The organism is Nocardia sp. NBC_01499, assembly GCF_045040275.1.
Classification (GTDB): domain Bacteria; phylum Actinomycetota; class Actinomycetes; order Mycobacteriales; family Mycobacteriaceae; genus Nocardia.
The window spans coordinates 4,424,098-4,481,768 of sequence record NZ_CP109426.1 but is presented as its reverse complement, the minus strand read 5'-3'; the positions used below and the strand labels follow the sequence as shown (position 1 = coordinate 4,481,768).

Sequence of the window (57,671 nt, the reverse complement as noted above, 5' to 3'; positions counted from 1 at the left end):
GTGCGTGGGAACGCATTCGGGACAAGACCTACGTTCGCGGCTACGAGGGGGATTACCCCAAGTACCCGTCTGGATCGGGTGAGGATGGCCGCGGGCAGACGGCACTGCGCGATGGGGTCGCCAACGCACCGCATCTGCTAGATCGGCCGCCCACCCCCGCGCCGCACGTGCCGCATTCGCCGGACGTTCCGCATGTGGGGCCCACCCCGGAGGAACCGGATAAGGCGCCCAACGTCGCTCGCATCCTGAAAGAGGGCGCGACGATCTGGAAGAACCGGGAACACCTGCCCATCCTTGGCCAGCTGTCGGGCCGAACCCCCGATGTCGCAGGCGATTTCGTGGCGCCGCGCACCGCGGACGGCGAGGAGTACCGATTCTGGGTCAGCGATGCCGACCCGGACCTGGTGCGCGAGACCATCACCGACCTGTTCGAGGTCAAGCAGATGTCGGCGGACGAGGCCAGGGCCGTCCTCGAAGACGCTCTCGCCGTGTCCGATCCGGACCAGCGCCAGCGGATCGTCGACGATATGGAGCGGTTGGGTCTGGTCTCCGAGGAGGAGGCACGGCACCTCGAGCAGGAACCACCCGCGCACCCGGAGCCCGCTGCCGAGCCGGATGGCCCACCGCCGGAACATGAGTCGCTGTCGGAGCTGGCGGATCGGTTCGGTTTCGATCTGCCCGACGAGGATCCGGCGACGGTGCGCCGGGTCATCGACGAACAGGAGTACCGCGCGCTGCGCGAGGCGGCGGCGATCGAAGGACTCGCGGACGCGCACCGGCGATTCAATGAGGAACGCACCCGCCCGTACACGAAAGAGAATGTCGCAGGCCAAGATTCGCGACACGCGCTGGACGAGGGCGAGCAGCGTAATCGACCACCCGGCGAAATCGACGGGCCTGACGCGCGTCGGCGCGACGACGACGACTTCTTCCGTGACGACGAGTTCGATGAGGACGATTACGGCCAGCGTCCCGCCCGCCGCGGCGAGCCCGACCCGGCCGGTCATCCCATCCCGTACTCCGACGAAGTCAGCTTCTTCGACGACAACCCGATGGGCCGCTTCCTCAAGGAGATCAATGCGGCCTTCGACGGTGAACCGGGGGTGCAGCATTACCGGCCGGTCGGCAACGGCGCGGACCCGCTGAAGGAATGGGGTGATATCGGGCCGAACGATGACGAACTCGGTCGCGATCAGGGACCGAGGGCGTTCTTCGAGCACGCGCTGCGCCGCGACCAGCTCCGTGACGAATTGTCCACCTGGGCACAGATGTTCGGCCTCGACCTGGACACGGTAACCACGCAGCGACTCGACGAACTGCGGGCCGAGAATCAGGCACGCGCCGAGCGGGTCGCCGAATTCGCCGATGCCGCCGAGATCCGCCTGCATCCCGAATCCGACGACCAGCCGCCCGTCGGACAACCCTATGGCGACCAGGTCGCCCGCATTCCGGTCGGCGAGGGCGTGCCGGATCGGCTCATCGTCATCGACGGACCGCAGGATCGCGGCGCCGCGCTGGCCAGGGCGCTGGCCGAGAATCCGGAGCTCGCGCACGCGGTGAACCGCGGCGAGGTGCAGGTCGACTACCACTCCGCGCGCACGGATCGAGCCGGTCGTATCTATCTCGACCCGGTCGCGACCCCCGACGTCTATCACCACCGGGAGACGATCGACGGTCGCGAGCTGGCGGTAACGATGTTGCGCGACAGCGACGGTCGGTGGCGCCCGGTCGTTCTCGACTCTGCCGATGTGCGGCACAGCGATCCGGCAGTCGGGAGTACTCCGGAGCCGCCGAGGCCACGCGCCGAAGTCCTTGCGGACCTGGTGGATCTGGCGCAGCAGCTCGGCCTCGCTCCGGAGGCGTTGCATCCGGAGCGGCTGGCGCGGACGATCTCGGACCTGAAGCTGGACAACGCCGTTCGCGCCGGACAGATCGAGGCGCTCGCCGACTTCGCGCGGTCGATGAACGATATCGAGTCGTTCAACGACATCGGTGACGCGCGTAGTCAACTGGCCACCCGCCTCGGCATCCCCGAGGCGGAGCTGACCCCGCAGCGCATCGCCGAGGCGCTGACCGACGACTCGTTCCGAAACGCGTTGCGAGCCCAGCAGATAGGCGACATCGTCGGGTACGCCAAGCAGCTGCGCGATCTCGACCCCGCCGCCGTGGCCGCCGCGCGCGATCAGCTCGCGAAGCGACTCGGCGTCGAGCCGGCCGAGCTGTTCCCGCCGAAATACCACAAGAACGACGCGGGCAGGCTGGTGCACGGGCTCGACTCGAACAGCCTTGATCCGAAGAAGCTGCGCAGGCTACTCGCGCGGATGGAGCGCGACGGTAAACAGGAGCTGCTGACCAGCGCGCTCACCGAATACGCCGACGCACTGATCAAGATCGATCCGTATTCCGATGTGCCGCGCGGTGATCTGTCCGCCGATCCTCGGGTGACCGGCGAGCCGCCGATCCACGATCCCGAGGCGATCCACGCGCTGCGCGACATCATCGGCGACGCACTGCGTTCCGGGGACCCGCTCGACTTCGGGCCGACGCTCGCCGACCATCCAGGCCGAGGCGACGGCGACGGCACCTGGGATCGCGACCGCGACAGTGCGAGCGGCCGACCTGACCCCAACCGGGACTGGGCCCGGCTCGTCGGCGTCGACCTCGCCGGTGCCGACGACGCGACCTTCCGCAAGGTGTACGAGGCGTACCGCGACGGCAAGATCGAAAAGCACGAGGGGCTGAGTCGCAAGGAGCTGGTCGCGGAGATCGCGAAGATGCGTGACGAGGTGCGTCAGCGGGCAGCGCAGGTCCGAGACCTCGCCGATCTCGCCGACGAGTTCTACCGGGCTCCTGAGCACCTTCCACCCGGCGAGCAGTCCGGACACCCTGGCGATGGTTCTACTACGCCGAGACTGGATGGGCCCGACGAGAACGGTCCCGCACCCACCTCGACGCCTGTCGACCCGGCACCCCGGCGACCCGGATCGGGCGGTGCTGCCGAGCGTCCGATCGTCGAGAGCAACGGTCAGTCGCCTGAGGCATCTGCCGGTCCGCACGAGCGCTCCAATACGGATACTGCTGTGCAGCACGCAGATTCGGAACGGCTACCCAACGAATCGAGTGACCCAGCGAAGTCGCCGGAGCCTGGCCCGGAATTGCGCGGCGATCGGTCGGAGGCGGATCAGCGGTCGCGGATCGATGAGGCATTGGCGCGTGAGGTGGCTGCGCTCGATGAGTCGTATCAGCGACATTCGGATCAGGCTGATGCCGAACTGAAGCGCGTGCTCGATCATTTGGAGCAGGTTGGTCGCGACCTAGCCGGGCAGCTTGATGGGCATGGTGTTGTGCCGGAGTCGGATTCGAGGGAGCCGAGCTCACGGATCGACGAGGCGTTGGCGCGTGAGCTGGCGAAGGTAGACGAGGCATACCGACGCCATTCGGATGCGGCCGACACTGAGTTGCGGCGCGTGCTCGATCATTTGGAGCAGGTTGGTCGTGAACTGGCTGGGCAGCGCGATGAGCATGGTGTTGTGCCGGAGTCGGATTCGGGAGATCCGCGCTCGCGGATCGATGAGGCGCTAGCGCGTGAACTTGCTGCGCTTGATGAGTCGTATCAGCGGCATTCGGATGCGGCCGATGCCGAGTTGAAGCGCGTGCTCGATCATTTGGAGCAGGTTGGTCGTGAACTGGCTGGGCAGCTTGATGGGCATGGTGTTGTGCCGGAGTCGGATTCGGGAGATCCGACCTCGCGGATCGATGAGTCGTTGGCGCGTGAGCTGGCGAAGGTGGACGAGGCCTACCGGCGGCATGCTGAGTCCGCGGATGCCGAACTGCGCCGGGTGCTCGATCATCTCGAGCAGGTTCGCGACGATCTCGCGGCGCAGAGTGAACATCAGCGACTGATGGCGGATCTCGATGATGCGCACCGCGAGATATCGGCCAAGTTCGACGAACTCGAGCGGCGCGACCTCGATGGGCCGGAGGAGGAACCGCCGACGGCCGCTGTGCTGCCGCAGGGTCCGCCGTCGGACCCGGAAGGGTCGGCGGGCCGGGACCCGGCGGTGCATCCGGAACCTGACACGAGCGCGGAGTCGTCGACTACCGCTGACCCGTCATCGAAGCGGGAGTCCGCGGCGGCCCCTGAGTCGGCGTCGCAGCACGAGCCGAAGTCCGCTAATGGGTCCACGCCAAGGACGGACACGAGCGAGAATGGCGCGCATACCAATCGTGGAAACAGTGGTGAGCCACCGGAACCTGATGCAAGCCAACGGAATTCACATCCACCACAGTTGCCGGGCCGGGCACTGAGGTCGCACATTCCGCATCCGCCGAGAAACTACGATTTCGAATTCCCCGAGCCGTTCGAATCCACGCCAAAACCATGGCCGGTCCCGGACCCGCAACCCCCAACCGCTCCTCCGCAGCCGCAGCCGCAGCCGCAGCCGCAGCCGCAGCCGCAGCCGCAGCCACCGGCTCCGGCCGAGCCGCCACACGCCCCGGTCCCGCCTGTACCGCCGCAGGTGCCGAACCCGCCGGTCCCGCCACAACTACCTGTGCCGCCGAATCCACCAGCTCTGCCCGAGCCGCGCGTCCCGGTCCTGCCCGTACCGCCGCATGTGCCGAACCTGCCGGTCCCGCCGGAACTGCCTGTGCTGCCGAATCCGCCTGTGCCACCGCAGGTGCCCGTACCGCCGAATCCTCCGGCCCTGCCGGATCCGCCGAGCTTGCCGGATCCGCCTGTGCCGCCGCACGTCCCGGCACCGCCTGAACCTCCGCGGATGCCGCTCCCGCCGAACCTGCCCGTCCCGCCGCAGTTGCCTGTGCCGCCGGTTCCGTCTGTGCCACCACAGGTGCCCGTACCGCCGAATCCTCCGGCTCTGCCGGATCCGCCCGTCCTGCCGAATCCACCCGTCCCGCCGGAACCGCCGAGCTTGCCGGAACCGCCTGTGCCGCCGCATGCCCCGGTCCCGCCTGTACCTCCGCATGCCCCGGTCCCGCCGAACCCGCCCGCACCGCCGGATCCGCCTGCGTCGCCGAATCGACCGGTCGCGCCGAACTTGCCAGTGCCATCGAATCTGCCAGAACCACCACAGCTGCCGGTGCCACCGAATCTTCCTGTGCCACCATCGCTACTCCCGACGCACCCGCCGATTCCGTCCCCAGGTGGACCGATCCCACAGGTCGATCCGCCAGGATCACCCCTCCCGCCGCAGGTGCCTGTGCCGTCGGATCTGCCTGTGTCACCACAGGTGCCCGTGCCGCCGGGTCCACCTGCGCCGTCGGATCCGCCAGTCCCGCCGGATCCGCCGAACCTGCCGGTCCCGCCGAACTTTCCAGTACCACAGCAGATCCCGGTGCCACCGAGTCTCCCTGTAGCACCATCGCTGCCGCATCCGCCGACACATCCGTCGATTCCGTCCTCAGACGGACCGATCCCGCCGGTCGATCCGCCAGGATCACCCCTCCCGCCGTGGACTCCCACGCCTCCACCGCCCATGAGCGGCAACCCGCAGAATGGTGGCAACGGACCCCGCAACGGGTATGGCCGACGCTCATACACCAGCGAAAACAGTGGCAGCGCAACAGTTGTCGTGCGTCCATACGCTGGCTACGGTGTCTTCGCCGAGTTCAATCCGACGACCGGCGTACTGCAGGCGACGTACGCCGGTATGAACCAACTCGGTGGCGTCTACGGCGATCTCGGTACTGCCCTTGTCGTGCTGTATCGGCACAACGGCAGGCTGGGAATGCGTATCGGCGACCACGATTTCGATCTCGACGGCCCGGTCGCCGTCGACTGGCGCCCTTACGACCAGCGCAACACCCGATTCGTGCTCAGCGTCGCCGGTGCCGCCGCGGTCGATGTGATCTACCGTTCCCTCCCCGCCGATATGGACCTCGGCCTACTGGTTCGCGACGTGCTTTCCGACGCGTCTCGCCGCGCCGCCATCTTCGCTTGACCTCGCAAGGACAGGTCCCGCACAGCGGACAACGGACGCTCCGTCATGTGCCACTCACCAGCTGGTAGTCGATGCTTTTGTGCACTGTGCCCGGTTGAATCGGCCGTTATTGCCAGGGGTGAGTGGGGTTGGTTCAATCGGTAGATGATCAAAGGTGATCCGGTGTCCCTGGCGAGTCGTGGCACGATTTTCGCGTTGCGTGCCACCTTGCGCCCGCTCGGCGCGAGGATGCCCGCCAATCGGCTCGGTGTCGCCGGTGCGCGCCTCGGCCTGGCCGTCGCCTGCCGGATCTGGTTCGATCGCACATTGCCGACCACACCGGTCGACGTCGCGGGTCCGCGTGGCCGGGCCATGGGGGAGTGGGTCGGCGCGGTGCCGCGGGCGGGGGACTCGCTCATCTATTACCTGCACGGCAGCGGCTACGTCGGTTGCAGCCCGGCCACCCATCGCGGCTTGGTCTCCGAACTGGCGCGGCGACTGGACCGGCCCGCGTTCACCCTGCGCTACCGGCGCGCCCCGGAACACCAATTCCCCGCGGCCCACGACGACGTGCTGAACGGCTACCTCTGGCTGCTCGAACAGGGGCATGCCGCGGAAGACATTGTGCTGATGGGTGATTCGGCGGGCGGGCACATGGCGCTCGGCTTGTGCGTGCAGCTGCGCGAGCTCGGCCTGCCCCAGCCAAGGGCGCTGGTCGGCTTCTCGGCACTGGTCGATGCCACCTGGTCGCTGGCCGACGCCCGCCGCGCCGAGGTGGACGACGCGTTCATGTCCTTCGGTCTGGCCACTCGAATGACCGGGCTCTACACCGGCACAACCCATTTCGACGATCCACGACTGAACGTGGCCGCCCACGTCGGCCCCGATCTGCCGCCGATGCTGTTGCAGGCAGGCGGCGGTGAAATGCTCAGTGCCGACGCCGAGCACTACGGCGCCGCGCAACGCGCCGCGGGCGGGCTCTGCGAGGTCCAGCTGTGGCCGGGCATGTTCCATGTGTTCCAAGTTGGCCACCGGTTCCTGCCGGAGGCCCGTGCGGCGCTGGACGCGGTCGAACGGTTTGTCGCCGCGGCGGAGAAGTCGCAGGTCACTCGCGGTTCTCGGTCGGCCTAGCCGCACACCGTAGGGTAACCGCCGCTGTTGTTTATGCCTACCCGTTGTGGCACAGTCGATCGCGCAGAAAAGACGAGGTCCGACCGTACAACTAGGGTGATCGCATGACGGAATGGCGCGCGCTGACCGACGACGAGATTGTCGACCTGGCCACTCGGCTCCGGTCAGTCCAGTGGTCGTGGCTTCTGGAAGACGCACCCGCGTTGGCGGAAGCATTTGGCTGGACGGTTGTAATGGCCGAGCCGGAGTGGGTAATGCTCGATACCGGGTTCGGCATGGGCAGCGGGCGAATCGCCGGTTCCGACGCGCAGGCCGAGTACATCCGGGCGAGGGTGGCCGGCCCCGCCTCCGATGACGCGGCCGGGCACGCTTTATCCCGCGACACGTTCGCCACCATGAGCACTGCACTGACGGGCGCGCTCGGTGACCCGACCGAACGTAAACCGGGTAAGTCCGCCGAGATCCGTTGGGCGGATGAAGAAACGACCTTGGTGCTCAAGGACGTTGAAGTCGGGGTTCAATTGTCGCTGCTCGCCAATACCAAGCTTGCCATGCGCGACCGGGCCATCGCGCTCGAGGATCAAGGATCGAATTGAGCGACTGGGCAGAATTCGCCGCCGGACTCGCCGAGGAACTGGCCGGTCTGGCCGACGGCGCGGTGGTGAAAATCATCCAGTCCGCGTCGATCTCGCAAGTCCGGCCCTACGCGCAATTTCGGCAACTCGACGACATTCTCTGGGCGGAAATCGTCGGCGATAAATGGCTCGACCCCGCCGCACAAGCAGGCGCCGACGGAAATCAGCTGCTCGCGGACGCGGGCTGGCAGCGACCCGATTTCGACCACGGCGACAACTGGTGGCTCGAATCGCCTTGGCCGATGAGCTCGGCCACTTATCGTCGGCTGGCGGCGTCGGTGGTGACCGGATTGCGTGACGCGTTACGCGTCGCCGATCCCGCGGAGCTGGTCTACCAGGCCTGGGACGAGAACGCCGACAACCGAGGCATCGAACTGCCACTGCTCGGGTTGACGCGAGCGAGCTGAGCCGAGCCCGGCGACGCCATATTCGACGCTCGCCGCGCGGCCCGCTATGCCAGGATGATTCGAGTGGCCCCGCGGGGTCGGCTGCTGTTCGCTGTGCCAGATTGAGGAGAGATCCGCGACGTGACCAGACCAGACGACGAGGCTCCGCAAGAACAGCCCCGCGCCGAATCGGCTACGGATCACGGGCAATCCGGCGCGTCCGCACCGGAAGAAACGACCGCCGCCCAGGACGCGTTCATGCGGCGTTTCCTGGTGTCAGCGGACGCGGCGCCTTCCGTCGAGGAAGACGTGCTCGAGCAAGCGGTGCTCATGCGGCAGTTCCTCGCACTACAGCTCGAGGCCGACCAGGTCGGAACAGATTCCGGCCAACCCCAAGACGAGGCTCCCGATGTGGGCTTCACCCTTGCCGGTGCCGCATCGCAGACCGACGCCGTCGCGGAGCGGGCCAGCGCGATCAGCCATCAGGTCGCCCGCGAGCTCGGCGCGGCCGGTCCGGAGGGATGGAAACGGCTGGAGGCGACCTTCGCGATAACGGTCGGCGCCGAGGTCGCGCTTGTCGTCTTCGCCGACGAACAGGACCGGGTCGCCCGAGCATTCCCGCCGGAGGAGGTGCTGGCGTTGATCCGCGAGCACCGGCACCTGTCGGCCCAATTGAGCGACGGACCCTGGTGGCGTTATCTGCTCACCCTGACCAGCACCGGCCAGGTCGAGGTCGACTACGACTACGGCGACGAGCCCTTCCCGGACGAGCAGTTGTTCCCGCCGGAGATCTACCGCGCCGACCTCGAGGTGTATCCCCGTGCGACCCTGCCGATTTGGCTCGGCGCCTACATCGGCCACGGTGACCGCCAGTCCCGGACACCACAGCAGGCCGCGCTGCAGGCCAGGGTCGATCGGGACGAGGGCAGGCGCGGCGTGCTGTCCAGGAACGACTTTCCCGCCTACCCGCTGATGGCCGCCCGATGGGCGGTGGTCGCGGCCGCGTTCGTCGCCGCCGGGTCGGAACTCGGGCCACGGGTGCTGCCGTCGATGAGCTGGTTCGAGGGCCGCAAGCGCAGCGGTTCCACGCTGTACTCCCTGCCCGGTGGACGAGCCGTGCTCTCCGGCGGGGTGTGGAACGCACCGGCGCTGGACGGGGTCTACAACCTCGGCGAACCCATGCCGCGGCTGTACGCCGGTGCGCCGGAATGGATCGCCAACCCGGTGCTGAACCCGAGGGTGGCGGGCGGACTGCTGTCGTTCTGCTACTGGTGGGAGGGCGGGAACTGGTATCGCGCCGAGTCGCCGATCGCGGACGACCTCGCCGACGCGGTGCCAGGCATGTGGACCGCGGAGACGGTCGTCGACATCGTCTGCGGGGTGCTCGGCGAGGACGTGACGCCGAGGCAGCGCGCGGCGGCCGCGACCCTGGTGTCGGCGGCCGAGGTCGGGGTCGCCACCCGTGCCACGCTGGTCGATGTCTTCGGCGGCAGTGGCGAATTCGATGTCGACAGCGCTTTCTTCCAGCTCACCATGGGCGGTGTGACGCTGACGCAGCCGGAGCCGATGCCGCAGGAGGACGCGCTGGCCCGCGTTCGCCAGTTCATTATCGACAGCGGCACGGACACCTCCCGCTACCCACTGGAAGACCTGCGTGCGGATCGGATCAGCGTCGGCTGGATGGTGTATGTGCCGACCAAACCGGACGAGATCGCGATCGGCCGTGCGTTGTTCTATATCGCCGATGACGGTGTGCTCGAACAGTCTTCGTCGTCGGTGGCGCCGTCGATCTATATCGCGGAGTTCGAGGAACGATTCCAGCAGCGGCACAGCGCGGTTGAGGCATCGTAATGACCGACCGCGAATCAGGTCCGCACGCCGCTGAACATTGATTCGTCGCGTTGTGCCCCTATTTTCTGGGGCCCGTTGGTCCGTCCGATTGGAGTGGTCGGTGAGTGTTGTTGGTGTTACGGTTGTTTGACTGATCGTCGCTGCGCACGTGAACGACGTATGAACGGCGCGCGGATCGTGAACGGGGGCTGGGTTGCCCCGGTCGGCACTGGAGGAAGGGGTTTGCGATGGCGGAGAAATTCGAGATCGATCCCGCCGCATTCCGCGCAGCCGCAGGCAAGACCCGCCACGTAGGCGATCGGGTCGCCGGAGTGTGGTCGAACCTGGACGCCGCCATCGCCGGTCGCGGCCAACCATGGGGCAACGACAAGCTCGGCAAGCAGTTCACCGACGGCGCCGAGGGAAACCCCGGCTACAACGCCTCGAAGAAGAACATGCACGACTTCGCCGTCGGCGAGAACGGCAATGCGGGAATGTCCGGCACGTTCAGCGGGCTCGCCGACACTCAAGCCAAGGTCGCCGACGATATCGAGACGAAAATGGAAAAACCGAACAGCCAGGGCTTCGAATACCGATGAGTGAAGGTCGATCGCTGTGACGCATGACTTTTCGCGAGGAGACGTCGCGGGGCTCATGGACGAAGTGCAGTCGCAGCTTCGAACCATCGCGCAACTGCAACACCAGCGCCTTGCCCTGATCGGCAAGGCCTCCGAACGGGGCGGCCGCGTCACGGTGACGGTGAACGCCGACGGTGTGCTCATCGACCTCAAATTCGGCCGCGGCGTGGAAGACCTCGAGTACGCGGAACTGGCGCGCGCGATCCTCAAAGCCACCCAGGACGCCACCGCGGACGTGACGCGGCGAACCGAAGAGCTGATGGCGCCGATCCAGCAGGACCGTGCCCGGCTGCCGAAACTGTCCGACCTGGTCGAAGGCATGCCCGACATCAGCTCGATGATGCCGACCGTCGAGCGGGCGCCGCGGTCGAAGCCGGACGCGCCGGATCGTGCCGCTGCCCTCGACGACCCGGGAATGATCTTCGACAACGTGGAAACCGTTGATCGGGCCAAGCCGACCAAGCCGGGGGTCACCGATTCCGGTTGGTGATCGGTTGGTGACCAGATATGGCGGATTTTTGGGACGGCGTCCTCGACGTACTCGGGTGGGTCGCCGGTAGCGACTGGCCCGATGGCTCCGAAACCGGGATGCGGGGCCTTGCCGGTGACTGGCGTAATGCCGCCGGGGGGATCCTCGGTATCGAAGCGGACATCACGGCCGCCAAAAACGCTGCGCTCGCCGCATATCCGCATGGGCAGGCGCGCGATGAAATCGGTGGCGTATTCGACAAACTGTGGAGCGGTGCGGGCGCAAGCAAGGATCAGGAAAATCAAAACCTGAAAAAGATGGCGGAGTTCTTCAACGGCATCGCCGACTCCGCCGACCAGGTTGGCGATGAGATCGAATACGCCAAATGGATGATGGCCTCCTCGCTCGGTCTGCTTGCCATCGAAATCGCGGCGGCGTGGATATTCCCACCGACCGCGCCGGCCGCGGAGGCCGCGGCCCTCGCGGGGACGCGGTTTGCCATTCGAGAGATCGCGCAGCGGGTGATGGCCGCGATCACCAGAGCGCTCGCCAAAATGGTCACATCGGGCTTTGCCAAGTACTTCATGAAGCACATTGCCATCGATATGGCGCTCGGCACCATGCAGGACTTGGGCATTCAGCAGATACAGGTGTGGCAGGGCCACCGCAAGGAGGGCATCAACTGGGACCAGGTCGGGATGACGGCGCTGTCCTCTGGCCTCGGTGCCGCGGTGGCCGGCCCGCTCGGCGAGCGACTCGGTGATGCGCTGCGTGGCAAGATGCGGCCCTTCTTCGCCGGTGCGATCACCGGAATGGCCGCTGGCACAGTGGGTGCCGCCGCCGGTGCGCTGCCGCAGTTCGCGATCGACGCCTACAAGCACGGGTTGGGCACCGCGTTCAGCAATCTCGATCCGCGGATGTTCACCGCTGGCATCTCCAACGGTGGGCTGTCGGGTGGCAATAAAGCGCTGTCGCACGGCTACTTTCACACGTCGCCGAACTGGGGCGGTGGGCGGATCATCGATCCGACGGGTGTGCCACGGATCGCTGGCCTCGACAACGCGCCGACCGGCACCGGCGTACACGGCGATTCCCCCAGCGTTCATCCTGCCGGGGTAAATGGGTTGGACACCAACAATTCTGCTGCGACGCGTACCGGTGGATCGCAGAGCACCGGCGGCGCGCCCGGCGAGGGTGCGGGCGGGGGCGGCGGAAGCAATCGGTCGAGTAATTCAGGAGGAGGCGACGGCGCCAACCGCAACTCCGGCGCCGGTGACGGCTCGTCGCAGCGCATCTCACCCGACGGTTCCTCGCGGAGTTCGGCCGCTGACGGGTCACCGTCGCATAGCTCGGGCGACGGATCATCGAGTCGGGCCGACGGCACCTCGAACCACAGCGACGGCGGAGCACAGCAGCATCAGAGCGGAGGCGGTTCGGACAGCCGCGCCGACGGCGGCGGTCGCCAGGACGGCGGGTCCGAAAACCGTGCTGGTGTCGCACCGGACCATTCCGGCGGTGCGGACCAAAGTCGCACCGGGGCAACGGATCAGGGCGGTAGCGCGCACGATCGCAACGTAAACACGTCCGGCGCCGATAGTCCGGCCGCGGATCGCAGCACGACGCCGCAGCAGCACGTCGGGACGGACGCCGGTGCGTCGACTGATTCGAGACCATCTGGGGCCCAACAGAATTCGGTTTCCACCGCAGATCCTGCGCGGACCGGTGGCGACGGGTCGCAGCCGAGGACGGGCATGCCGGGCGAGACGCGGCACGCCGCTGGCGCCGAGCCCGCGCGCAGCACCGACTCGGCCCGCGGCGCCGAGCCGACCCGCACGCAGTCGGGCGCTGATTCGCGGGCCAATGATTCGCGGGCAGGCTCGCCAGAATCGCGGCAGAGCACCGATCGGCCACGCGCGGATTCGCGTGCGGGCGCCGCCGAACCGAATACCCGTGGGACAACACGTGATTCGCCCCCAAGCGTGCGCGCGGAAGCCGGTGGTAAAGAGGCGCCCCGAACCTCGGAGCGCGGTGCTGGCGATGCGGGTGACCGCGTCAAGTCTCGTTCCGGATCTGATGCCGGAGACACTGCCGTGCGACCGGAGTCTGACGCGCCGCGGTCGGATAAGGCCACGCCACGATCTGGTGAGGCGCCGCGGTCGGGTGAGGACGCGCGGCGGTCGGGTGAGGACGCGCGACGGTCCGGTGAGGACGCGCGACGGTCCGGTGATGACGCGCGACGGTCCGGTGATGGCACGCGGCGGTCGGGTGAGGACGTGCCGCGTTCGGGTGAGGCGCCACGGTCTGGTGATGAGGCGCCACGGTCGGGCGAGGACGCGCCGCGATCTGGCGATGAGGCGCCGCGATCTGGTGAGGACGTGCCGCGGTCGGGCGAGGACGCGCCGCGATCTGGCGATGAGGCGCCGCGATCTGGTGAGGACGTGCCGCGGTCGGGCGAGGACGCGCCATGGTCGGGTGAGGCGCCACGGTCCGGTGATGACGCGCCGCGTTCTGGTGAGGACGTGCCGCGTTCTGGTGATGACGCGCGACGGTCGGGTGAGGACGCGCCAGGGTCTGGTGACGACGTGCCGCGGTCGGGCGATGACGCCCGGCGTTCGGGTGACGACGTGCCGCGATCTGGTGATGGGGCGCCACGGTCCGGTGATGATGTACCGCGTTCGGGTGATGAGGCGCCACGGTCGGGCGATGAGGCGCCGCGATCTGGCGATGAGGCGCCGCGATCTGGCGATGAGGCGCCGCGGTCCGGTGATGACGCACCGCGATCTGATGATGCTGCCCCACGGTCCGACGACTCCGCACCACGATCGGAAGACGGTGCGTCGCAACCGGATCGGGCCCGCAACGGCGACGAACCCCCCACGCGCCGCGACCCGGGCTCATCCGCCGACGGCGACGCACACCCCCGCGACGAGAACTCGGCACCGCGCAACGATGACGATCCGTCCTCGCGCAACGACGACCGCCACCACGACGCCGACGACCCGGCATTGGTCCCGCTACTGGTTGCCCCGGACGGCGGAAACAACCCTGCCGCAAGGCATCTCGGCGGCGACGCCCCCGCCGACGGTGCCCCGCGGCACGACGGTGACACCGACTCCGGCGAGACCCCGCCGCCGCGCGGCGATGACGACGTGCACGGCAAGTGTGGCCTGCTCTCGGTGATCGATCTGATCCGGCGGTTCGGCCCCGAAAACTTCCGCCTGCCGTCGCGCACGATCGGTGTCGAGGGCATGTCCGCGCACGAACTGGTCGCCTCGGCGGGCGGCTCGATGCGCGAATTCCGGGACCACGAGGCCATCGCGAACCGGCTGATGGGTCTCGGCGAGGGCGCGACGGCACTCATAGTCGACGTCTTCAGCGGTCCGACGGATCGGCACGGCGTCGGCGCGCACGCGTACGTGATGGTGCACGAGAACGGCAAGATCTCAATTCGTGACGCCGCGCTCGGCGGCCGAGAGGGCGAGGCACCGCCCAGGGAGGTCGATCGCAAGCTGGCCATCCTCTTCAACGGCGATGGCAGCCCGGTCGATCCGGTGCCGCCGCACGTGCGCGACGAACTGATGGCGCACGGTCCCGGCGTCGGGGATTCGGTACGGATCGGTCAGCAACCCGGCTCGACACCGCAGTTCACGCGCGGCGCGGACGGCAAATGGCACCATCCCGGCGACGCCGATAACACCTGGCGCGACGAGCGTTTCCGGTTGCGTGACAACAACGGCTGGATCCCAGACCATCTCAGCACCAAGGGTTTCAAGTTCCTGGCCGATGAGGGCAGTTCGCGGGAGTACACCCTGACCGACGCGGATCTGCAGACCGAGCTGAACGACCTCTCCCAGGACCGGCGCGACCTGCAGACCGAACGGGACGGGATCGCCAGTGATCTCGTCGACAACCTCATACCGGAGTTCTCGAAGTACGGGATCACCGAAATACCCCAGCTGAAGACCAGCGAGCTCGAGACCGCGGTGCAGAAGCTGCAGGACCAGGTGCTGTCCGACACCAGCCTGAGCGACCCGGAGAAGGCGGCGAAGCTGCGCGATCTTGGCAAGCTCGAGCACCAGGCCGAGAAGTACAACGAGCTCGGCCCGAAGATGGTGGACGCGTCCAAGCGACTCGGCGAACTCGGTGCGAAGGCTTTCGGTCTCGACGAGCACCTGCGGCCCGATGCGGTGAACCTCACCGACTTCCCCGGTGCCGAGGACGGCCCCAACCTGGTAGATCTCGCTGTGTTGGTACCTGACCCGGACGGCGGTCCGCCGAAGTTGGTCATCATCGAGGCCAAGGGGGTCGGTTCGGGCCTCGGCGGCGCCAATACCGTGGACGGGCGTGCGCAGCAGGGAGCTCCGGAGTATCTGCGGCGCACCTTGGCGATCGACGCCAACCTCAAGACCGTCCTTACCGAGACTCCGGAACAGTTGCACGCCCGCGGCATCGACATCGATTCGCCTGCGGGGCAGGCATTTCTGCACGCGCGTGACGAACTGCTGAAGGCCCATCAGGACGGCACCCTGAAGATCGAATACCACAAGGCCCATGTCGATATCAACGGCAAGGTGAAGGTCAGCGAGTTCAGCCTGAAACGCGACGGCGTTCCGGTCCGGATGGACAATATCGGCGAGGTCGAGTCCGATCACGCTGCGCCACAGCATGATCAGCCCGACGGTGCGACCCCGGACGGCCCGCACCAGCACCCGCCGGACGCCCAGACCGGCCAGCCGGACGACCGGCGCGGTCGGTGTGGTGAAGACGCCCTGATCGATCTCCGGGAAAGGCACGGCGACCATATTTGGGTGCCGGAGCGCACCATCGGCCCGGACGGGATGACGTCCAACGAGCTGCAGGCGCTGGCGGGCGGCGAGTTGCGGACCACTGATCATGAGTCGATCAGGCAACGACTGATCGACCTGGGGGAGGGTTCCTCGGCGCTGGTCGTCGACACGTACGCGGGGCGCGACGAGCACGGCGTCGGCGCGCACGCGTACGAGATGGTGAACGTGGGCGGCGACAACGTCATCATCCGCGATATCGGCGGTGGCCTGGACAATCACAGTTTTCCGCCGCGGTCGCCGCAGGAGGTGCGCGGTACGCGGGCCATCGTGTTCGCCGGGCACGAGGGTCGGCCGGAACATCCGATCAGCCGTGCGGACCGGCTCAGGATGCTCGCGGCGGAGCCGTCGAACGCGGCCGATCCGGCCAGGGTCGGCCAGGCCTTCGACGGCAGGGACCACAACGGCACCCCGCGCCACGAACTCACCGACAGCTCGCCACCACTCGATGAGACCGATCTCGCCGGGTCCGATCTCGGACGGCGGGATACGGATCTGCCCGATGTCGAACTGATCGGCGAACCCGGCCCCGGCGTGACCCGCGAAATGCTGGACGCCGCACAGCGATCGGTGGCCGAAACCGGTGAGCCACTTGTGCTTTTCGGCAGTCGGCAAACGGGCGTCTCGGAGAAGTCGGGTCAACCCTTCCATGCCGACAGCGACCTCGATGTCGCGGCGACCACGCCCGAGGGGCTGATGAAGCTTGTCGACGTGCACGAGGGACAAAGCCCGATCCCGATGGTCAAAGACGTCGCCGGGATTTTCACCGAGCAGCAGGCGCGCGACAAGGGCTACCTGGTCATCAAACCGGTAGAGGTAGCCCCGGTACATCCATCCGGCGAGGGTGTGTCCGCGCATGATCTCGGCCCGCGAGACTCCGGCACTACTGCCGCCGACGAGGGATCGCGCCCGTCCGACGAGAATGGATCGACGAACGATCGCGGGTCGAACAACACCACCGAAGCCGAAAAGCACCCACGGCCATCGGACGAGATGGCAGCCAATGATGATGGGCCGCAACACGATCCGGATTCCGGCAATAACGTACTGATCTACGACGATCACCTCGCCAACGGTGAGGGCGTGGTCCATCGCCCCGAGAGCACCTCGATCGGCGATGACACGAGGACGCACAACGTCCGCGAGAACGTCCTGCACGACGAGGGTGTGCACGACGTTGTTGTGCACGGCAGCGAGGACGGCGCCCCGATTCCCGGGAACGAACTGAAGACCCATCCCGAGCAAATCGTCCAGGCGATCCTCAACAATCCGCACTACATTCCCGGCACGCCGATCAGATTGCTGTCGTGCCACAGCGGCAACGAACACGGTTGGGCCCAGTATGTGGCGAACCGGCTCGGTGTCGAGGTGCATGCGCCGAGCGACTCTGTTGGTGTGGACCGTGCGCTGGGTAAGGGCACGCCGCCCGTTATTCGCAATGGTGGTGAATGGCGGGCCTTCCACCCCGACGCTGCGGTCGAACCCCACCCGTGGGTCCGCGAGGCCGGGCACGAGCCGAACTATCGAGTCGCTCCCGAAGATGTCCGGCCGGACGCGAACGCGGAGCCACGTAGTCCTCGGCCCGACCGACTTGACTGGATGGATGGGGACCTTCATCCGGCAGATGTTGTTCGGCCACAAGATGATTCGGCCGCCGAGCCGAGGCCGCGTCCGGCGGCGGACGAGCCGGGCAAGAGGTCGACCGACCTGCCGCGCGAGCCGGACTCGCGGCTGTTGCCGCCCGCCGATGCGCCGAGTGACGGGATGGACGGCGGTCACCACCATGACGGGGATCAGCCGCAGGGACACATCGTCGACGAGTGGACGCCGCTGGACGCGGCGCAGGTCGGCGAGGAGTTGGCCAGGCAAACCGGTCTGAAGGTGTTCGGGTTCGACCGGCCCGGTGTCGATGCCGAGGTGGTGCGTGAGATCGCCAGGAGCATCGTCGACATGCGCGCCGAATACCCGCACATGGCCTTGACCAGCATCGGCATCGGCGATTTCCGGGGCCGCTGCCTGGCGATGGTGCTGCCGGGCATGCATCCCGAGACCGGGGTGCGGTACGCGCAATCCATCAAGATCAGTTCGGATTTCGTCGGCAGCATGGACGCGTTCCGCGGGGAAGTCCAGCGGGGTGTCGATAACGGACGGTTCGGCCCTGGTCTCATGGTTCGGCCGGTCTATCGAATCCTGGTGCACGAATACGGCCACGTGGTGGACGTCCACGGACAGCGGGCCTCGCTTCGGCCGATAGATCCGGACAACCCGCACTCGCTGACCTACGTCGACCAGGTGCTGCAGGACTACTACAAGTACAAAGCCTCGCAGGACCCGTCGATTCCGGCGACCAGCGCGGGCTACCGCGACTGGCTGCGTCAGCTCAGCCCCTACAGCTTCGACAAAGACGGGGTGTTCCATCCGGGTGAGGCCGTGGCCGACGCCTTCATGGACGTCGAGGTCAACGGCGAGCACGCCACCGAGCCCGCGCGGGTCATGCACAAGATGCTGATGGACCTGGCGGCGCTCGGCCCCGATGCTCTGGCACCACGGCGAGACGTCGTACCGACGGACGGCGCTGCGCCGCAACGAGTTCCGGCAGACGAGCCGGGCGCGATGGCGGCCGACCCTTCGAGGGGCGACGGCGGTCAGCACGAGAGCACCGACGATTGGGCCGCGCGGATGCGGGCCGAGAACGCTGAGTGGACGGCGCGGATGGCCGCCGAGCACGCGGCGGCCATGCGGCGGATCGCGGATATCGAGCCCAGGGACTGGGCGACGCAGATGCAGGCCGACCATGCCGAGTGGCGGGCGCGGATGTTGGAGCTGCGTGCGGAGTTCTCCCGCGAGATCGCCGACGGCACGTTCCCACGGCCCGCGGCGGACGTGCCACCGGTGGGTGCGGAACCCGACGGCAGGCACCGGACGCCGGAGCCAGCAGGCGACGTCCCACATCAGGGCGATGTGAAGGTGGGGCCGCGCGAGGGTTCGTCAGAGCCGCCGGAGGCCGAGGGTGCCGGTGGCGGCAAGAAGCCCCCGGAATCACCACCGCGCGTTGGTGATTCGGGCGAGGACGGTACGAACGATGGTGAGCGGCAGCCCGGTGATGAGCCGACATCGGCCGAGCATGATGGCATCCTGCGACCCGGTGACGAGCCGACCCCGGCCGAACACGAGGGCACCCCGCGTCCCGGTGATGAGCAGGTCCCGCCCGATAATGAGGGCACGCCGCGTCCCGGTGACGAGCCGACTCCGGCGGAGCGTGATGGCATCCCGCGTCCTGGTGATGAGCCGACCCCGGCCGAACATGAGGGCATCCCGCGTCCTGGAGATGAGCCGACACCGGCCGAACATGAGGGCACTCCGCGTCCTGGTGATGAGCAGGTCCCGCACGAGCACGATGGCACGCCGGGACCTGTTGACGAGCCGACCTCGGCCAAGCGCGAGCACAGGGGCACCCCGCGACCCGGTGATGAGCTGGTCCCACGTGAGCACGAGGGTGAGGGCGCGCCGAGCCGCGAGGACGCCATCGATGCGCGCCATGATGAGCTGACCGCTGAGCGCGATCGTGCCGTCGCAGCGCGGGACGAGGTGTTGCGGCAGCGCAATCAGCTGGCCGAGCGTCTCCCTATCTCGTCGGAAAACGACTGGGCCGCATTGCATCCGGACAATCTGCAGCAGACATTGGTCGAGTTGCGGGATCGCACCATGGAGGTGCGCGAGGAAGCACCGCGGGAGCTGGCGCGCATCGACGAGCTGGAGCGGCTGGCCAACCGGGTTGCCGACGCCGATGCCGAAATCGCAAGGATCGACCGCGAATTGGTGTTGCTCGATGCCGAACGGGAAGCGGCCGCTCGGCACGAGAGTCCAGAGGCGGAGTACGACCGCTTGCTCGAGGAGCGCCGTGAGCTGGCTCGTGAGCGCGAATTCGCCAGGGCGAAGCGCGATGAACGCGCCGACCATCTCGGCGTCAGGGATCTGTCCGGTGACGCGTTCGAGCGCCGGGTGCTCGAGCTGTATGACGAGGCGCGGACCAGGAAGACCCGGGTCCAGGGCAGCCTGGATTCCCCGGAACGGGTTGTCCGGCAGTCCATTACCGGTTCCGAACTCGAATTGCACAACCGGGCGATCCGCAAACTGGTCGACGCCGTAACGGAATTCAACCGCCTGGACGCGGCCGTCGCCGAGAAGGACGCGCGCCTCGCGCAATTGCACGACGAGGGAATCGGCCGCGACCGCCCGCCCGCCGACGATCTCGCCACCGACCTCGATCGAATGGCACGCGAGCGGGCCGACATCTTCCGCGACACCAAGGCGCGGCGGTCGATGATGGCGGATCTGGCACGGCGCCTTGGTATTTCGGAATCGGAGCTCGGCCCGCACCCACGCCAGCTCGAAGAGACACTGGACTATCACCGGTCCCGGACCATGCGGGTGGATAACGGCGAGATGGCCGAGCGCCACCGGCTGCTGAACGCGCTGGAAGACGCCGCGCGCGACGTGCTCGCCGCCGACAACGCCATGGGCAGGCTGCAGGACGAGATGGCCAGGATCACCGGCCTGTGGAGCGACCTCATCGCGGCCGAGGGCGGCCGGATGGTGACCGACCGGGTCGGCATCATCTACGGCGAGCGACCGCGGATCGTCGTGTTCGGTCCGCGCGCCGAATTCGAGCACCCGCGCGCGGGCCACGACAATGACCTCGCCCACGCCATCCGCACGGATCCCGGTGTGGCACAGGCGATGTTGCGACAACCACGGATCGAGTACCGGCAGGTCGTCACCGAGCAGGACGGCACGTGGCGGCAGGAGCCGATGCGCGGGCCGAGCATCGAGCGCACCGCCACCGGCTGGATCAACGGCGACCCTGGCATGCTGGTAGTCCGTTGGCAGGACGGTGCAGGTCAGTGGCACGCGGTAGATCCGAGCAGGTCCGAATGGCGCACCAACCGCGACAACGATGTGCCGGACGCCTACCGCCAGGGTGATCCGGATTGGTGGGCCGGTCTCGCCGACTTCATCAATGACTTGGCGACGCCGTTCGCCGATATTCCGCCGGGGCATATCGCGGAGAACATGCTGCAGATGAACCCGATGAGCGCGCCGGTCACCTACTTCGAGGGTGGTATTCCGGCCGAGGACATTGTCCACCTGCACGCCGGTGGCGATTTCTATGCCATTCAACGGAATATCCGCACTTTGTTCGCGGCCATCGATCATCCCGCGGTCCGGGATTGGATTCATCGGCATCCGGCGATCGGGGACTGGGTCGAGGCGCGGCCGTGGTTGCAGAAGCTGCCGCCGTTCGGCACCGTGTGGTCGTCGTTCCAGTGGCATCGGCCGCCGGAGACCAACATTCAGCCGATGTACCGCCGGTGGGAGCCCGCCGAGCACGCCAGGCCCGATCATCGGGTCGAGATCCCGGACTGGCTGCAGCACGCGATCGATACCGACGTCGCGAACTGGCGGGAGGTCCAGGACTGGGCCGACGGCCAATACGACAAGTTCCGTGCCGACGATCACCTCGCCGACCGGATGGTCGAACCGCTTGCCGAGTACCGGCAGGAGCAAAGGCAGGTCGGCGCACAGGATTTGGTCGATCGCGTCCGCAAGGAACTGGTCGATCCGCATCGCGGCGTCGACCTGGGCCGTCCCGATGTCGACCGGCAGTTGCAGCACATCAACGACGACATCGACCGGATCGCCAAGGATGCCTTCGACCACTTCCGCACCGACGACCGGACCGAGATCAGGGACGTCGTCGCCGATATCAGGCAGCGGCTGCTCGATATCCGCAACGACCGTCCCATCACCGACGCCGACGTCACCCGGATCGTCGATGAGCTGACCCCTGGCATCCGTCCACTGCCGCCGGAGGTGGACAAGCACGCGAAATCGGACCCCTTCCGGAATGACTCCGTCGACGGTGAATCGGCAACGCCCCGACCGGAATTCCCGGAGTTCACCAGGGCACAGCTGCAGCAGATCCTCGATCACCTGATGACCGACGAGCACCTGGCCAGCGATTACACCGATCCCAGTGGTCGGCCGGTGACCAGGCGGATGGATCAGCTCGCCGATGTGGCCGAGGCGATCAACCGGATCGTGAATGGCAAGCCGCTGCCGTCCGACGTCGTCCTCATGCTCGACGCGCTCGCCGAATCCAACTATCTGCGCGATCCGGCGAACGCGGGCAAGACCTGGCACGACGCGAACGCGCACGCGGTCGCCGATGGCTTCCACTGGGATGCCAACCGGCCGCCGCTGACCGGCAAACGCGCGGGTATTCCGTACGCGCCGGAACCACTGCACGCGCCGGAGCCGTTCCTGCCGCGTGATCGCTACGAGGTGGCGCTGGCCAAGGCGCGGGGTGTTTGGGAAGCGCGCACCACCGCGCTGCTCGATGCCGCACGGGCGGCCGGGGTCGATCCCGACGCGCTGTTCGGTGCCGCCGACCCCGCAGCCCACCTGGCCGAACTGCGCGCGCAGCAGCCGGACACGGCCGGGCAGCGGCGGATCGACGAGTTGACGCGAGCGCTCGGTGCGTTCGACGACGCCGGTGCCGAGGTACACCGGCTCGAGCAGCGCATCGAACAGCACGACGTCAACCTGGACCGCGCACGCGCGGCATTGCGCGGCGGACAGCCGGAACCGCCCGCGTTGGAAGCGGATTCGACAACACGACCCGAGTCGCCCGCGGAGCCGCCGCGTCAGCAGCGGTCCGCTGAAGCGGATATGTTGCGGCACAGTGAGATCGACCGTCTGGAGCGCGAAAAGGCCGAGGCACTGCGCGCCAGGGACGAGGCCGAGCAGCAGCTGCGACAGGCGCGGGACCAGGGCGAGGCGGAGGACGCCTTCGAGCGGCAGCGCCACGCGGTGGGCGATGCGGCCGAGCTGGATCGGCAACTCGCCGAGCACCTTCGAGACAACACGATGCTCGAAGCGGGCGCGGACCCACTCGCCGAGGTGCCCCAGGTCGGCGTCGTCCCGGGCGAGCCACGGCAGGTGGTGGTCGTGCTGCGCGGCGAGTCGGCGGACCCGTCCACTCTGATCGATCGGGCCGTCGCAGCGCACCCGGAACTCGCCGACCTGATCGGCCCGAACCACGACAACGTCATCGTCTTCCGCGTCGTCCCTGGCGAAGACGGCCGCATGCAGGTACATCGCGAAGATCCACCGGACGCGCCGCCCTTGGCCGCGACCCGACCGGAACCCGACGCGCCGAGTGATGGCGGCGGAGCGAAGAAGCCGCCAACCGGCGAGATACCGCAGCCGGGCGAGGTACAGAGCAGCCCGGCAGCAGAAGATGCCGCGGCACAACGCAAGCCGGGCGAAGGTTCGGATAGTGCGGCGCAGAAGCCTATTGGCGAGCTGAATGAGCCTGCCCGTCCGGCGAATGAGCCTGCGCCTGAGGTGAATCACCTTGCGCCTGAGGTGAACCGGCCGGTGGGTGAGGCGAATCGGCCGGTGGGTGAGGCGAATCGGCCGGTGGGTGACGTGAATGAGCCTGCAAGTGAGGCGGACAAACCTGCCGGTGACGCGCGTGTTCGGGAATCGGGCAGTGCCGCACCGGAATTGGCGACCGAGGCCGCACGGCAGTCCGGTGATCCGAGCAATCCGGGTGACCCCGGCAATCCGGATGGTGGCAACCGGCCACCTGCTGGCGATCAGTGGTCGACGGCGGGCGAGGCGCGGTCCTACGAGCCGACTACTCGGACAACGGAATTCGAGGGGCTGGTCGATCGGATCGCTGCGGCTGCCGACGACGGTGAGCGGCTGCTCGATCAAGCGCGCACGATGCTGCGCGGGCTCGGCGTTGATCCGGATGGTCTCAATGCCCGTGAACTGGAGCGAGAAGCCCGCGCGGTGCAGAACGAGGCCGACGCGCGGGTTACCGAACTCAACAACCGTGAGCACGTACCGCCTGCGGAGATGGTGCAGTACTTCGATGATCTGCACGCGGCGCAGCAGCGGTACGCCGATGTCACGCGGGTAACCGGTGAGGTGTCGAAGACGCTCGGCAAGTACCACGAGTCGGTGCGCACCAAGAACAATCTGCGCGCCGAAGCGGCGGCGGTGATCGCGCGCGACGTGCTTGCCTCGGAGGGACGGCCGCTGGCCAATGCGGACGGCATCGCGGTGCTTCCTGGCGATCCGCAGCGGCTACTCGTGGTCTCGCCGTTCCGGGAGCCGGAACACCTCATCGGTGCCGATCTGCGTAATGATCTGGCAGGACAGGGTGTCGAGGTCGTCTACCGGCAGGTGCTGGTCGACGACCAGGGGCAGGTGACCGTCGTCGATCTGGTGCCGCCGGGCGGCGCGGATCCGGCGGGCGGGCCGATCCGTCCGGTGACCCCGCCCGCTCCCGCCGGTGGCACACCGGGGCGGACCGGCGAGTCGAATGAGGGTGCCGGAGCGAACAAGTCGTCGAGCGACGGATCGCGCCCGGACAATGAATCGCGTCCGGCCGGAGCGAAAGCCGAAGAGGCGCAAGGAGATCTGGAGGCCAGGCCCGCAGCTGACGGTGACGGCGGTGGGAAGAAGCCCCCGCGACCGCCCACGCCGCCAATGGCCGGAGAGCCAGGTGACCACGGCGGTTCCGATGGTGGCGGGCACCGTCTGCCGGAGGGCGGATCGCCCGGCGAGCATGAATCAAATTCGGACGCTGCGATTCTCGCGCGCGCGGTGGCGCGGGTAGAGGCCGCGCCGACGTCCGGCGAAGTGCTCCAGGTCGAGGTGCTCAGCGTTGGCGCGCTGCATCGGGCCGAGCGGGTCGAGCTGATCACCCTCGATGACGGCACGCAGCTGATCCGCAAGACGCTCAGCAATCCTCGGCATGGTGACGCGGAAGTGCTTGCGGCGCTGGTGGGTCGCGCCGTCGGTGCCACTGCACCGCACCTCGTTCGGGTCAGCGACAACGTGCTTTACATGCAGTTCATGCCTGGCGATTGGGCCACCGCGCTCTATCCCGGAGCGTGGGGACCCGAGCAGACGGGGTTGACCGTCACGCCGAGCGGCGTTCGCGTCGGACTGCTGGACGTGCTGATCCGCATGCCGGACCGTGGCATGACGAATTGGCTGGTCACCCCAGACGAACGCATCAGCGTTATCGATCACAGCCTCGCGTTCGGCGGCGGCCGACGCCCGGACGCCGAAACCAGCAGCGGATTCGCCCACCACTTCTTCGAGCGCGGCCCCGACGGCGAGCTGCACTGGCGTCAGCACGACCTGAGCGTGACCGAACTGGCCGAGATCCGGCGCCGAATCGAGGCGCTGGCACCGGAATTCGCCGATCACCCCGACTGGCACCAGTCCGTCCTTGACCGGTTGACAAAGATCGAACAGCACGTGCGCCCGGACACCGATCCACCCCCGCCGGACGGCCCATCCAGCGGCCCCGACAAGCCAGGTGACTCCGGCCCACAACGACCGGGCAGCCCGCAGGGCCCCGGTGGACCCGAGCGGCCGGGCGGCTCCGAAAATGGGAGTAGCACAACGAGATCCGAGGGTCCTGCAGAACCTGAGGGGACGCCGCGGACTCAGGGCACCCCGGAATCTGAGGGCGCGCCGCGACCTGAGGGGACGCCGCGACCTGAGGAGACGCCGCGGTCTGAGGGCACGCCGCGATCTGAAGGGATGCCGCGCTCTGAAGGCACGCCGCGACCCGATGGCGGCCCGCACCCCGAAACCGCACCGACGCACGAGGCGGATGACGCCCAGCGCCGCGCCGAACTGACCAGAGCGCGCGACCTCGCCATCGAAGACCACAACGTCGCGCTTCGCAGGCGCAATGAGCTGGCCACGTTCCTCGGTGTGGATCCGGCCCATGATTGGGCGGCGCTGCGGCCGGGTAACGGCCTCACCGAGACGGTGCGGGAGTTGAACGCCCATCGCGTCGAGGGTAAGGAGCGGTTGCCGCACGACGTGCTTCGGATCAAAGAACTGGAGCGACTGGCGAATCGGGTGACCGAGGCACAGGAACAGATCGCGCGGTTGAATACCGAACTGGCGCAACTGGATGCCGATCGTGGCCCGCTGGAAACCAGGGAGGCCGAATACGACCGCTTGCTCGAGGAGCGGGGCGAACACGCGCGCGACCGCGAATCCGCCCGCGCGACAAGGGATGACCTCGCCGCGCGGCTCAATGTCACCGAGCTGACCGGCGACGCGTTCGACCGGCGGGTGCTCGAGCTGTACAACGAGTCGCGGACCAGGACGGTGCGGATACCGGGCAACCTCGACAACCCCGGCAGGGTCGTGCACGAAACGGTGGCGGGACCGGAGCGGGAGCTGCGCGACCAGGCCATCCGTCGACTGGTCAAGTCCGTCGAGGAGTTCAACCGGCTCGATCAGATCGTCGACGGAATCGACGCCAGGCTCGAAGAACTGCACCGCCAAGAAGTGGACAGGGACCGCCCGCTCGCCGATGATGTTGTCGCCGAACTGGATCGGCTGGCGCGCCAGCGGGCCGCCATCTTCCTCGACAGCAGGCCGCGGCGCTCGGTGCTGGAGGATCTGGCGGAGCGGTTGGCGGTTCCGCTGTCCGATCTCGGCCCGGATCCGCGCCAGCTGGCCGACACCATCGACCAGCACCTGCGGGCCGATGACGGCACCGATCCCGAGCGGCCGCGCATGCTCGGGGAGCTTGCCGACGCCGCCGTCGACGTGATCAGGGCCGATACCGCGATGCGCCGCACGCAGGACCAGATGACCCAGCTCACCGAGCGGTGGCACGAGGTCGCCTCGTGGCGCGACACCATCGGCGCCGAGGGTGGCCGGATGGTGACCGATCAGGTCGGCATCATCGAGGGCGGCGAGCGGCCCCGGATCGTGGTCTTCGGCCAGCCGTCGGATTCGGCGCGGCCTCTGGCAGATCACGATGCCGCGCTCGAACACGCGATCCGCACGGATTCCGCTGTCGCGCAGGCGATGTCGCGGCATCCGCGGATCGAATACCGGCAGACCGCGCCCGGGCAGGAGACGGTGGTCCATCCGGGTCCGCCGGTGGAGCGCACGGCGACGGGCTGGATCAAGGGTGACCCCGGCATGCTGGTGGTCCGTTGGCGCGACAGCGACGGCAACTGGCATATGGCCAACCCGAGCAGGCCGGACTGGTCGACCAATGTGCGTCCGGACGGCACCCTCGCCCCGCGCCGCGAACTGGACATCTACAACAAGGACAACCCGGAGTGGTGGGCCGGTCTCGCCGACTTCATCAATGACCTGGCAACACCTTTCGCCGATATTCCACCGGGGCATATCGCGGAGAACATGCTGCAGATGAACCCGATGGCCGCGCCGGTCACCTACTTCGAGGACGGTGTTCGGCCAGAGGATATCGTCCACCTGCACGTCGGCGGCGATTTCTATGCCATTCAACGGAATATCCGCACCTTGTTCGCGGCCATCGATCATCCCGCGGTCCGGGATTGGATTCATCGGCATCCGGCGATCGGGGAGTGGGTCACGGCGCGGCCGTGGCTGCAGAAGCTGCCTCCGTTCGGGACGGTGTGGGCCGGTTTCGACTGGAACAAGCCGCCGGAGAAAAACATTCAGCCGATGTTCCGCGACTGGGAGGCGGGCGAACACACGCGGCTCTACGAGCCCGTCGAGATCCCCGAAGGGTTGCGGCAGCGGCTCGACGAGGAGATCGCCAACTGGCAGCAGGTCCAGGACTGGGCCGACAAGCAATACGACAGGTTCCGCGCCGACGACCACCTGGCCGACAAGATCGCCGACCGATTGGCACACTACGGCGAAGCTCAGCGGGCGGACGCGGCGCGCAAGCTGATCGACCTGGTGCGTAAGGAATTGGTGGACTCGACCCGGCCCGGCGCCGGCGAGCAACGGGCGCGGATCGACAAGCAGATCGATGACCTGGCCGGGCGCACGCTCGCCATGTTCGACGGCAATGATCGAATCGCGGTCCGCGACACCATCGCCGACATTCGGAACCAGCTGCTCGACATGCGCAATACCGGTCGCATCACCGACGAGCAGGTCAATCGGCTGGTCGAGGAACTCGCACCGCAGATGTGGCACGACGCCACCGCCGAGGGCGCCGTGCCGCCGCCGCACTTCACCAGGGAGCAGATCCAGCAGGTCATCGATCACCTGATGAACGATGAGCATCCGGTCACCGACCACACCGATCCCACCGGCCGCGTGGTGCGCAGGCGGATGGATCAGCTTGCCGATGTCGCCGAGGCGGTCAACCGCCTGCTGCAGGGCGAGCCGCTGAAGCAGGACATCGTGCTGCTCTACGACGCGCTCGCCGAATCGGAGTTCCTGCGCGATCCGGAGAATTGGAAGAAGACCTGGCACGACGCGAACACGCACGCGGTCAGTCTCGGCTTCCACTGGGACGCGGACCGGCCGCCGCTGACCGGTGAGCGCAAGGGCATTCCTTACGCGCCCCCGCCGTTGGCCGAACCGGCGCCGTTCCTGCCGCGCGAGCGCCACCAGCTCGAATTGTCCGAGGCGCGAGCCACTTTGGACGCACGCACCGATGCGCTGCTCGAGCTGGAACGGACGATGGGCATCGACCCGGCATGGTTGTTCGGGTCTGATGAGCCGGTCGACGCGCGGCTGGCGGACCTGCGTGCGCGGCAGTCGGACGCGGACGGTCGGCAGCGAGTGGACGACCTCGCGCAGGCCTACCGCCAGTTCGAGGAGGCCACCGAGGCAGTGCGCCTACACGAGCAGAACATCGAACGCCACGACAGCGCGCTCGACCGAGCACGCGAGCTGGTGCGCAACGAGCAGCACCAACTGTCCAACCCGAATGCGGAGACGCCGCAGCTCGGTCGGGGCGAGGGCGACGCACGTCTCGGCTCGGATCGCGATGGTTCCGAACACGTTGAACCGCTGGGTGATTCGAGTTCGACGACGAACCATGAACGTGGGCTTGTCGATCCGGGTTCGGATCGTGGTCACGACGGCGACGATGCCGATCGTGCGCCGTCGAATGAATCGGAGTCCACTCCAGGTAGGGAACGCGAGCCAGCGGAAGGTGACTCGGCTCGGGATCGCGCTGACGACGATTCGGATGATGCTGAGTTGTCGGGTGATTCGGGTCGGGATCGCGATCCTGGGGATGTCGATGATTCGGGTCGGGATCGCGCTGACGATGACTCGGATGATGCTGAGTTGTCGGGTGATTCGGGCTCGAGCAGGCACCGAGATCCCGGGGGCTCCGATGGCGACTCAGATCGGGATCGGGCAGCCGATGACGATGACTCTGATGGAGGGGACCGTGACCGCACGCTGGGTGATGAGTTGAAGCGGCCGGTGTTCCGTTCGCGCATACCGCATCCGCCGCACGAGTTCGAGCTCGAATTCCCGCCGCCGGTGCTGCCACCGCTGCCGCCATCCGCGCCGATGCCGCCTCTTCCCGACCCCGACGAGCCGCCGCGCCCGCCGGTACCGCCGCAGCCGCCGCATCCCCCGACAACGCCGGTTCCGCCACAGCGTCCGACGCCGCCGAGTCATCCAGTGCTGCCGCAACCGACGACTCCGCGGCCGACGACTCCGCCGAGGACTCCGACAACGCGACCGACGCCGCCGACGACTCCACCGACCACCCCGCCGACGACTCCACCGACTACGCCGCCGGCGACTCCACCGACTACGCCGCCGACGACTCCGCCGACTACGCCGCCGACGACCCCACCGACCACGCCGCCGACGACCCCACCGACCACCCCGCCGACGACACCACCCACCATGCCCCCGACGACATCTCCGACCACCCCACCAACCACGCCGGACCCAACGCAACCACCCATCCCAACCCAACCACCTGGCCAGTCCGAACCACCGCTGCCGCCATACCCAACGGAGGCTGAGCACCCCGCACACCCAGGTCAGCCCGACCTACCCTTCACACCCGGCCACAACGCCCTGCCACCAAACCCTTTGCAGACCAACGCCTCGACAACCAACGGCCAGCAACAGCCCATGATGCCGCCGCCCATGGCAGGATCAGCGGCCAACGGCACAGCCCCGCGCGGTGGCGATCGCCGACGCTGGAGCGACGAAAACACTTCGCGCACTAGCGAAATCGTCATTCAGCCGCTCGGCGGCGGTCGACTCGCGACGTTCGATCCGGAGACCGGCTCATTGCGCACGGTCTCGGCGGCCCCCGGCCCGGTCGGTGGCGTCCTCGGCTACTTCGGCGACGTCCTTGCCGTGTTCTACCGCAAGGACGGCCGACTGACGTTGCGCCTCGGTCCCAATGAGTTCGACCTGGATGCCCCGGCTGTCGGTGTCGGCTGGGAGCATCTCGGTCCGCAGCACGCCCGATTCCTGGTGCGTGTCGACGGCGAACCTGTCGTAGATTTCCCGTATCCACTGCGCGGTGGCGGGACCGACTTGGGCCTGCTGATCCGTGACGTGCTGGCCGATCCGCGACAATGCGCCGGTGTCTTCCATTGAGCCGAAGGAGGAATCATGCTCTTGGACCAGCCGACCGATGACGAGCTGCGGCAGTACTTCGATGAGGCGCTCGCCTCGGTGCGCAGCGGCGGCGGCGTCGCCACGGATAACGGCCTCGACCTGCGCACCGCCGACGCACTGTGGGCGATCGCCGAGGTCTACCCGAACATCACCGACGACCTGATCGCCGCGGCGCACGCGGCCTTCGCGGGCCAGCTGGACGGCGCCAACTCGGCGGCGCGACAGGCCGCGATTGATCGTGCGTTCGAGCCGAACGAGTGACCGGTAGCGCGATTTCGCTGGCCGTTAGGGTAATGAAAGAATTGCCGTCCGCCGAGGAGGGGTTGACATGCCGGACTTGAAACCCGTTGGCATCTACCGAGAGATGTACAAACGTGGTCACGACGACCTTCCCTCGATCCACGACGCCGACACCGATCAGCGGCTCGACGACCGCGACCGAATTCTGGAATATCTGCGCAAGGCCCCCGAGGTTTTCGACGTCATGGAGGCCGTCCCCAACATGGTCACCGGCGAAGGCTGGATTCCCGGCGGCTCATCCTTGCACTCCGACGGCGAATGGATCTGGCGCACCGACTCCATCGAATATCTGACCGCGCGCCCGTTCGCCATCCCCGACGAATTCGTCGAGCACGTCCGCGCCAACGACTACCTCCCGCCGAACTTCGACCTGCGCGACGAAGCGTTCCGCGCGGCATACCTGCGGTACTTCTAGGTCGGACGACCAAGTCGGCTGCGCGTCGGTGATCGCGTTGGCATCGGCAAAGACGCAGGTAATCGGGGTACATGGCAAGCCTGCCACCAAGATTCGGGTCTGTACATGCGGAGGCGGCGCTAGTACCCATAGAATTGGCACGCTGTAGGAACTGGCTGCGATGCTGACGTGTGCACAACGTCAGCGGTCTCGCGGCTATGAGGAGGGCCAGTAGCGGATGAGTGGTCAGACGCGGATTTTCGAGTTGGTCAGGAGCGTGACCCGTGGCTGACGACAAACCGCCGTCCCCCTATGCCGGCTTCGCCACGATGGCGCGCAACGGTGCGCTCGAGCTGCAACCTGGCGCGCTCGAGGACCTGGTGAAGGCCGCGAACAGCGCCCGCGTCCGCATATCGACGGTGCGCGGCGAAGTGTCGCGAGTCAACAACATCAAACCGTTCGCCGACAAGATTTTGAGCTCGGCCGAGACACTGGCCAAACGCTTTTCCGACCGGGGCGTCAAGCTCGGCGAGATTCTGGACAACCACATCAGGATTCTCGACGACCTCAACGACACTTTTATCGCGGCGGCCAAGGCGTACAAGGGCGCCGACGACGGCGGCAAAGCCGATTTCGACAAGCTAGAGGGATCGATCAGGGATAGCAAGAGTCCGAAGGTGCACGACACTCTGTCGCAGCACCCGGGCCCCGCAGGCCTGAATCCGCAGAACGACCGTCTCACGCCCAGCGATAAACCGAAGACGCCGGAACCCGATTGGAATGAGGCCGGGCACCGGACGCCGGAGGAAAACTTCGGTCTGCCGCCGAGTTTGACGAACGGGAAAGATACGGATTTCGAGGGACGCGGAACGCGCGCGGACGATCCGAACAGTTTCAGCTACGAGGACTATCAGACAATCACTACGTCCATGGCCGATGCGCCCTTGCAAGCCGCACAGGCGGCGGCCGATTGGCGCTGGCTTTCCGGTGAACTGAAGGGGACGTTCACCACCCTGTCGAACAGGATGGTCGCCTCGTCGGCGTCATGGAGCAGCCCTGGCAGTACCGGCGATGACGGTGCCGCAGGCAAAGCGCGCAAAGCGATGGCTGCTTATGGCGATGGCGCCGATGCGCTGATGACGAATATGAACCTGGTCGGCGACAATCTGGAATACGTTTCGGAATGGCTGTACACGACCTACGTCGGCCTGGTGCAGGAGAACGCGAACCCGGTCCCGCTGAAACCGCCGGAGTCGCTGCGAGCGTACGACACTCGCGCACACGAGATACACCGTCAGGGTTACATCCGGGCGATGAACGGCGCGTACGTGCCCGGCGTCGAACACGCGGACGGGAAGATCGCACTGCTGCCCGATCCCATTCCGCCGGTGCAGCAGCAATCGAATCCGGGACCTCCCGGCCCGCCCGGCGGACCTCCCGGTGGTCCGCCCGGACCTCCCGGACTCGGATCCCAGAAGCAGTTCCAAGAGCAGCAGAAGCAGCTGAAGGAGCAGGCCGACCGGGACCGCAAGCAGTCCGATGACCAGCGCAAGGCGTTGGAAGACCAGATGCAGCGCCAGCGCGAGGAGCAGGACCAGCGCAACAAGCAACAGCAACAGCAAGACCAGCAGCGGGCCACCGAACAAGCAGCTCAGCAGGCGGGGCAGCAAGCCACCCAGATGGCTTCGCAGATCGGGCAGCAGCTCTCGCAGGCCGCACAGCAGATAGGTTCGCAGCTGAGCACCGCGGCGCAGCAGGCCGCACAGCAGGCCAGTTTGGCGGGACTGCCCGGCGGCATCCCGAGCCTGAAGGATCTGGAGGAGCAGGCGAAGAAGGCCATGGGCACCGCCTCGTCGTCCAAAGGTGTGGGGGGTCCTGGCCCCGGTGGCGCCCCGAAAACCACTGGTACCGGCCAGAACCTGGACAAGGCCGCGAAGTTGTTCCCGCGTGCCGAGGCGGCGGCCATCGAAAACGCGACGACCACGCGAGCGGGTCTCGCGACGACCACCGGCGCCATGGGCCCCGGCCCCGGTCCCGGTGCGGCGGGCCAGCAGAAGGAGCACAAGCGAGCCGACTACCTCGATTCCACCGAGCATCTGGAAGAAGCGATCGGTGACGCGCCGGTCGTGGTCAAACCTGTTGTGGAGCAATGAACCGTACCTGGGATTTCACCGACCTCGAATTCGCCGCGGCATGGGACGCGACGCAGGCGGACCTCGTGCCGGAGCCGTTCGTCTACACCAGTTCGACCAAGTACTACGACGACGCCCGCCAAGCGATGCGCGAAGCCTGGGGGAACGTGCGCTCCCGCTGGGGTCGCGAGGTGCAAGAGATACTGGAATTGGTCGCGGTTCCAGACATTCGGTTGATCGTCCGCGGTATCGACGGCCAGGATCCGCAGAATCCGAAGCGGGTGGTCAGAATGCTCGCCTCCCGCAAAGGTGAGCTCGCCTACCTGATCACCCAGAAACCGGGTCGAACATATTGGCACGCAGGCGGTTTCACGATTACCGAGCACGCGGTGCTTTCGCTCGGCGATACCGTGGCCGCCGCGCTGCCGAAAGCCGAAGCCGGAAAACAGTCCGACTTCGCGCTCATCGAGCCGCGCGCCACTGACGAACTCGACTATTCCTACGGCCGCTCCAAGATTCAGGATTACGACGACGGAATCGACCGCCGCAGTCAGGCTTTCAATAACGCGACGGCGACACTTGACGGCACAATTGTTGTGCAACAGGGCTATTCCCGATTCGGCCCGCGCGGCATCACCAACGCCAATCTGCGGTGGTGTGATCTGCTCGATGACGGGAGGTACGTCGTCGTCCCAGGACATCCGGCAACAGTGGTTGCCGCGGACACCAAACGGCTCGGTGCGTTGATCAACACCCAGATCGCCGAAGTGGTCCGGGCAATCAAAGACGATCGCGCATAAGGAGTTGTTAAGAAGTCGACATGCGTGAGAGGCTGTAATTGATCCCATGTTCGGAGAGGGAGCGGGTATGACGTCAGCTAAAGACGATGCGGGGCAGGAGTTTCCGACGGAATTCGTCGCCACCTCGCTGACCGGCTCCCTCGCGGTGCGCACCACCGAGCAGGGCCTGCCGTTGGGCATCAAGCTCGACCAGGATCAATTGCGGCGCGACCCGGCGGCCTTGGCGGCCGAGATCTTACGGCTGTGCAAGCAGTCGGCGAACCGGGCCGGGCTTGCCCGCCGGACCCAGCTGCGGGACGCGGGCTTCACCTCCGAGATGTTGTCGATGACCGGACTGCCCACCGAGCAGGATGTGGCGCGGCAGGAGATCATCGAAGAGCAAGAGTACGAGAACGAGCCGCAGAGCTGGCTTCGATCAGTGTGACCTAGACCAGGATTCGGGAGGTAGTCATGGTCGACACGATGGACGAGTTGATCGCGCGGGTGCAGCAGCAGATGTACCGGCTGCGTGACCTCAACGACGCGACCGCCGCAATCCTGGTGACCGAGACGTCGGCGGACGGGGCGGTTACCGCGTCGGTGGACGGCAATGGCGCACTGGTCGGGTTGAGCCTCACCGGCGCGGTAGCGAAGCTTTCGCCAGCCGACTTCGAGAAGGCACTGGTCGACACCGCGCGGGCGGCGGCCTACCGGGCCTTTGCCGAGCGGGGCGGGCTGGTTACCGCATACAACGAGGAAAGCGCGGCGCAGTGATCCAGAACTTATGCCGTGATGAGTACTCATGTGCTTCGCTAGGTAAGGTCTGACGAAACGCCCTGTGGTGTTTCGGGATTGGATGTCAGTCATGAATCACATTGAAGTTGTTCCAGATGCGGTTCGGGCCTACGGCTCCGCCTCGGCCGCGATGGCCGCGGGCGTCGCCACGGCGGGCGCGGTCGACCAGGCGGCGACCATCGGCACGGTCGTGCCGGTGTTCGGCCTGATCGGCCAGGAGTTCCTCGCCTCGTTCGCGTTCGCGCAGGCGAATCACCTGAGCTCGGTGGCCGAACTGGCCGCGGTGCACGCGGGTACCGCGCTGACCGCGCACGAGGCAGCAAGCACCTACGAGTCCACCGATAGCTCGTCCGGTGCTGCCATCGGATCGGTCAACTCGAAGTCATGACCATCCCCGGTGCCATTCCACCGCCGGGGGCGGAGCCGCTGGATCCGACCGTGCTCGACCTATTGCGGGGCAGTTCCCTGGCCCCGATGCTCGACCAGCCGGTGAACCACATCCTGCAGGACATGGGTCTGCCGAACCTGCCCGAGCTGCCCTCGTTCATCCACATGCCCGAGATGCCGCCGCTGCCACCGCTGGACCTCACCGCGCTGATGCGGCCGCTGACCGACCTGGCGTCCGCGTTCGGCAGCGGAAAGCTTGGCGCGCCACCGGCACCGGCCCCCGCTCCCACGAATGTCGACGGCACGCAGAACGCGGCGGCACCCCCGCCGCCCGTCGACCCTACCCAGGTGCTGACCGGCATCTCGACCGTGATGCAGACCGTGATGCAGGTCGGCACCTCCGCCATTCAGACGGTGATGTCGGTGTGGCAGGGCATGGCGGCGATGGAGGCGGCGAAGAAGTCGGGCGAGGCCGCGACGGACGCGGGCAAGCTGGAATCGCAAAGCACCCAGGAGAAGATGCACATCACCAACGCGGCGGGCAGCGTCTTCACCGGTGCCGGGCTGATGTCCGCGGTGGTGGCGAAGTTCTCCACCACTCTTGCCTTGGCCCCGCTGTACGCGGCAACCCCTGCGGGACAGGTGTTTCTGGCCGCGTCGGCCGTCGAGTCGATGGCCGAGGCGCTCGGCATCACGGTCAAGACCAAGGGCGAAATGCTCGTCCACAGCGCCTCCATGACCGCCACCGGTACGAAGGTTCCGATCACCAACGCCCCCAAGGGTGTAGCGGGCGCGGGCGGTGCCGACGAGCTGAGCAAGCTGATGAGCATGGTGACGCCGCTGATCAGCACCGCGAGCACTGCGGCGCAGTCGCTCGGTCAGCTCGCCCAGGCGAGTTCGGCACTCAACGCGCCGAAGCCGGTCGTCGACTCGAAAGCCCATGTGGATGGCGAGCTTTCCGACGACGAGCAGACCAAGTTGGCCGAAGAGTCCGCCGCGGGCGCGACCGGTTCGGGTCCGGGCGCCTTCGGTGGCCCCGGCCCCGGTGTCGCCGCCGGTACGCAGGCCGCCCCGTTGAACCCATGGCAGGGCACCAGGGTCGCCAGCGGTTCGGTCGGCTCGCTCACCGGGCTCAGCGGCGGGTCGAGTCCCGCGACCACGGCGGCGATGTCGACCAGCGGTACGACCGGTGGCAGCGGCGGAATGATGCCGATGAGCGGCGCCGGCGCGGCCGGACTCGCCAAAGACGGCTCGTCGAGCAGCGATTCGCTGCGCGGCCACATGGTGACCAGTCAACACGGCGACGAAGTAGTCGGCCACATCGCAGGGGTTTCGTTGCCGGTGGTCGGTGCCGCCGACACCGTGATGGAACCACCGCCGGATAAAGAACTCACGCTCTGACTTTGAGGAGGGTCTGATGAGTACTGAAGGGGCAGGAGACGCGTTCGCGAGTGTCCAGTTCGACGCTGTCGCAGCAGGAAAGGCATCGAGCGGGCTCGATGGTCTCGCTGATCGGCTGACCGCGGATCTGGAAGCCGCTGAGCGAGCGTTGACGATCCAGCCAGCAGGAGCCGATGAAGTCTCCGGCCGGGCCGCGCAGACCGGGAACGAGGTCGCGTCCTCGTACTTGGCGAGCGCGCAGGCCAGCGTGACCGAGATGCGAAAGCTGGCGGCCACGTTGCGGTTGCACACCAACGAGTTCAGCCAGATGGAGAGCGACAGCGTCGCGGACCTCACCGCGGGCGGCACGTCCGCCTGAGGCACGGGTCCGTGGAAAGGCCTGTCTTGGAAAGGCACAGCGCAGCAATGATCGAACCACCGAAGCCAGGGTTTACCGGCGTGGTGTGGGAAGCTCGGCCGCCGGAGCGGCTCGCGCGAGACCTCACCACGGGGCCGGGCTCTGTGCCGATGGCCGAGGCAGCCGCCGAATGGGCGCGGCTCGCCACGGTTTTCGGTGCGGCGGTGCTCGAATACGAGCAGATTCTTACCGCGCTGCGCGGTGCGTGGGAGTCCGGGCGCAGCGATGCGGTGATGCAGAAGGTGTCCACCCTGCGGGACTGGCTGGTGGACGCGGCAACCACGGCGACCACGAACGCCACGCGCCTGCAGACTCAGGTCGCCGCCTACGAGGTGGCCAAGCTGAGCATGCCCAACACCCTTGACATCGAACAGATCAAACAGATCCAGCACATGCTGGAAAGCATGGGCGCCATGCTCGGCGCACCGATCCGTGCCATCGCCGCGGACACCGACGCGGACGCGGATATGGCGAAAGCCGTTGCGTCGCGGGTGATGCGCAGCTACGAGACGGCCGCCGAACCGCTCGCGATGCCGTGGCAGCATCAGGCACCGCCGAAGATCGCCCCGGAGCAGGCGTTGGCCGCCGAGCAGGCGAATGCCGCCGCCGCGGCAGCGGCGCCGAAGGTCATGCCTGCCTCGATCGGCATGCCGATCGGCTCGTTCACCATGCCGACCTTGCCGCCGCGGGTGTTGTCCGCCTACCGCGCGCCGGTGTACTCGCAATCCGCGACGACCACCGAGCCGGTGACGAAGGCGACCCCGGTCGGCACGACGAACGCGACCGGCCAGACCGCGCCGATGAGTCCCGGCGCGATGGGAGGCGGTGGCGCGTCCCAGGATTCGGCCCGGTTCCCGCGCGCCAGCCTGGCCGGTGAGTCCGATCAGATCGGGCTCGAAGGCGAGATTCAGGCCGCACCCGCCGTGCTCGGCGGAGCCGAGTCGGTGGTGAAGGCGCCCATCGAGACACAGACCGAATCCGGCGGTGCGCGGTGACCACGCTGACCAACGACGCGTTGCTCGCCGTGGCCGACCGGATCGGGGTGCAGACCCTGCCGCTCGCACTTTCGGTTGGGCCACAACAGGATTCGTTCGAGGAGTGGCAGCGGGCGCAGGAGCACGCGGTAGCCATGCTGACCGACGGCGGCCTGATCGACGCGCACGGCGAAGTGGACGCCGAGCTGGCCGAAACGTTGTTCACGCTGGCGCTGCCGGAGCAGGAACTGGTGGCCCGTATCTACACCGAGAATGGTTCTCGCCGAGTCTGTTTCGTGCGCCGCGGGCATCTGCACGCGCTCGCCGTCCGCTCCGGCGACGATTTCGAGGTGCGACAGGTGTGGAGCGATGGCTCGGCGGCCGATCTGGTGCGACCGCTGCTCGCCGCCATGGATCCGTGCTCGCCCGCCGAAATCCCCACTTTCAGCGTCCCCGCAGCGGAGCTGGCCGAGCGGCTCAACGCCGCCGCGACGTCCAGCGAGCTCACCGACGCTCTCTATGCCCTGGGTGCCACCGAACGCGACGCCACCACATTGGGGCTCACGTTCGGTGCGACGCACGCATACGCCGAGATCGTGGCGTGCGCCCATGAGGACGGCGTGACCACACGCGCACCGGGTGCCGTCGCTGTCTACGACACCGCCCGCGGGCGGATCGTCGTAGCGCCGACGGTTTCCCCGGATCAGCAGGTCTGGTCCACGGTCACGCCGGGTTCCGACCACCGGGTTGCGCAAGCAGTCGCCACGTTGATCGAGGGGCTGCCCGGGGGGAGGTGGCTGCCTCAGTAGTTCTCGGGTGGCAACTTCGGTTGTCTCGTAGTTCGACGAGATCGCTCGTATGAGACAGCGATCATCACATATGACGAAAGGTCAAGAAAATGGCATACACCAACCTTGGTGGTTCTTCGGGCGACACTGTCGGCGTCGACGTCAGCGGCACCAAAAGTGTTGTCGACCAGATACATCAGGTGATCGACGACCTCAGAAAGCAGGTCGACAAAGTTGACCATTCCGCGCAGGATGCGGCGAACGGCTGGAAGGGTGACGCGTCCCAGAAGTTCCACGATGCCGTGAACGCCTGGAGCCAAGAGTCCATCGAGCTGAACAAGAAACTCACCATGTTCAATCAGGCCATCGAAGACGGCAGCTCGCACCTCCAGAACATGGACCAGCACTGATAGTTCTGCCCTACACCAATTAACCTGATCCATCGTTCGAAGGAATAAAAAATGACCGGCCCCATCCTTTACGACCCGAAGACCATGAACCAGCTGAATGCGGACTTGGGCACGCACGGCGGAGCGATCCAGAACGAAATCCACACGCTCCAGAGCTTGGCTCAGAAGTTCCACGACAACCTGGTCGGCGCGGACGCTACCGCAGCCTTCAACGCGAAGCACAAAGAACTCAACACGGCGCTCGAGGACACTTTGCAGAGGCTGAAGGACCTGGCCACTAAGGTGGACGAGGCGCTGAACCGCGCGCTCGCGACCGATAAGAAGGTCGGCGCCGGTTTCTCCGGTTAGTTCGGCGCCGGTTCCTGACATGTGCGTTACCTAACGGCCGACCGGGACATCCAGTTCCGGTCGGCCGTTCCGGTCTGTAGACCAGCACAGTGGTTTTCGAGCCAGCGCTGTGGTTTCTGAACCAGCGCGGGGATTCCCGGATCAGCGCGCGGCGAGCGATTCGCCGATGTAGTGCATCTCGTCCGGTGTGGTCACCATGAATACGGTCGCGCTCGCGGTCGCGGTGCGCACGGTGATCCGGTTGGGCGCGTCCGGATCCTGGACCAGCGTGACATCGGCATCGATCGGCGCAGGCGGCTGATCCGGCGTGCGCACATGCACGATGGTGGCGCCGCCGGCGTGCGTGGTCGGTGCGATCCCGTCGAACACCACGACGGTGGTGCTCGGGTACGGCGCGGCGGGCAGCGGCGGCGCGGCGGGGGCGTGGTAGCTGGCGCCCGCTGACCGCGGCGCGATCGAAATCACGTGTGGCGCATCGAGATTAGTCACCATGGTGTGCCACGCGTCGGGCCGTGCGGTGTGCACGATGGCGTGTGCGCCGAGCGCGGTCGCCCGCAGGATCACCTGCTGGGCCAGGTCGAGGTTGCCGATGACCTCCAGGTGCCTGGTGCCCTCGCCGACCAGCGGCACCGCGATGCCCTGGCCCGTCTCGTCGGCCCCGATCAGCTGCCCGCAGCCCGCGGTCGGCACCGCGATGTCGGTGAGCGCGGCGATGGTGCCTCGATATCCGGTATCGGCACCCCAGCGACCGGCGGCCCCGATCGGCAAGGTGTCCAACAGGATTCGCAGCTGATTGCCCGGCAGTTCGCGCAGGCCCGGCAGCGGCGCCTCGTCCGGTTCGAAGGCGGTGTCGAACCGCACCACGGCATTGAGCACGACGGTGCCGACATGGTCGGTTCGCGTCTCGTGTCGTTGCGCGCCGGGCCGCAGCCGCAGTGTCACCGTGGTGGACAGGCTCTGCACGGTCCAGATATCGGCGAGACCGCGCGGGCCGATCATGTCCGCGCCGATCTGATAGTGGGTGAGGTGGCGGCCCTGGTACTCCAGTGACCTCGGTGATTCGGTGAGCTGGTCGACCTCGAAGCCATGGGTGAGTTCGCGGACCGCCGTGTTGATTTCGGCCGCGGTCAGCACCGAGGTGGCGATGTCGTGTGCGGCGAGCCGGTTGGCCACCCGGCGGGTGGCGATCATCGCGGTGCGCAGGGCGCCGGTGCCGCCGCCACCGCGTTTGTCCACCGCCTCGGCATTGGCCAGCGGATCGAGCCGAAGCACCAGCCAGCAGGTGCGGTGCGCGATGGCGGGCAGCGGGCCGAGAATGCTGTCGTAGAGGTGCGAGATGATGCCGGTGCCCGCTGTGCGCGCGCCCGTGCTCACGATGTCGACGCCGGCCAGTGCGAGATCGAATTGATCGAGGCAGCGGGCGATTTCGGTGAGCGGAAGCAGCTGGTCGGTGCTCAGCGAACCGCGGCGAAGCAGCGTCAGCGTGTCCGGCGGCGGGTCGATGCGCAGCATGGTGAGCAGCAGTTCGCCGTCCCAGCGGACGCCGTAACCGCCGCCCTCGCTGAACGGCACGTCGAAGGCGGGCGCCTGGGCCAGCTGGTCGGCGGGGCGCCTGGTGCGTCGTCGGGCCAGCGCGCCGCCGATCCGCCCCGCCGGGGTGCGACCCCGAATCGGCAGCAGGCCGATCACCGCGAGACCGACGCCGGCACCGATCGCGCCCCAGACCGAATGCGTTGTGGCGAGCACGATCCAGGCCAGCGCGGCGGCCAGTACCACCACCGGCACGACGACTCGGAGGGGATAGACACGGAAGAGCCAGAACTCGGGGTCGCGCAGGGTGTCGTAGTCCGAGGCCGGATCGGTAGGTGGTGTCGGCGCACCACTGCCTTCGGGCTCGGTCGTGGTCTCATGCTCTGTTGTCGTCACCGCGTTGTCCCTGTCTGCCACCTGTTCGGCCACCGCCCATGACCGTGAAATCATCGGTTCAGGGCCGTCCTGGAATTACGGTACCGTGTCGATGAAGATGGTTCTCGACAGTTCAATGGAGACCTTGTGCCGGCACAGCTGACCACCCGAGCCCAGGTCAACGGGTACCGATTCCTGTTGCGCCGTCTCGATCACGCGCTGGTGCGGCGCGACGTGCGAATGCTGCACGATCCGATGCGGTCTCAGGTGCGTTCGCTCATGGTCGGCGCGGTGCTCGGGATAATCGTGGTCGCCGGTGCGGCCATCCTGAGTTTTCTGAAGCCGCAGGGTTCGGTCGGCGACTCGTTGATCGTGTCGGGCAAGCAGAGTGGCGCGCTGTATGTCGTGGTGCAGGGCAAGGACGGCGGCAAGACACTGCACCCGGTGCTGAACCTGGCCTCCGCCCGATTGATCACGGGCAGCACTGCCGAACCGAACGCGGTGAAGGACAGCAAGCTCGAGGACATGCCACGCGGCCCGATGGTCGGCATCCCCGGTGCGCCGAGCGCGCTGCCAGGGTCGTCGCAGGGGTCCCGTTCGGAATGGGCGCTGTGCGAGACGATCGCGCTGTCGCAGGGCGGTAGCGCGGCCTCGGCCACCGGCGGCACCACGACGATCATCGCGGGCCGTCCCGCTCTCGGCGATCAGACCCGCAGGGTCGGCGCGGACCAGGCCCTGCTTGTGAAGCGCGCCGACAAGACCTACCTGGTCTACGACGGCAAACGCGCCGAGATCGACCCTGGCAACTCGGTTTTGGTGCGTGCGCTGAACCTGACGACGCACCGGGCGCGCCCGATCGGCACCGGAATGCTCGGCGCGACAACGGAAGTCCCCCCGCTCGTGGCGCCGCAGATCCCGCAGGCCGGGCAGCCGGGGCCGGGGCCGCTGTCGAAGGTTCCGGTCGGCGGTGTCATCTCCGTTCGCGACGTCGGCGACGGCAAGCCCGAGCTGTATGCCGTGCTCGCCGACGCGCTGCAGCCGGTGAGCCCCTTCACCGCACAGCTCATCCGGTTCGCCGACTCGCACGGGATGAGCGACATCCCGACCATGCCGCCGGACGTACTCGATCGGGTGCGTGTGGTGCATGACGTGTTGCCGGTCAACGACTTTCCGGTCGAGACCCCGAAGATCTTGAATGCCGAGGACGCCCCGGTCGCCTGCGTGGCCTGGTCCAAGACACCGGGCACGGCCCCGGCCAATCGCAAGGTCGACGCGGGCGACGGCCCCAACGAACGTGCCTCGATCGCCCTGCTCGCCGGGGTGCGCGTGCCCCTCGCGGAATCGGCGAAGGCCGTCGATCTCGCCACCGCCGACGGCACCGGTGACCGGGTTGACGCTGTGTACGTCCCGCCGGGCAGCGGTGAGTTCGTTCAGGTGACCGGCATGGAGCCGGGCAGCCCGCGGCGCGGCAGCCTGTTCTACGTCGCCGATAACGGTGTCCGCTACGGGATTCCGGATATGGCGACCGCGGGCGTGCTCGGACTCGGGGATACGCCGCGGCTCGCGCCATGGGCGATCATCGGCCAGATGGTTCCCGGCCCGACCCTGTCCCCGAAGGAAGCGCTCATCGTGCGCGATCAGCTGCCGCAGGAGCCGCAGCACTAGCCGTGCCGCAGCCGCGCACTAGACGTGTGCGGCTCGCAGTGGTTTGCTCAGCCGGTGAAGACGACGTTCATCGAGGCGAGGATGCTCGACAGCGCGGTGTGCATGTCCGGCGCTTCGATGCGCATCAGCATCGAGGCGTCGATATTGTCCAGATCCAGGTTTTCGTCGTTGGCAAGCCGGAACTCGCGCTCTTCCTCGGCCGCCTCGATGACATTGCGGATGAACCGGCCGTTGCCCGCCAGGTCGACGCCGCGGCGGGGCTGTCCGCTCTGATCGGTGCTCTGCTGCGCGTAGAGCTGGGTGCAGGCAACAACGAGCAGCTCGAGCGCGTCGTCGGACAGTTCCGAGTCCCGCTTGTTCGCGATGACCTCGCCGATCTTGCCGAGCTCATCGGGTGTGTAGGACGGGAACTGCACGCGCTTGGAAAAACGTGATGCCAGACCGTCATTGGAGGCAAGCAGGCGATCGATCTCGCCGTCGTATCCGGCGATGATCACCACGAGCCGATCGCGGTCGTTCTCCATCCTGGCCAGCAGCGTATCGATGGCCTCACGGCCGAACGAGTCGCCGCCTTGCAGGCCGGTCTGGATCAGCGTGTACGCCTCGTCGATGAACAGCACGCCGTCCATCGCGCTGTCGATCAGCGCCTCCGACTTGACCGCGGTGCCGCCGAGGTGCTCGGCGACGAAGTCGACGCGCTTGGCCTCGACCACCTTGTCGGTCTTCAAAATGCCGACGCCGCAATAGATCTTGGCGACCACCCGGGCAATGGTGGTCTTGCCCGTTCCCGGCGGTCCGGTGAACGCAAGGTGCTGGCCGCGGGCCCCCGAGGCAAGACCCTTCTCGGCGCGGATCTTCGCCATCTGCGCGCTCGACTGGAGCTTGGCCACCTGCGTCTTCACCGAGGCGAGACCGATCTGGGAGTTCAGTTCGGCGCGCGCGTCGGCGAGGATCTTCTTGGCGCGGTCCTCGGTCTCGGCCTCCTCCATCGCCTTCATCGACGGAGCGGAGGCCGGATCCCACTTGTCGGTGCGTGCGTCGATGGTCTCGCGAGAGGTGACGCTGATCCGGTAGGAGCGGTCGCGCATCGCGGAGGTGTTCGCCTCGAAATCCGGTGCCTGCGAGTACACCTTCTCGAACAGCCCCTGTGCCACTTCTTCGTTGCCGGATTCGCGCAGGCACAGGCCGCGGCAGAACATGGCGGTCGACCGGGCGGCCGGGATCGGGCCGGATTCGGCCTGTTCCATCCGGCGGATCGCCTCACCGAACAGACCGAGCTGCGCGCACGCGGTGCCGACCATGACGTTCGCGCCCGCCGCGAGATACGGGTCGTCCCACTCGGCCGAACCGGCCAGCACGGCCATGACATCGGGCCAGCGCTGGGTGTTGTAGTGCATGACGCCGCGGACGTAGGCGCAGATGCGGTTGTCGATCTCGCGATCCGGGTCGCTCAGCTGCGACCTGCGATACGTGTCGAGGTCGTTGAGCACCCGCTCGGCCTCGTCGTATTCCTTCTCCGCGATGAGGTACGCGGCCCAGGCGAGCCAGATCTCGGTGTAGCTGGCCAGGGGGTAATCGATGTAGAGGCCGGGCAGGAACCGTCCGGCCAGCTCGCGCGACGACAGGCCGAGCCTGCGTTGCTCCCGGTACAGCGTGCTGGTGCTGGTCCGGTGCATATTGAACAAGACGTCCTTGGTGATCTCGCCGGCGACGGCCCGGCCGAGCCAGGCGTCGCACATGGTCGGATCCCACTCGGTGGCACGCTGGAAGGCGAGCTTCGCGTACTCGAGATCGCGCGCGGACTCCTGCCCTTCGATGGACAGTCCGAGCGACAGGATTCCGGCGTCGAAGGCGCGTTGTGCTTGGCGATTGCCGGTCATGGCTGTCGGACCCCGAAGTCTTCGTTCGTAATAGCGGATGAGTTCTTGATGACCCCCAGACTACCGATCGCGCGGTGCCTGGACTGTCCGTTACATTAGGTTCAGCTGCCGGGAGGTTGCAACGCAGTGTTGTCTAGGTGAGAGTCATACGGGTGTCGAAGTCGTTCACTCAGAAGACGTTCCACCCGGCGCGGTCGAGGCGTGAACAATCGTCAGTGGAGAGGCCGGGGGTCCGGGTTCGTTGATCGAGTCATCAACCAGTGGCACACGCGCCGCTGAGCCGGAGCTGAGTCGAGTTTCCGTCATCGGCGGCAACACTCAGCTCGATGTCGGCCTGCCCGCTACCGTCCCGATCGCCAGCTTCATCGGCGACCTGGTCGCCCTGATCGAATCGCGCAACCCCGACCAGCTCGAGGCCGAGGACGACGCGGTGCCGCTGCGGGCCCAGCACTGGACCCTGGCGCGCGTCGGTCAAGAGGCTTTCGCGCCGAGCCGCACCCTCACCGACGCCGACGTGCACGACGGCGAACTGCTGGTGCTGCGTTCGGTCACCGCGAAGGAATCCCCCGCGCTCTTCGACGACGTGATCGACGCGGTATCCCGGCTCACGGCGGAGGAATTCCGCAGCTGGACCGGCGCATCGGCGCGCTGGATGGGCCTGGTCACCTCGGTGCTGACGGTGCTCACCGCGCTGGCGCTGCTGGTGGTCTCGCGCGGGCATGGCGATCCGCTGGCCCCCGCGTTCGCGCTGTCGGCCGCGGGTATCGGTGCCTTCGTCGCCGCGGGTTTCGCCGCCCGCAGATACCTCGACTCGGTCACCGCGACGTGGTTGTCGCTGGACGGTCTGCTGTTGTTGTTCGGCGGTGCCGCGCTTTTCGTGCCTGGCGAGCTCGGCAGCGCGCATCTGCTGCTCGGCTGCTCGGTGACGCTGGTGGCCGCGGTGCTCGGTTATCGGGGCGTCGGCACCGGCGCCACCTTGTTCTCCGCCGCCGGTGCGCTCGCCGTGATCGGTGGTATCGCCGCCGCGGTGTATGTGGTCTGGCATCCCGGCCTGCCGAAGCTGTGCGGTGGTCTGGTTGTCGTCGGCATCGCGCTGCTGTCGATGGTGCCGCGACTGGCCGCCGGGCTGGCCAGGCTGCCGATCCCGCCGGTGCCGACCGCGGGCGCCGCCATCGACCCGGCCGATCACGAACAGCGCCCGACCATCGAGGGCATCGGCGCGATCGGCGCTACGGCGCTGCCGTCGGCGTCCGGCCTCGGTGAGCGGGCCCGTGCGGCCAATCAGTACCAGTCCGGCTTGATCATCGCGTGCACGCTGAGCGCGGTGATCGGCGCGTTCGGCGCGGCCGACACGCTCGGCTCGGCCCGCTGGCAGGGCATCGTGCTTGCGGTCGTGACCGGCATCATCCTGTGCCTGCGCGGCCGATCCTTCGCCGATCTCACCCAGGCCGCGACGCTGATCGCCGGCGGCTGCGTGACCTTCGTCGGGCTGGCCGCCGGTGCGGCCCTGGGGGACACCGAATTCGAGCTGCTCGCCGTCGGCCTGCTTGTCGCGTTCGCGGCGGGCACGGTCGGCTTCGGCGTGATCGGTCCGCATATCGAGGTCACCCCGATAACCAGGCGGATGATCGAGATCTTCGAATACCTGCTGATCATTTCGCTGATCCCGCTGGTGCTGTGGATCATGGGCGTCTACTCGATGGCCAGAAACATATGAGTGCGGGAACTGATGGGACCTAGCGCTTTCCGTCGCAACCTGCTGCGGATGGCTGGCGCCGCCGCGGTGGTCGGCCTAGTGAGCGCACCCGCACCGCCCGCCACCGCGATATCGCCGCCCGGCATCGATCCGGGTGCGCTCGGTATCGCACAGGCATTGAGTGGTCACCCCGCGCCCCTGGAGCCGACCGAACAGCGCGATCAGTGCGCGGAACCCACGCTCACCGGCTCGCCGCCGAACGAGGCGCCGATCTCGCAGGGGGTGCTCGATCTGCCAGCGGCCTGGCAGTTCAGCAGGGGTGCCGGGCAGAAGGTCGCGGTGATCGACACCGGGGTGCAGCGGCATCCGCGCCTGCCCGTCCTGGAAGCGGGCGGCGACTACGTCTCCGATACCGACGGCACCGTCGACTGCGACGGGCACGGCACCCTGGTTGCCGGAATCATCGGTGCGCAGCCGAGTCCGGGTGACGCGTTCGCCGGGGTGGCGCCGGACGCGGAGATTCTCACCATCCGCCAGCTCAGCCTCGCCTACGAGAAGAAGGATCGCGGTGGCGATCGGCCGCCGGGCAGCATCCGCGCCGACGGGTACGGCAGCGTGCTCACCTTGGCCGCGGCCGTGGTGCGTGCGGTCGACATGCACGCCTCCGTCATCAACATCTCCGAAGTGGCGTGCAGCCCAGCCGGATCCGACACCGCCGACTCTTCGCTCGGTGCCGCGGTGAAGTACGCCTACGAACACAACGTCGTCGTTGTCGCCGCCGCGGGCAACGTCGAGCAAAACGGTCCCTGCCAGAAACAGAACGACGGTTCCGGCTGGGACTCGGTCAACACCGTGGCGAGTCCGGCGTGGTTCTCGCCGTATGTGCTCGCGGTGGCTTCGGTGGACGCGGACGGCAAGCCGTCGGATCTGTCGTTGCACGGTCCGTGGATCGGGGTCGCCGCGATCGGCCGCAATATCGTCTCCCTCGACAGCAAACGCGGTGGCGTCGGGCTGGTGAACGGTGTGCAGACCGACGAGGGCATCCGTCCGGTGGACGGCACCAGTTTCGCCGCGCCCTACGTCGCCGGGCTCGCGGCGCTGGTGCGGTCCAAGTTCCCGAATCTCGATGCGCGACAGGTGATGGACCGCATTACCCGCACCGCGCAGGCGCCGGGCACCGGGCGCGACGACGCGATCGGCGCCGGTCTGATCGATCCGCTCGCCGCGCTGACCGCGCAGCTGCCCGACAAGCCCGTCAGCGAGGGCGCCGATGTCGAGCGCGCGATCGCCGCGCCCGTCATCCCGCCCGGCCCGGACCCACGGCCGCGCCGGATCGCGGTGATCGGCTCGCTGACCTGTCTGACCGCCTTGGCCATCGGTATCGCGGTGGCGATTCCGTTCCGCCGCAGACGCCGGGAGATCGACGCGGAATTCGACCCGTAGCGCCGGGCCTGTGCCGACCGCAGACTGCTCGACTGATCGAAGGAATCCATGGCTACCGAAGGTTTCGTACGACGCCCCCGGATAGCGCCGCCCCGGGCCCCCGGTGGTGAGGTGGCGCTGACCCCGCCGCCGGAGATTTCACGCCCGCTGCCAGCGCCGCTGATGATGAAGCTGATGCCGATCGTCATGGTGGTCGCGGTCGTCGGCATGATCGCGATGATGGCGATGATGGGCCGCAACCTGCTCGCCAATCCGATGTCCATGATGTTCCCGATGATGATGCTGATGTCGATGGTCGGCATGATGGCCGGTTTCCGCGGCGGATCGGGCAAGCGGCCCGTCGAGCTCAACGAGGAACGCAAGGACTACTTCCGCTACCTGGATCAGATCCGAAAGGATGTGCGGCGCACCGGCAACAAACAGCTGGAGACCCTGGTCTGGAGCCACCCGGACCCGGCCGACCTGCCGTCGCTGATCGGCACGCGGCGGATGTGGGAGCGCAGGCCCAACGATCCCGACTTCGGGCACGTCAGGGTCGGCATGGGCAGTCATCGGCTTGCCACCAAGCTGGCTAGGCCGGAAACCGGTCCGCTCGAGGATCTGGAACCGGTGTCCACCGTCGCGCTGCGTCGCTTCGTGCGCACCCATTCGGTGGTGCACAGCCTGCCGACCGCGGTGTCGCTGCGCGCGTTCCCGGCGATCAACATCAGCGGCCCGCCGGAGGAAGCGCGCATGCTGACGAGCTCCATGCTGATGGAGCTGGTCACCTTCCACGGACCAGACCATCTCGCGGTCGCCATCGTCTGCGCGGACCCGGACGGGCCGTGGGGCTGGGCGAAATGGCTTCCGCACCTGCAGCATCCGACCGTGCGCGACGGCATGGGCTCGGCCAGGATGATGTACACCTCGCTCGGCGAGCTGGAGACGGCGCTGTCGGCCGAGCTGATGGAGCGGGGTCGCTTCATGCGCAACCCGCAACCAACCCAGGGGCGGCTGCACCTGGTGGTGATCATCGACGACGGGTACGTCAACGGCAACGAACGGCTGATCAGCGAATCCGGCCTCGACTCGGTGACCGTGCTCGACCTCACCGCGCCGGAGGGCGGGCTCGCGGCGCGGCGCGGGCTGCAGCTGGTCGCCTCGGGTGGCGACGTGTCCGCACGCAGTGCCGTCGGTGTGGAGAAGTTCGCGGTTGCCGACGAAGTGAGTGCGGCTGAGGCCGAAGCGTTTTCGCGGACGCTCTCGCGCTACCGGCTGGCGACGGCGGCCCAGATCGTCAGCCTCGGCGAGGGCTCGACGGCCGATCCCGGGCTGATGGCCTTGCTGAAGATCCCGGACGCGGCGCAGATCGACCCGGCGCGAGTCTGGCGGCCGCGCACCGCGCGGGAACGGCTGCGCGTGCCGATCGGCATCACCCCCGACGGCACTCCGGTGGAGATCGACATCAAGGAGTCCGCCGAGAACGGCATGGGCCCGCACGGCCTGTGCATCGGCGCGACCGGTTCGGGCAAGTCGGAATTCCTACGCACCCTTGTGCTTTCGCTGGTCACCACGCACTCGCCGGACGCGCTGAATCTGGTGCTCGTCGACTTCAAGGGTGGCGCCACCTTCCTCGGACTGGATTCACTGCCGCACGTCGCCGCGGTGATCACCAACCTGGAAGAGGAACTGTCCCTGGTAGACCGCATGAAAGACGCGCTTGCCGGTGAGATGAACCGGCGCCAGGAACTGTTGCGGTCCTCGGGTAACTACGCCAACGTCACCGATTACGAGAAGGCAAGGGCCGCAGGCGTTCCGCTCGATCCGCTGCCCGCGCTGTTCGTCGTGGTCGACGAGTTCTCCGAACTGCTTTCGCAGAAACCGGATTTCGCCGAACTGTTCGTGATGATCGGCCGCCTCGGCCGCTCGCTGCACGTGCACCTGCTGCTCGCCTCGCAGCGCCTGGAGGAGAACAAACTTCGCGGCTTGGAGTCGCACCTGTCCTATCGCATCGGCCTGCGCACCTTCTCGGCCAACGAATCACGCGCGGTGCTCGGCATCACCGACGCCTACCACCTGCCGAGCGTGCCAGGCGCCGGGTATCTGAAGAGCGATGCCTCGGATCCGTTGCGGTTCAACGCGAGCTACGTGTCCGGCCCCTATGTCGCGCCGGTGGGCACGGTAACCGGCGAGGACGGCACCCCGGTCGGCGGCCAGCGGCCAGCGGTGTTCACCGCGGCGCCGGTGGAGATGCCGGAGCCGGTCGAGGAAGACTCGCCACTGGATCTGCCGCCGTCGCCGACCAATCCGATGCTCGAACTCCCGCCGCCCCCGTCGGCGGTCGGCGTGCCCGGCTCGGACGAGGGCGTGCCGGACTCGCTGCTCGACGTGGTCGTCAAGCGGCTGACCGGGCACGGCCGCCCGGCGCACGAGGTCTGGCTGCCGCCGCTCGACGAATCACCGACGGTCGACATGCTGCTGCCCGACCCGGATTGGCGTTCCCAGGTCAACCGGCACGGTCAGCTGTGGATGCCGATCGGCGTGATCGACAAGCCGTACGAGCAGCGTCGTGACGTGCTCACCATCAGTCTGGCCGGCGCACAGGGCAATGTGGCGGTCGTCGGCGGCCCGCAGTCGGGTAAGTCGACCACCCTGCGCACCATCATCATGGCCGCCGCGGCCACCCACACCCCGCAGCATGTGCAGTTCTACTGCCTGGATTTCGGTGGCGGCAGCATGGCGGGCCTGGTCGGCCTCCCGCACGTCGGCTCGGTGGCTGGTCGACTCGACAGTGACCGGGTGCGCCGCACCATCGCCGAGCTCACCTCGCTCATGCGCCAGCGCGAGGAACGATTCGCCGAGCTCGGCATCGAGTCGATGGCCGAATTCCGGCGGCGTAAGTTCGCCGCGGCGGCGCACGTGCCCGACGGTGCGGCGTCGGCCGGAAATCCGTTGGCCGACGACCGATTCGGTGACGTGTTCCTGGTGATCGACGGCTGGGCCGCGATCCGCGAAGAGTTCGAGGTGCTGGAATCGCAGATCACCGCCATTGCGGCACAGGGCTTGTCGTACGGTATCCACCTCGTCATCGGCGCGTCCCGGTGGGCCGAGATCCGGCCGGCGGTCAAGGACCAGATCGGCACCAGGCTCGAGCTGCGCCTCGGTGACCCGACGGACTCGGAGATGAATCGGCGCACCGCTTTTCAGGTTCCGGTCGGTCGCCCCGGTCGCGGTCTTACCCCCGCGGAGCTGCACATGCTGGTCGCCCTGCCTCGGTTGGATTCCAACTCCGATCCGGACTCGCTGGCCGAGGGCGTCACCCTCGCCAAGCATGGACTCGCGGAGTTGCATGCCGGCAGGGTGGCGCCGGAGGTGCGGATGTTGCCGCTGCAGCTCAGCCGCGACGAGGTGCTTGCCACCGCGCGGGAACAGGGCATCGAACTCAGCCCAACCAAGGTGGTCGTCGGTCTCGGCGAAGCCGAATTGCAGCCGCTCGTCCTGGATTTCGGGAGCGAGCCACATTTCATGGCCTTCGCCGACATCGAATCAGGCAAGACAACGCTGCTGCGCAACATCGTGATGGGCGTGGTGGAGAATTCCACGCCGGACGAGGCGAAGATCATCATGATCGACTACCGCAGGTCCATGCTCGGCGTGGTCGAGGGCGAGCATCTCGCCGGGTATTCCACGTCGTCGCAGACCTGCGGGCCGATGATCGCAGAGGTCGCGGACTTCCTGTCCAAGCGGCTACCCGACTCCGATATCACCCCGCAGCAGCTGCGCGACCGCAGCTGGTGGGAGGGACCGGAGATCTACATCGTGGTCGACGACTACGACATGGTGGCGACCTCGAGCCTCAATCCCTTTGCGCCGCTGATCGAATACATGCCGCAGGCGCGCGATATCGGCATGCACTTCGTGGTAACCCGGCGCATGGGTGGCGTCTCGCGCGCACTCTACGACCCGATCATCGGTGGCCTAAAGAACCTGTCGGTGGACACGCTGATCATGAACGGCTCCAGGGACGAGGGCAAGATCATCGGCGAGATCCGCCCGAGCAAGCTCCCGCCGGGACGCGGCACCCTGGCCTCGCGCAGCAGGGAGGAGGAGATGGTGCAGATCGCCTACCTGCCGCCGACCATCTAGTCTCAGTTATTGGCTTGGACCGCACCGAGTTTCGGCGTGCTGCCCGCGATGCGGATCGCCGGAACCGGTACTGCGGTGTCGAAATCCCAACTGTCGGCGCGGCGTTCGAACAGGGCGCGGGACGGGCCGGTCGCGATAGGGCCCGCGATGCGGGCCAACTGGAAGCCCGCCCTGCGGTAGTAGTCGTGCAGTTCGGTGTTGGTTGTCCACGCGTCGAGCCGGACCCAGTCGCGTTCCTGTTGGCGCGCAAGTTTTCCCGCGTGCGCGAGCAGGTGGTGGCCGATGCGTTGTCCGGCGAAACGCAGGTCGACGATCATGTAATGGACGACGACCGCGTCGGTTAGTTCCCACGGTGACCACAGCCCCGGGTCGGCGTGCCGATTGACGGTGATCGTGCCCGCTGGCTCACCCGCTACCTCCGCGATCCAGGTTTGTCCCGCCGCCAGCGAGCGGCCGACCGCCCGCGCGAAGATCTCGATGGGCAGGCCGCGGCCGGCGACCGTCCACTGGTCGGAGCCGCGGGTGGTCAGCCACGCGATGCGTTGCAGCCGTAGCTGACAGATCACGCCCAGATCGCCAATTGTCGCCTGGCGCAGCACAATAGGGCTCATGCCGTCGCGATGCCAGGCCCGTAGGGCACGCCGATGGTGCGGCCGATGACGCCGAGTCCTTCGGCGTCGCCGAGTTGATAGGCGAGCCGGTTGCGTGCGGCGATGGAGCGGTGCCGGGTGGCCCTGGTGACCCGCTCGTGGTTGGCGCCGATGCGCAGGTGGTCCAGCAGGATGGTACCCGCCGCCACGCCGAGCACGGTGGCCTCCTCGGCGGAGGCCGGCCTGGCCGTCAGCGTGTCACGGTGGGCGGTCTCCGCGTGGCCACGATCGGCCAGCCGGCGGGTGGTGCCCTCCGGGATGTCGTGCGGTGAGTCGATTCCGGTGGCCTCGGCCAAGTCTCGCGGATAGAAGGTGACCTCCCAGGACCACGGCTCGTTATCGAGAAACTGGACGACCGTCCTGGCCAGCACCCAGGAATCCTCCGGCACGCCGAGCCACAACGCGACCGAGGGGCCGGCGGGCTCCATCTTCGCGGTGAACTCCTTGGACGGCACCCGGTGCGCGCCGCGCGCGATCTCCTCGAAGATATCGTGCGGCGATTTCGGCCGGTCGTGTCGAATATGGTCGGTGACAACCGATTCCAGGACTTCCTGGTTGCGCACGATGGTGCCGCGGGAAGTCGCTGTGTAGACGAGATTTTCGGTGACAAGGACCTGAATCGCATTGCGAGCGGTCGTAAGCGAGACCTGCATGTGCTCGGCCAGCTCCGTGTGGCTTGGCAACCGATCACCCGGTTTCCACTTGCCTGCGCGGATCTCCTCGCGGAGGAGGTCTGCGATCCGGTGATACGTCGGACCGTCCGCCATCTTGCTCCTCGGTTGGTCGTGCAGGTAACGAAGTGTACTCTTCGTGACTTCCTACGGCCCGGTAACGCTTGACAGGTGCCTTCAGAGGTTTATTGTAATGAACGTCCTGATCCGGTGTTGTGCGGCGATGACGGCGAGGCAACGTGGCAGGTTCGGATACAACGGTCGTAATGGCTCTCCCCGGCACACTGCGGTGTGCCGATTCGGTGGTGCAGTCCCACGCTCCTGGACTGCTTCCCACCTCGGATCTACTTGTTCGGGCGTGCCGTGGACACCGCGTGGTCGGCGGTCCGCTGCTCTGGTTCGCCCGCGATCTCGCGGTGCTGCACGAGCGGCGACTGGTCGGCCGCGGTGGTTCGGTGGATACCGACCCGCTGGTTGTCCTCGAAATCGAGCGCCGCAGAGTCGAATTGGTCATGGCCATCGATGACTGGGTCGCGCGCAGTGTGCCCCAGCACCGGCTCGGCGCGACACTGCACACCGAAACCGTCGGCGCGGTCATCGACCGCCTCGCCGAATCCTCGGTGCGCGCGCATCACGCGCTGATGACCCTCGACGCGCACGACGAAAGGCTGCACGGCGCTTGGCATCACCTTGCCGAACTCGCCGACGCCTACGACGATCTCGTCCGCGACATCCTCGCGGGCAGACGCCGCCTCCCCGAGTGGTAGCCCCGGTTCGCTAGCCCGCCAACCCCCCGCGCCCTCTCGCGCCGGTGAAGTATGTCTCGAGGCGAGTCATATGGTCGCTAGCTGATCTTCGGCGGCGACCATATGACTCGCCTCGATCCCCGTAGCCCTCTCGGTCGGTCCACCATGCTGCCCAGTATCGAGCTGCGGTTGGGTTCGGCAGGCGACGCGCCCGGCGGTGATGCGGAAATCCTTTGGTAGTCCGAACTCTCAGAGCGGTGGCCACCCTGGCGCCCCGTGTCACGTGACGGTGTGACACGGGGGTGTTTCAGGGTTGGTAGCGGCGGTGATCGGTGGCGAAATCGTCGGCGATGGTGGCGGCGAGTTCGACGTAGGCGCGCTTGGTGTGTTTGTGCAGGCGGTGCAGGTCGATTTCGGCGCCCTCGGACATGTGCGCGTCGAACGGGATGATGTGCACGGCGCGGCAGCGGGACAGGAAGTACTCGCGCAGTTGTTGGATGCCGACGTTCGGCGATCCGGCGCGCGGGGAGTTGATCACCACTACCGCGTTGCGGACCAGGTGGTCGTGTCCGTGCAGTGACAGCCAGTCCAAAGTCGCTGCGGCGCTGCGGGCTCCGTCGATGGCGGGGGAGGAGATGAGCACCAGCGAATGGGCCAGATCGAGCACGCCCGACATCGCCGAGTGCATCAGTCCGGTGCCGCAGTCGGTCAGGATGATGTTGTAGAAGCGCTGCAGGATCCGCGCGACCGCACGGTACTCCTCCTCGCTGAACGCCTCCGAGGCCGCCGGATCGCGTTCGCTGGCAAGCACTTCCAGTCGGCTGGTGGCCTGTGAGGTGTGCCTGCGCACATCGGAGTAGCGCTGGATCGATGGATCGAGCAGCAGGTCGCGCACGGTGGACCTGGTCTGCAGCGGCACCCGCTGCGACAGCGTGCCGAAGTCGGGGTTGGCGTCCACCGCGATCACCCGATCGCCTCGGATCGACGCGAAGATCGACCCGATACCCATTGTCGTGGTGGTCTTTCCGACACCACCCTTCAGGGACAGCGTCGCGATCCGATAGTCGCCGCGCACCGGTTGCCTGATCCGCGCGACCAACTCCTGCAGCCGCAGCTCCTCGGCGGACAGGCCCGGATTGAGCGCGCCACCCGACACGTGATGCACGGCCTTACGCCAGCCACTGCCCGGCGACTTCTTGGCGCGCCGCATCGGCACATCGTCCAGTGACGGCGGCGGTCCCGACTGGTACTGCACACCCGGCTGGTACTGCGCACCAGGCGGGCGACCCCACTGTCCCTGCGGCGCAGGCGGTGTCGGCGATGCGCCGCCCGGCGCCTGCCCGCCCACCTGCGGTCCGGCGAATCCGCCGGCCGCGCGCGACGGGACATCGGTCGGCTGCTGCTCGTTGCCCGGCCCTGGCTGCTCATTGGCTGGCGCCTGTCCACCGACGAAAGGCGGTGTCCTACCGCCGGTTTCGTTCTGCGCCGCCGGTGCCGCTTGGTTGCGCCACGGTTCCCCGGGCGCCTGCGGCCCTGGCTGTTCGCTGCTCGGAGCCTGGCCTCCGATGAAAGGTGGTGTTCGGCTGGCGGTTTCGGTCGGTGGTGCTTGGTTGCGCCACGGTTCGCCGGGTGCCGGTGGGCCTGGCTGTTCGCTGCTCGGTGCTTGTCCGCCGATGAAAGGTGGTGTTCGGCTGGCGGTTTCGGTCGGTGGTGCTTGGTTGCGCCACGGTTCGCCGGGTGCCGGTGGGCCTGGTTGTTCGCTGCTCGGTGCTTGTCCGCCGATGAAAGGTGGTGTTCGGCCGGTGGTTTCGGTCGGTGGTGTTTGGTTGCGCCACGGTTCGCCGGGTGCCGGTGGGCCTGGCTGTTCGCTGACCGGTGCTTGTCCGCCCGCGAAGGGCGGTGTCCGGCCAGCGGATTCGTCTGTCCACACCGGTGCCGCGGCGTTGCGCCACGGCTCGCCCGGTGCCGGGGGGCCGGGCTGTTCGCTGCCTGGCGCTTGGCCGCCGACGGTGGGTGGTGTGTAGCCGCCCGGGCCGACCGGTGCGTACGGCCCGACCGGCGGCGGTGCGGGGTCGTTCGGTTGCGGTGGCCGACCGGGCTCGCCGACAGCTCCCGCCTCGATCTCGGACGGCAGGCGATGCCGCCCACTGGTCGTCGGCCGCGCCGTTCCGGCGTTGGAGGAGACCCAGCTGGGTGCCTGCCGACCGGAGTCGCGTTGCGGCTGACCGGATTCCGGCCGCTCCGTATTGCCTGGTGTCGGCGGTCCCGCCGACCACGGCGTGCTGTTCGCGCCTTGCTGTTCGGCGGCAGATCCGGGTGGGCGATCAGGCTGCGGGACACCGAGCGGGCCGGTGTTGCCGGACAACGGTCCGTACTCCGCGGCCGGACTGATCGGGCTCGACGGTGCCGGGTTCGCAGCCGGTCCTCGGCTCGGGCGTTCCTGATCCGGTTGGGTACCAGGGGGTGTCGTCGCACCGGAACCGCGCTCGGCGGGATCCGGCGCGTACGGCGCGCGACCCTGCGGCCCGGTCACGGGCTCCGGAGTTGTTGTCGCGCTTGGCCGTTCGCCGGGCGCGGGGCTCTGCTCCTGCGGTCCTGGCCGATCCGGTGGTGTCGTCGGGCCCGGTCGTTGAGTGGACGCGGCGCTCTCACGCGGCGGCTGCGATTCCCAGCCGGGTAGTTCTTGTCCTCGCGGCGGCGGACCATCGCCGCCGCGCATCGGTGCGTCGGGTCGCGCCGACGGCGTCTGCTCGGCGGAGGGCGCCGCCGACCGATCGCCTTGCGGCGGTGGGGGATCGGGCAGCGGTGGCCGACGCGGCGGGCTCGCGGGGCCGGTCGTCGGCTGCTCGGGCCTCGGTCCGGCCAGCCATGGCGGCGGGCCGTCGGGCTCGGGTGGCGCCGAACGCTCGGCGGGAGCGGGCGGCACGTTGCGCGGCGGGGCGTCCGGGATGGCCGTCGACGCCTGCGGCGGTGGATCCGGAAGGGCCGGTGGCGGTGGCAGATCGGGCCGGGCGGTCTTGTGCCGTGTTGTCACGTCGTTCGACGCGGGCGGTTCGGCACCGGCGCGCCTGCCGAGCGGTTGGAACGCGGGGAGCGGCGGGCCTGGGTTCCGGGTGGGCAGCCCCTGCGGGGGCGCTTCGGTGCGCTGTGCCGGTGCTTCGGTGCGCTGCTGCGGTGCTTCTTCGCGCTGCGGCGGTCCGGCCTGCCATGCGTCATCCGGACGCGGCTGTACGTACGCGTCCAGACCCGGCTGGCGCCACGGGTCGTCGCGGGGGGAATCGGGCTGCGGCGCTTCCGGTCCACGGGGAGTGGATTCGGGCGCGCGCCCGTGCGGGGCGGGTGCGGGCGCCTGCTGTTCCTCGGCGGCGGGCTGCTCGGTGTTCTTGTCGCCGCGCCCCCAGCGTCTGCCGCGCTTCTCCTGTCGACCACGTCTGCGGCCTGATCCCTCTTCGATCACAT

General features: G+C 67.6%; 31 protein-coding genes (2 of these 31 only partly in view). 26 read left to right on the top strand and 5 right to left on the bottom strand.

Features of this window, described 5'->3' with window-relative positions; all coding sequences use genetic code 11:
• The 21 genes from OG203_RS20585 to OG203_RS20485 form a co-directional block, all read left to right on the top strand.
• A protein-coding gene (locus tag OG203_RS20585; protein ID WP_405167256.1) for a hypothetical protein crosses the window boundary here: on the top strand, positions 1-5,960 show its 3' portion. The gene continues 3,136 nt to the left of window position 1, outside the view; 5,960 of the gene's 9,096 nt are visible here — the last part of the coding sequence; the start codon falls outside the window, past its left edge; it ends in the stop codon at positions 5,958-5,960.
• Positions 5,961-6,104: 144 nt separating this feature from the next.
• Complete coding sequence (locus tag OG203_RS20580) at positions 6,105-7,070, top strand: alpha/beta hydrolase (protein WP_405167255.1); 966 nt, start codon at positions 6,105-6,107, stop codon at positions 7,068-7,070.
• A gap of 104 nt (positions 7,071-7,174) precedes the next feature.
• Positions 7,175-7,666 carry a DUF6301 family protein gene (locus OG203_RS20575; protein ID WP_405167254.1) on the top strand — a complete coding sequence of 164 codons (492 nt, stop codon included), beginning with the start codon at positions 7,175-7,177 and terminating at the stop codon, positions 7,664-7,666.
• Positions 7,663-8,112 carry a TY-Chap domain-containing protein gene (locus OG203_RS20570; protein ID WP_405167253.1) on the top strand — a complete coding sequence of 150 codons (450 nt, stop codon included), beginning with the start codon at positions 7,663-7,665 and terminating at the stop codon, positions 8,110-8,112. The genes OG203_RS20575 and OG203_RS20570 overlap by 4 nt, the downstream gene beginning before the upstream one ends.
• Before the next feature lie 120 nt (positions 8,113-8,232).
• Complete coding sequence (locus tag OG203_RS20565; RefSeq protein ID WP_405167252.1) at positions 8,233-9,942, top strand: hypothetical protein; 1,710 nt, start codon at positions 8,233-8,235, stop codon at positions 9,940-9,942.
• Between the two features lie 227 nt (positions 9,943-10,169).
• Positions 10,170-10,520: a hypothetical protein gene (locus OG203_RS20560; RefSeq protein ID WP_405167251.1), complete on the top strand. Its 351-nt coding sequence runs from the start codon at positions 10,170-10,172 to the stop codon at positions 10,518-10,520.
• 55 nt (positions 10,521-10,575) lie between these two features.
• On the top strand, positions 10,576-11,049 hold the full coding sequence (locus OG203_RS20555) for a YbaB/EbfC family nucleoid-associated protein (protein ID WP_405167250.1): 474 nt from the start codon (positions 10,576-10,578) through the stop codon (positions 11,047-11,049).
• Between the two features lie 17 nt (positions 11,050-11,066).
• Positions 11,067-30,305, top strand: coding sequence for a hypothetical protein (locus tag OG203_RS20550; protein WP_405167249.1), 19,239 nt, complete (start codon positions 11,067-11,069; stop codon positions 30,303-30,305).
• A gap of 15 nt (positions 30,306-30,320) precedes the next feature.
• Positions 30,321-30,587 carry a hypothetical protein gene (locus tag OG203_RS20545; RefSeq protein ID WP_405167248.1) on the top strand — a complete coding sequence of 89 codons (267 nt, stop codon included), beginning with the start codon at positions 30,321-30,323 and terminating at the stop codon, positions 30,585-30,587.
• 67 nt (positions 30,588-30,654) lie between these two features.
• The gene (locus tag OG203_RS20540; RefSeq protein WP_405167247.1) at positions 30,655-31,041 is read left to right on the top strand and encodes a hypothetical protein; all 387 of its coding nucleotides are present in this window, start codon (positions 30,655-30,657) and stop codon (positions 31,039-31,041) included.
• Positions 31,042-31,304: 263 nt separating this feature from the next.
• Positions 31,305-33,173: a hypothetical protein gene (locus tag OG203_RS20535; protein WP_405167246.1), complete on the top strand. Its 1,869-nt coding sequence runs from the start codon at positions 31,305-31,307 to the stop codon at positions 33,171-33,173.
• Positions 33,170-33,952 carry an ESX secretion-associated protein EspG gene (locus tag OG203_RS20530; protein WP_405167245.1) on the top strand — a complete coding sequence of 261 codons (783 nt, stop codon included), beginning with the start codon at positions 33,170-33,172 and terminating at the stop codon, positions 33,950-33,952. Before OG203_RS20535 ends, OG203_RS20530 begins: the two co-directional genes overlap by 4 nt.
• Before the next feature lie 67 nt (positions 33,953-34,019).
• Positions 34,020-34,376, top strand: coding sequence for a hypothetical protein (locus OG203_RS20525; RefSeq protein WP_405167244.1), 357 nt, complete (start codon positions 34,020-34,022; stop codon positions 34,374-34,376).
• A gap of 26 nt (positions 34,377-34,402) precedes the next feature.
• Entirely contained in the window at positions 34,403-34,705 is a 303-nt protein-coding gene (locus OG203_RS20520; RefSeq protein ID WP_405167243.1) for a YbaB/EbfC family nucleoid-associated protein, read from the top strand.
• 91 nt (positions 34,706-34,796) lie between these two features.
• Positions 34,797-35,114, top strand: a complete 318-nt coding sequence (locus tag OG203_RS20515; RefSeq protein ID WP_405167242.1) for a type VII secretion target — start codon at positions 34,797-34,799, stop codon at positions 35,112-35,114.
• A complete protein-coding gene (locus OG203_RS20510) occupies positions 35,111-36,514 on the top strand; it encodes a hypothetical protein (RefSeq protein ID WP_405167241.1) in 1,404 nt (467 codons plus the stop codon). Before OG203_RS20515 ends, OG203_RS20510 begins: the two co-directional genes overlap by 4 nt.
• Before the next feature lie 16 nt (positions 36,515-36,530).
• On the top strand, positions 36,531-36,872 hold the full coding sequence (locus OG203_RS20505; RefSeq protein WP_405167240.1) for a PE domain-containing protein: 342 nt from the start codon (positions 36,531-36,533) through the stop codon (positions 36,870-36,872).
• A gap of 47 nt (positions 36,873-36,919) precedes the next feature.
• Positions 36,920-37,906 (top strand): PPE domain-containing protein, encoded by a 987-nt coding sequence (locus OG203_RS20500; protein WP_405167239.1) that lies wholly within the window; start codon positions 36,920-36,922, stop codon positions 37,904-37,906.
• Positions 37,903-38,694: an ESX secretion-associated protein EspG gene (locus OG203_RS20495; protein WP_405167238.1), complete on the top strand. Its 792-nt coding sequence runs from the start codon at positions 37,903-37,905 to the stop codon at positions 38,692-38,694. The genes OG203_RS20500 and OG203_RS20495 overlap by 4 nt, the downstream gene beginning before the upstream one ends.
• Positions 38,695-38,783: 89 nt before the next feature.
• On the top strand, positions 38,784-39,083 hold the full coding sequence (locus tag OG203_RS20490) for a WXG100 family type VII secretion target (protein WP_405167237.1): 300 nt from the start codon (positions 38,784-38,786) through the stop codon (positions 39,081-39,083).
• A gap of 51 nt (positions 39,084-39,134) precedes the next feature.
• Positions 39,135-39,431 carry a WXG100 family type VII secretion target gene (locus OG203_RS20485; protein WP_405167236.1) on the top strand — a complete coding sequence of 99 codons (297 nt, stop codon included), beginning with the start codon at positions 39,135-39,137 and terminating at the stop codon, positions 39,429-39,431.
• A 141-nt stretch (positions 39,432-39,572) separates the two neighbouring features.
• Here the strand turns inward: OG203_RS20485 and eccE are convergent, their stop codons facing one another.
• Complete coding sequence (gene eccE, locus OG203_RS20480) at positions 39,573-41,357, bottom strand: type VII secretion protein EccE (RefSeq protein ID WP_405167235.1); 1,785 nt, start codon at positions 41,355-41,357, stop codon at positions 39,573-39,575.
• Between the two features lie 126 nt (positions 41,358-41,483).
• On the opposite strand from eccE, the gene eccB reads away from it, so the two are divergent.
• Entirely contained in the window at positions 41,484-43,001 is a 1,518-nt protein-coding gene (eccB, locus tag OG203_RS20475) for a type VII secretion protein EccB (RefSeq protein WP_405167234.1), read from the top strand.
• 47 nt (positions 43,002-43,048) lie between these two features.
• On the opposite strand, the gene eccA is transcribed toward eccB, so the two are convergent.
• Positions 43,049-44,881, bottom strand: coding sequence for a type VII secretion AAA-ATPase EccA (gene eccA, locus OG203_RS20470; protein WP_405167233.1), 1,833 nt, complete (start codon positions 44,879-44,881; stop codon positions 43,049-43,051).
• 241 nt (positions 44,882-45,122) lie between these two features.
• Here eccA and eccD point away from each other — a divergent pair, with 241 nt between their 5' ends.
• Genes eccD through eccCa form a run of 3 tightly spaced genes read left to right on the top strand, consistent with a single transcriptional unit; the run spans position 45,123 to position 52,145 of the window.
• The gene (gene eccD, locus OG203_RS20465) at positions 45,123-46,598 is read left to right on the top strand and encodes a type VII secretion integral membrane protein EccD (protein ID WP_405167232.1); all 1,476 of its coding nucleotides are present in this window, start codon (positions 45,123-45,125) and stop codon (positions 46,596-46,598) included.
• Positions 46,599-46,610: 12 nt separating this feature from the next.
• Complete coding sequence (gene mycP, locus OG203_RS20460) at positions 46,611-48,020, top strand: type VII secretion-associated serine protease mycosin (protein WP_405167231.1); 1,410 nt, start codon at positions 46,611-46,613, stop codon at positions 48,018-48,020.
• A 48-nt stretch (positions 48,021-48,068) separates the two neighbouring features.
• Complete coding sequence (gene eccCa, locus OG203_RS20455; protein WP_405167230.1) at positions 48,069-52,145, top strand: type VII secretion protein EccCa; 4,077 nt, start codon at positions 48,069-48,071, stop codon at positions 52,143-52,145.
• A gap of 2 nt (positions 52,146-52,147) precedes the next feature.
• Here the strand turns inward: eccCa and OG203_RS20450 are convergent, their stop codons facing one another.
• Positions 52,148-52,756 carry a GNAT family N-acetyltransferase gene (locus OG203_RS20450; protein ID WP_405167229.1) on the bottom strand — a complete coding sequence of 203 codons (609 nt, stop codon included), beginning with the start codon at positions 52,754-52,756 and terminating at the stop codon, positions 52,148-52,150.
• Positions 52,753-53,562, bottom strand: a complete 810-nt coding sequence (locus OG203_RS20445; protein ID WP_405167228.1) for a GntR family transcriptional regulator — start codon at positions 53,560-53,562, stop codon at positions 52,753-52,755. The genes OG203_RS20450 and OG203_RS20445 overlap by 4 nt, the downstream gene beginning before the upstream one ends.
• 170 nt (positions 53,563-53,732) lie before the next feature.
• Between OG203_RS20445 and OG203_RS20440 the strand changes: the two genes are divergently transcribed.
• The gene (locus OG203_RS20440; protein ID WP_405167227.1) at positions 53,733-54,233 is read left to right on the top strand and encodes a DUF4254 domain-containing protein; all 501 of its coding nucleotides are present in this window, start codon (positions 53,733-53,735) and stop codon (positions 54,231-54,233) included.
• Positions 54,234-54,519: 286 nt separating this feature from the next.
• Here OG203_RS20440 and OG203_RS20435 read toward each other — a convergent pair whose 3' ends face one another.
• Positions 54,520-57,671 carry the 3' portion of an AAA family ATPase gene (locus tag OG203_RS20435; protein ID WP_405167226.1) on the bottom strand. 106 nt of this gene lie beyond the right edge of the window, so the window shows 3,152 of its 3,258 coding nt (coding positions 107-3,258); its start codon lies off the right edge, out of view — the gene reads right to left on this strand; its stop codon occupies positions 54,520-54,522.

Coding starts and splice junctions, on each gene's coding strand:
- OG203_RS20580 (WP_405167255.1), top strand. CDS start 6,105: ATGATCAAAGGTGATCCGGTGTCCCTGGCGAGTCGTGGCACGATTTTC.
- OG203_RS20575 (WP_405167254.1), top strand. CDS start 7,175: ATGACGGAATGGCGCGCGCTGACCGACGACGAGATTGTCGACCTGGCC.
- OG203_RS20560 (WP_405167251.1), top strand. CDS start 10,170: ATGGCGGAGAAATTCGAGATCGATCCCGCCGCATTCCGCGCAGCCGCA.
- OG203_RS20555 (WP_405167250.1), top strand. CDS start 10,576: ATGGACGAAGTGCAGTCGCAGCTTCGAACCATCGCGCAACTGCAACAC.
- OG203_RS20550 (WP_405167249.1), top strand. CDS start 11,067: ATGGCGGATTTTTGGGACGGCGTCCTCGACGTACTCGGGTGGGTCGCC.
- OG203_RS20545 (WP_405167248.1), top strand. CDS start 30,321: ATGCTCTTGGACCAGCCGACCGATGACGAGCTGCGGCAGTACTTCGAT.
- OG203_RS20540 (WP_405167247.1), top strand. CDS start 30,655: ATGCCGGACTTGAAACCCGTTGGCATCTACCGAGAGATGTACAAACGT.
- OG203_RS20530 (WP_405167245.1), top strand. CDS start 33,170: ATGAACCGTACCTGGGATTTCACCGACCTCGAATTCGCCGCGGCATGG.
- OG203_RS20525 (WP_405167244.1), top strand. CDS start 34,020: ATGACGTCAGCTAAAGACGATGCGGGGCAGGAGTTTCCGACGGAATTC.
- OG203_RS20520 (WP_405167243.1), top strand. CDS start 34,403: ATGGTCGACACGATGGACGAGTTGATCGCGCGGGTGCAGCAGCAGATG.
- OG203_RS20515 (WP_405167242.1), top strand. CDS start 34,797: ATGAATCACATTGAAGTTGTTCCAGATGCGGTTCGGGCCTACGGCTCC.
- OG203_RS20510 (WP_405167241.1), top strand. CDS start 35,111: ATGACCATCCCCGGTGCCATTCCACCGCCGGGGGCGGAGCCGCTGGAT.
- OG203_RS20505 (WP_405167240.1), top strand. CDS start 36,531: ATGAGTACTGAAGGGGCAGGAGACGCGTTCGCGAGTGTCCAGTTCGAC.
- OG203_RS20500 (WP_405167239.1), top strand. CDS start 36,920: ATGATCGAACCACCGAAGCCAGGGTTTACCGGCGTGGTGTGGGAAGCT.
- OG203_RS20490 (WP_405167237.1), top strand. CDS start 38,784: ATGGCATACACCAACCTTGGTGGTTCTTCGGGCGACACTGTCGGCGTC.
- OG203_RS20485 (WP_405167236.1), top strand. CDS start 39,135: ATGACCGGCCCCATCCTTTACGACCCGAAGACCATGAACCAGCTGAAT.
- eccA (WP_405167233.1), bottom strand. CDS start 44,881: ATGACCGGCAATCGCCAAGCACAACGCGCCTTCGACGCCGGAATCCTG.
- mycP (WP_405167231.1), top strand. CDS start 46,611: ATGGGACCTAGCGCTTTCCGTCGCAACCTGCTGCGGATGGCTGGCGCC.
- eccCa (WP_405167230.1), top strand. CDS start 48,069: ATGGCTACCGAAGGTTTCGTACGACGCCCCCGGATAGCGCCGCCCCGG.
- OG203_RS20450 (WP_405167229.1), bottom strand. CDS start 52,756: ATGAGCCCTATTGTGCTGCGCCAGGCGACAATTGGCGATCTGGGCGTG.
- OG203_RS20445 (WP_405167228.1), bottom strand. CDS start 53,562: ATGGCGGACGGTCCGACGTATCACCGGATCGCAGACCTCCTCCGCGAG.
- OG203_RS20440 (WP_405167227.1), top strand. CDS start 53,733: ATGGCTCTCCCCGGCACACTGCGGTGTGCCGATTCGGTGGTGCAGTCC.